The sequence below is a fragment of the Acinetobacter sp. ESBL14 genome (genome assembly GCF_036668815.1).
Taxonomy (GTDB): Bacteria; Pseudomonadota; Gammaproteobacteria; order Pseudomonadales; family Moraxellaceae; genus Acinetobacter; species Acinetobacter gyllenbergii.
On the sequence record NZ_JAZEVS010000006.1, the window covers coordinates 230687 to 286435 of the forward strand.

Sequence of the window (55749 nt, forward strand, 5' to 3'; positions counted from 1 at the left end):
CATATTGGCTATTCAGGCTTTTTTACGGTTACATTTTTGATGGGTTTGCCAATTTTAATTCTCGTGATATGGGTTGGTAAATTGTTGACAAAGCAATCATCAGAATAAGCATTTCCTAGGAGATATATATGCGCATGTTACATACGATGCTACGAGTAGGTAATTTAGAACAATCTTTGAAGTTCTACACTGAGGTACTTGGTATGAAATTGCTACGCCAACGTGATTACGAAGAAGGGCGTTTTACCTTGGCTTTCGTGGGCTACGGTGATGAAGAAAACAATACTGTGCTTGAGCTTACGCACAACTGGGACACAGCCAGCTATGATTTAGGCAATGCTTATGGTCATATCGCCATTGGTGTAGATGATGCTTATAAAGCATGTGAAGAGATTAAAGCACGAGGTGGTAAAGTTGTACGTGAAGCGGGTCCAATGAAAGGCGGTGTGACTGTGATTGCCTTTGTTGAAGATCCAGATGGTTATAAAGTTGAATTGATTCAACAGGATCAAAATGCACGTAATAATTAATCTTTGGTCTATTTAGTCCAAGATTTCTAATCTAAAGCCCTAGCTTTATTTATATAGCCCAGTATGATGAGTCGATCAAATGGTCAACAAGTCATACTGGGCTTTATAGTTCTTAGAGAATAGATAGGGATAAGTTATGTTGAAATTATTGGCATTGGACCGCTTTACACTATTATTGGTTGCAATGGTAGCGCTGGCGACTTTCTTGCCAGTCTCGGGGCAGATTGCGCATTATTTTAATATTCTCACCACCGTCGCAATCGCAATACTTTTCTTCTTACATGGGGCGAAACTGTCACGTGAGGCGGTGCTGGAAGGAATGATGCATTGGAAAATGCATGCGCTGGTGTTTGCTTTTACTTTCGCAATTTTCCCTGTCATTGGGTTACTCGCTCGACCTGTATTGGAGCCAATGCTAGGACAGCAGTTGTATTGGGGCTTCCTGTTTATGTGCTTCTTGCCATCCACAGTACAATCCTCTATTGCATTTACCTCGATGGCCAAGGGAAATGTGGCTGCTGCAGTCTGTAGTGCTTCCTTTTCTAATATTATCGGGATGTTCATTACCCCAATTTTGGTGAGTTATTTTATCTTAGGTCAAAGTCAACATGGCTTTGATCCAACCAAATCAATTATTCAAATCACTTTGTTATTGTTGGTTCCTTTTATTCTGGGTCAACTGCTTCGACCTTATGTTTTCCCGTATATGGTTAAAGTGCCAAGTATTGTGAAAGCGTTTGATCAGGGATCAATCTTAATGGTGGTCTATGGGGCATTCAGTAGTGCCGTGGTGGCGGGTTTATGGCATCAAGTCAGTGGTTTAACCTTGTTGTATTTGGTGCTTGCCTGTTCGGTGTTATTGACCATTGTGATGCTGCTTGCTTTGTATATCCCTAAATGGTTGGGCTTTAATCATGCTGACCAAGTCACGATCTTCTTCTGTAGTTCCAAGAAAACTTTGGCGAGCGGGGTGCCAATGGCACAAATCCTGTTCATTGGACAGCCATTAGGGATGATTGTGCTGCCGATTATGATTTTTCATCAAATCCAGCTGATGGTCTGTGGCATGATTGCGAACCACTGGTCAAAATCAAATCAGGAATAGTTCGCAAAATTAAATTTTTTGGCGTATAATGCTTGCCACTTGTTGGCTTTGCTCTGACCGTTAGCGTCTCGGTGGGTCAAAAGAAATGGTCTGTTATGGTGTTGATCTGCGAGTGTGAAAACACTTTGCTTTCCTCAAATTGAGAGTGATCAATTGCGATAACAGCTTAAGCCTTTCTTACTAAATAGGAGCATCGACCATGCGCGCCGATATTCACCCTAAATATGAAAACTTAGTTGCTACTTGTTCATGTGGTAACGTAATCGAAACTCGTTCTGCTCTTGGTAAAGAAACAATTTACCTTGACGTATGTTCAGCTTGCCACCCATTCTATACTGGTAAACAAAAGAATGTGGATACAGGCGGCCGTATCGACAAATTCAAACAACGTTTCTCTGGTATGTCACGTTCTATCAAACGTTAATATCAAGAAAGAAAAAAACGGGCAATATGCCCGTTTTTTTGTGCCTATAATTTTATAAATAATGTATATAGTCTGCGATGTACAAGACCTTATTGGTCTTGTACATCGGTTAGGCGATCAAGCTTTTTCTGGAAGTAGTTTCCTTGTAAGAAACGTGCTTCAACATTCCAGGCATTGGCAAACAGGTTCATATCATTGAGTTCCATCAAGAAAATTTCCACTGGCTTTTGACCAATAAAATGCAGGATTTTTTCTTGTAAGTTCGCCATGTCTTTTTCAGAGGCGAGCATTTTGGTCAATTTGCCATGTAGACTCAAATATTGAGCATCAATCTGCTTCAGCATTGAATCACTATAGAGTGAATCACCGAAACCACGAATCGAAACTTCAGCGCCATGTTGACGCAGTAAGGCAATTTGTGGCTGTGCTTGTGACAGGTTCTGTTGCAGTGCTTGTTCAGAGAATTGCAAAATCAATGGGTGTGCTTGTTTACTGCCAATAATAGTCAGTAATTTTGCGACCAATTCTGGCAATTTTTTATCATTTAATAACACGTGATGGTTTAGATTTACAATCAGTTTGGCCTTCGGATATTGGGTAATAAAGTTATGCAATTGTTTGCAGGCTTCTACCAAAATCCAGCGATCGAGTTGAACAGAAAGCTCAATATCATCTTTAAGATCAGCCAGATCACTTAAGTCTTGCCATTGATTGTTATAGATAAAGCCGCCAGAAACCTCATAAGTATGCGTATGTTGATCTTGTTTATCATAAAGCTGTTGATATTTAAGATGGATATCACCCGCATCCAGTTTCTGTTTAAGCTCTTGTAATAGGCTCAACTGGACTTTTGTTGGAATGTGTTCGGTTGTTAAACCAATATCAGTATCAATTTTCGGACTATTGAATACTGGTAAAGTCGCCGTGAATGCTTTACTTAGGACTTGCTCAAAAACAGCCTCATCTGGAATGGCTTGTGCAAGCTCGCAATAACCCAATTTAAGATGCAAAGGGAAGGTATGTTGAGCGGTTGCTAAAAGTTGTGGTTTCTGCAAGCTATTTAAACCGATCAGCAGTGAATTTAAAACATTCTTAGATTCAGCTTGAAACAATGCAACGTAGAGGGTGTTATCAACTTGATAGACAGGAACACTGACTTGTTCTTTGATGAAGTTTTGGATATTGGCAAAATACGCTTTAGTGCTACGCCAATCACTTTGAAAAACCTCATTTGGACAACTGCTCAAGCTAAACAGCACAACTGCATTAGCATTGGCTGGATGATTGGTCAGTTGTCGATTAATCTGTTGTAACGCGCTACTGATACTTGATACTTTTTCAGATGGAACGGCGGCTGTGGGCACTGTTGTCGCTTGAGATGGTGATCCGCATTCAATATTGAGCTGAATTTCTTCTTCATTGCCTGAAGGTAAAAATTCAATGTGTAGTGGATTGTTTTTTACGGTTGGGTTTTGGGTATGTAGCTCAAAACGCCCTTGCTCAAACTGACCTTGAGAAATCTTCTTAAAGCGCAGCTTAAATTGGGCTAAATCTTCTGGTTGCAATACATCGAGGATCGGTAAGCCAATCAGTTCATCTTCACTCGCAAATCCAAATAGGTTGGCATATTCCGTATTGGCACTGATGTGAATACCTTCTTGTAAAATCGCAACAGCTTTATGCGTCTCGGCGACTAAGGATTGAGCTTGCGTTTGTGCTGCTTCTAGTTCATTTAGCAAGCGGTGTTCAGCTTGAACCAGACGGCTATAAGACAATGCACGGATCATGCTGATATAGAAAGTTTCAGGTACTTTGAGATTCAAAACATCATAGATGCCTTTATGAATATAAGTCTGAAATTGATCAGCATTATAGTCATCAGGTTGTAGTAACAACACGGGTAGGCTTGGTTGTGATGAAGCTTGAATCAAGGATAAGGTTTGTTCGATTTTTAGGTCATAAGCACGACCAAAAATCACAATATCCCAGGGTAAATTCAACTGCTTTTCAAATGTTTTAAGATCATCCAATAAGGTGGCCTTGATTTGATGATCTTGTGCATTAAATATCGCGGCAATCTGATTATAACGAAGTTGGTTATCGTCGATAATTAGTAAACGGGTCTCTGTCCGTTTGAGTTTTTTAGAGAGTAAAGAATTTCTCACTTCAATGCTTCCCATAAATCTTGATCAATTGTGTCCATATTTTTTTGTGCCATATATTTTTGAAGAACAGGTAGTTCCTCATCATTTAGCAGTTCAAACTCAAATTGAACAAAACTTTGGGTAATTAATTGTGCGTTTAATAAATACACTTTGACTTCCTCTTTCCCCAATCTTAAATGAACAGCTTGGTGTTCTCTAAAAATTTGTGAACCTGGTAAAATTAAAGTTGTTTTTGTTTCATCCAGATTTTGGTTTTTTAATAAAAGTGTTGGATGATAATTGCTGATATGTCGGTCCGCCTGTATGCGAACAGCACAAGGGAAGATCTCTTGTGCCAATACTTCTAAACCGAGTTCCAGACTTTTCTCGCTCGATTGTTTGAGCCAACGAATTACGCCTCCACGCCAATGCCCATGTGATGTTTCTTTAACTAAAATGTATTCGCCTGTTCGTAGATTTTTTGGCGCTTCGCCAGACCACTTAATACGATAACCGTTGACACTGATATCCAGAATATCTGCTTGATAAACGGCTTTGCTTTCACGACTTAAACGTTGAATCGCAGACTCTTGATTGTCAGAGGCGCTTTTTTTGTCCCAAGCAGACATAAATTTCGATTCATTTTGTAGACCATAACTATGATCTAGCAATAAAGTCTCTGCGAAATTCTTGGCTTTAGATAGATAGAAGTGTGCCGTCAGTAAACCAAAGCAAATATGCAGTTGCGCTGAGTATTCATAACGCTCATGACGGCGTTCGGCGGTTGTGCCTAAGATGGTTTGCACATGAAATTTAAGCGCAGGGGTTAAATAAATTTTTTCATTTTTAGAAATATATTCCGCATTTTTGTGTAAGGTTGCCGTGACATGGTCGAGTAGGCTATGGGTACTGATAAAAATATTCGGATTAAAGCCAGAGCTTTGTTTTTTATTATAAATGGGTGGATGGTCTTTGCTGGTATCCACCACATACTTGGTTAAATCAGTTTCTTTAGCCAAGATTTGAACCATTTTGGCCCAGTCAAAACTACACTGAAATAATGCCTGTATTTCAGATTGACGAATTTGATTGGTATTAAAAATATCCATCAAAATCAATTGTGCATAGGCTTGAGTAATATTGCTGACGGAGCTTGGTTTGCCTTGGGCCTGATCCACGTTAGTATGCTGGTATTTGTGCATTACAGCAGCATCATAAAGTTGATGAGCGATTAACCACTGTCCTGCAACAGGCTCGCTATACAACATATGTTGTTGATAGAGTAATTGAGTCAGTTGCTGCAAAGATTGGAAAGTCGCAAGTGTTCTGGCCGTTTGTAGATTCTTCTTTTGATTTAGGGCGAAAATAGAAAATTTTTGTTGATCAAGTTGGTCATTGCTACGACGTACGATATTGATATAAATAGCAGCAAAGTAACAACGCAATAGCATTGCCAATTCGATGATATGCTCATTACGGTCAGAGCTGATTACACCTTGATTAAAAAAGTTTTTTTCTAGGCTACCCAAAACATTTTCAATGGTTGGATGCAGAACTTGAATTAAATCAAATCTTAAAGTTTCAGCACATTCTAATTCACTCAGCTCTAATAAAGCAGCAAACAGTGCTTTGGAGGTATCGCCCAATTGCATGATGGATAGGTTGGAAATCCATTCATTCAGGCTTTTTGAATTGGTATCGCAAAAACTCAGTTTGTCTCGTCTTAAGACCGTTGGAATTTGAAAAATATCCGAAAAAGCATTATTCATCATTGTGTTATCAATCTCAGAACGTTTGAACCCCAAAAAGCGGTGTTTTATTTTTTTCGCCCGCAATTTCCCTGACGAGTTTTGGGACGAGATATCCGGGTAAACTCGCTAATACATCACTGTATATTTGATCTATCTCTGAAGATCTTAAATCAAAATGCTGAGCACCTTTGACTTTATCCAAAACATGAAGGTAATAGGGCATTACTCGTGCGTCAAATAAACGGAGACTCAAGTCATTTAAAGTTTCTGCAGCATCATTCACACCTTTGAGTAAAACCGCCTGATTGAGCACGGTAATATGGTGAAGTGATAACTGTAATAACTTCGAGCAAGTGAAATCATCGAGTTCAGCTGCGTGGTTTGAGTGTACCACTACTACAATGCGTAGCCTACTGTTTTTTAATATAGAAATAAGCTCTTCATCAATACGATTTGGGATCACAATCGGAACCCGTGAATGAATTCTCAGTATCTTGATCTGAGGGAGAGATGCTAGACGTTCTAGCCACAAAGAAATTTTTCGATTGTTCAGCGTCAGTGGATCACCACCACTTAAAATCACTTCATTGATTTGCGGATTTTGCTCAATATATTGCTTGATATTGATCCAGTCGTCATTTTTAGGCAGATTCTCCTGATAGGGAAAATGACGACGGAAACAATAGCGACAGTGAATCGCACAGGCACCAGTTAAGGTCAGCAAAAAACGCGATTGATATTTGTGTAAAACCCCAGCCATTTGATTGGCTGCTTCTTCGCCTAGCGGGTCAGTAACAAATTCAGGATGTTGTTCCAGTTCGAGATGATGTGGTAAGACTTGCAGTAGCAGAGGGTCGAATGGATCTCCGACGGTCATTTTTCCGACGAATGCACGCGGGACGCGCAATTTAAACTGTTCAGAGGCGAGGATTGCCCCTGATAATAGTTGATCGGTAGATAACTCAAGCAGATTTAACAGCTCTAAAGGATCAGTAATTAGATCACTGAGTTGTGATTGCCAGTTTTGCTCTTGATGTAAATAGTTTATCATGCCATACGTTAAAAATAGTGTTAGTGTCACACCTGTGCGTGTAGTCTAACATTGGGGCTTGTTTAACGTTCATATATGAGTTGCGTTATTGGTTAAAATTTAATCAGGCGAGGCGTGAAACGCAGGGAATGGCTATTCCCTTGCCAAGTTTCATAACGAAGTATGAGGGAATTTTAGTCATAACCCTGCGGGACAGGGATGTTTTTTGTCGCTACTGCGTTATGTATGGTTTATTTAGAATAACTAAATTTCACCATCCATGCCTTGTATCGTCGGAAAAATCTCCTCTGTCGCAACCAGATATGAATGTTAAACAAGTCCATAAGATTTGAGTTTTAAGTTTGGAGTGCGCCTTTCATGGCCTATTATTCTACTAATGATTTTAAAGCAGGCCTTAAGGTTATGCTTGATGGCAACCCATGTTCAATCATGGAAAATGAATATGTAAAACCAGGTAAGGGTCAAGCATTTAACCGTGTGAAATTACGTAACCTTCGCTCTGGTAAAGTATTAGAAAAAACTTTCAAGTCAGGTGACTCTTTAGAAGCAGCTGATATTGTAGAAGTTGAAATGGATTACCTCTACAACGATGGCGAAATGTGGAACTTCATGGATCCTGTATCTTTCGAGCAAATCGCTGCTGATAAAACAGCAATGGGTGATGCTGCGAAATGGTTAAAAGACGATTCTAATGAAAAATGTACGATCATGTTATTCAATGGCGTACCTTTAACTGTAAGCCCACCGAACTTCGTTGTGCTCAAAATTGTTGAAACTGATCCAGGTGTTCGTGGTGATACTTCTGGCGGTGGCGGTAAGCCTGCGAAACTTGAAACAGGTGCTGTGGTACGTGTTCCATTATTCGTACAGCAAGAAGAAAGCGTTCGTGTAGACACACGTACTGGTGACTACCTAGAACGTGCATAATTGTGAATGAGTGGCAGAGCTACTCAAGACATACAATTATCGAAGGGATGATTAAACAATCATCCCTTTTTTTATGCCAAAGTATTAGATAAATAATTGAAGCTAGAAGGTAAACTTACAAAGATATTTCTTCTACAGAAAATATGGAAAGGGAAATCTAAATAACCACGCGTTATGTATTTGAGAGGTTTTTGAATGGAGACAACACAAGCAAAGTCATCACTTCCCTCAAAACTCCTATGGAGTTTGGTTGCCATCGTCGGGGCAATTTCATTTGGGATATTGGCGGTTAGCCGTGGTGAGCATGTCAATGCAGTCTGGTTGGTTCTTGCGGCGGTCTGTGTATATAGCATTGCATATCGGTTCTACAGTTTATTTATTGCAAACAAAGTTTTTGAATTAAATCCTAAACGCTTAACTCCAGCACATCGCCTTGCTGATGGTCTGGATTATGTTCCGACCAATAAATTCGTTTTATTCGGTCATCACTTTGCCGCGATTGCGGGTGCAGGGCCTTTAGTCGGTCCAATTCTCGCAGCGCAAATGGGTTACTTACCTGGAACGATTTGGCTTTTGGTTGGTGTGGTGATTGCGGGTGCGGTACAAGATTTTCTGGTTCTATTTATCTCAACGCGCCGAGATGGCCGCTCTTTGGGTGAAATGGCGAAACAGGAACTCGGTACTTTTGCGGGTGTGATTGTCATGCTGGGTACGTTGGGTGTGATGATCATTATCCTTGCGGTACTCGCATTGGTCGTCGTAAAAGCCTTGGCGCATAGCCCATGGGGTGTATTCAGTATTGCAGCCACCATTCCTATTGCATTATTCATGGGCATCTACATGCGTTATCTACGCCCAGGAAAAATTGCAGAGGTATCCATCATCGGTTTTGTACTAATGATGGCGGCGATTGTCTATGGTGGTGATGTTGCAAAAGATCCATATTGGGGGCAGTTATTTACCCTCAGTGGTACTCAATTGACATGGGCCTTAATTATTTATGGTTTTATCGCCTCTGTTTTACCGGTTTGGTTGTTATTAGCACCGCGTGACTACTTATCGACTTTCCTTAAAATTGGTGTGATTGCAGGCTTGGCGATCGGGATTATCTTTGCAATGCCTGATCTGAAAATGCCAGCAGTGACCCACTTTGTTGATGGTACTGGTCCTGTATTTGCAGGTAGTTTATTTCCTTTCTTGTTTATTACCATCGCCTGTGGTGCGATTTCAGGTTTCCATGCCTTAGTTGCATCTGGTACAACGCCTAAATTGGTCGATAACGAAGTCAATATTCGTATGATTGGTTATGGTGGTATGTTGATGGAGTCTTTTGTCGGCATCATGGCCATGATCTGTGCGACAGTACTTGATCCAGGGATTTACTTTGCGATTAATGCGCCAGCAGCAGTTTTAGGGACCTCGGTTGAGACCGCAGCGGAAGCAGTGCGTAATCTTGGTTTCGTGGTGAGTCCAGAAATGTTGACCTTATTGGCTCAGGAAGTCGGTGAGAGTTCAATCTTGTCTCGTACTGGTGGTGCGCCTACATTTGCAATTGGTATGGCACATATCATTTCAGAGATTTTCAACAACCGCTCAATGATGGCATTTTGGTATCACTTTGCGATTCTGTTTGAAGCCTTATTCATTTTGACTGCAGTCGATGCAGGAACACGTGCATGTCGTTTCATGGTGCAAGATACTGTGGGTATCGTGGTACCAGCGATTAAACAATCGAGCTCATTTTTTGGGAATTTGGTCGGAACGTTTGTCGCGGTAGCTGGTTGGGGCTTCTTTGTTTACCAAGGGGTGGTTGACCCACTTGGCGGAATTAATTCCTTGTGGCCGTTATTTGGTATTGGTAACCAAATCTTGGCATCCATGGCCTTGATCTTGGGTACAGTTATTCTATTCAAGATGAAAAAAGAGAAGTATGTTTGGGTCACGATTGTCCCGACGATTTTCTTATTCATTACCTCGATGACGGCGGGTTGGCAAAAGATTTTCCATGAAAATCCAAAAATTGGCTTCCTTGCGCAAGCGAATCGTTTCTCGGATGCAATTGCCCGTGGTGAGGTGCTTGCACCAGCCAAAACCGTTGCTGAAATGCAAACCATTGTGATGTCGAATCAGATCAATGCAGCACTGTGTGGCTTCTTTATGATCGTCGCAATTGTGATGGTGATTGCTTCGATTGGCATTATACGTAGAGCATTGGCAAGCCCAACACCAACCGTGAACGAAGCACCAGCTGTTTATTCAGAAACCCCAATGACTGCGAATAGCATCAAAGGAGAGTAAGTATGGACTTTAAAATTGCTCGACAAGGCAGTGCGGTGATTGTGAAAATTATTAAATTCACCATCATGTCGCAAAAACATTTGCTTTTATCACCGAAGAATTGGTCACGGATTGCTGTGTTATGGCAACGTTTACAGCAAAGTTTTCGTCTAATGGTTGGTGTGCCTGATTATGAAACTTATGTGCAGCATATGAAAGCGCATCATCCTGATCTAACCCCGATGGACGCCAAGACTTTTTATCGTCATTGTATCGATGCGCGTTACCCTTCAGCGGGCGGTAATATGAAAAAATGCCCTTGTTAGAAATCAATTGATTTCGTTGAAAAAAAAACAAAACAGTGTATGTTGAAACATGCACTGTTTTATTTTGGGGAGAGGATGATGTGGGGCATGCAGCAGACTTCGGTTCAGCACAAAAAACAACAAAACCAAGCATTAGAACAAGATATTCAAAGTTTTGCACAGAAGATTGAACACTTTTTAATTGAAGTGAATCAGCTGATTTTGGATAAGCCACAACAGACCAAACTGGCTTTGACCTGTCTATTGGCTGGTGGACATGTATTGTTTGAAGATCTACCTGGATTGGGGAAAACCACCTTAGCCAGTGCCTTGGCGCGTCTAGCGGGATTGCACTTTCAGCGTATTCAATTTACCAATGATATGTTGGCCAGCGACGTCATTGGGATCAATATTTTTAATCAAAAAGAACATGTATTTGAGTTTAAACAAGGCCCTGTTTTTACTCAAATCTTACTTGCTGATGAAATTAACCGCTGTAGTCCTAAAACCCAAAGTGCATTACTTGAAGCGATGGAAGAAGGGGCTGTTACCGTAGATGGCGTGCATTATGAGTTGCCGCAACCCTTTTGGGTGTTGGCCACGCAAAATCCACTGTTTCAAAGTGGAACTTATGCATTGCCAGAGTCTCAACTAGACCGCTTTTTGATGCGGTTGTCTCTGGGTTATCCATCTCGTCAAGCAGAAAAATTACTGTTACAACAAAGCTCACGCCAAGTCCTGATTCATCAATTAGATGCGGTCTTCACCCAAGCCGATATTTTACATTTACGTGAGTTGGCAAAGCAGATTTTCTTGAGCGATGTCATCCTTAATTATATTTTAGATTTGGCTGCTGAAACGCGTAAGCAAAGACATGGCTTATCTACCCGTGGCGTGTTGGCATTAAAGGCCGCAGCACAAGCCTATGCGTTGGTTGAAGGACGCAGCTTTGTTACGACTGATGATGTGCAAACCGTATTTGTCGCTGTTACGGCACATCGTCTTGGTCTAGGCGATGCGGAGGTAAAACAGATTTTGCAGTCGGTTGAAGCATTGTAAGTGAGTACAGACGTATGCAAACTGGACTCAAACAGCAACTCAGCCAATGGATTGCCAAACGATTTCAAGTGGATCAGAGCAAAACCTTGCGACAAAAAGATGTATTGGTTTTTATCTATAAACAGGGTTTTTTGTATTTAATCCTCATTTTGATTACCTTTATTGCTGGCATTAACTATGCCAATAACCTGATTTTAGGGTTCTGCTTTTTAATCAGTGCCATCCTGTGCATTAGTTTTTATCTGACCTTCAAACAATTACATGATCTGCAAATCGATCTTGTCCCTCCTGAAGTGGGGCAGGTTGATCAAGTGCTCAGTTTAAAGTTGCTCATTAAGCAATCCGTTGCTTCGGCACGCTATCTACGAATTCAATGGCAAGCTCGAGAACAATTGATTTATATCGATCAAACTCAACACAGTGTTGAATTACCTTTTATTGCAGAAAAGCGCGGACTTTATGAATTTGAGACCATTAAAATTTATTCGACTTATCCTCTTGGTTTAGTCCGTGCTTGGACTTATTTATCGCCAAGACAAAAAGTCTGGATTGCCCCCAAAGCCTATGACTGGCAGAAAGAACACAAAAACCAAGCAACTTCTGCTCAAGATAGTTTAGATGAGTTTAAAGAACTTCGAGGCTTTCAACACGGTGATTCCTATCAGAATGTCGCATGGAAACAGGTTGCACGTGGGCAGGGATTTCTGATCAAAATGTTTGAGGCACAAGCCAATCACCAGCATCTTGAAATTGACTATCAGCAGATTCCCGCACAAAGCCATGAAGATAAATTAAGTTTTATGATGGGTTTGGTCGAGCAATGCGAACAATTGGGCGATGATTATGCCTTAATTTTACCGCAGGCACGTTTGGAGCGTGGACAAGGACAATCCCAGTTGATTAAAGCAAAACTTTTATTGGCGCAGGCTTAGTCATGAGTAAGCAAATCTATTTCTGTGTTTTAGCTGTCTTGGCGCTTATGCTGGTTGGGCAAGCTGCTTTCGCACCTGCCGTTTTAACGGGCGTATGGGCAGTGGTTTGGCTGCTATTGCTTCGAAGATATCGTCAACAAAGCTGGGCGCCTTTTCCAAAATGGTTCTTGCTGATTTTTATTTTGTTGTGTTTAGGTTTGCTCTATCTTAACTATCAAACCTTATTGGGTATAGAAGCGGGTGTTGCCTTTTTAAGTACATGTTTGTTTGCCAAGTGTTTGGAAGCGAAAACCACCCGTGATGTATTAATCATCTTTAATTTTGCCTTATTCGTCAGTGCGAGTTTGTTATTACATAGCCAAGCGTTTTGGATGGCTGTGATTGTACTTACTGCATTTGTAATGTGTTTACTGGGGCTGTATCGCATACAGACAGGGTTATTTAATCAAACGAAATTATCATCCAATCAATTTAAACAAGATATTCAGCAAATTTTTAAATTTGTTGGAATAGCAGTTCCTTTCTTTCTGATCTTATTTATTTTCTTTCCGCGTTTACCACCACTATGGGCGATTCCAATTCAGAGTAATCAGGCCATTACAGGAATCAGTGATCGCATGTCACCTGGGGATATTGCACAGTTATCGCAATCTTCGGCTTTGGCGTTTCGGGTTGTGGCGAATATGTCGCAATTTCCAAGTCGATCAGAGCTGTACTGGCGAGCTTTAGTCTTGGATCAGTATGATGGGGTCACATGGACCAGTAGTTTTTTTAATCAGCAGGTTAAAAATGTGCAGTCCACATCAAGAAGTGTGCCTTATCAATATTTAGCGGCGGATGAGCATGCCAACTGGATTATGGGCTTGGAATACTCGATTCCACAGGAGCGCTATTTGCAGTTGTATCAAGACAATAGTATTCGCCCAACTCAATTGGTTAAGCGTAACGCACCCATACAAATGCTGTGGTTGGGAAGGATGTCTGGCGAAGCGGTAGTCTTGTCACCGAGCGAAGTGGCGTTAAATCTCAAATTTGACCCAGATCGAGATGTGAAAGCCCAGCAATTGGCATATGTGCTTTTTGAGCAAAGTCAAAAACAACCTGAAAAGTATTTACAATCCGTTCTTGCTTGGTATCGAAAAAATGGCTTTGTTTATACCTTGGCACCAGGAATATTGGGTGGTGATCGTATTGATCAGTTCTTGTTTGCTAGTCGCAAAGGCTTTTGTGAGCACTATGCCTCAAGCTTTGTGATGTTGATGCGTTATGCGGGTATTCCAGCACGCGTAGTGACTGGCTATCAAGGCGGTCAACTGGCACTTGATGGGAAAAGTTGGGAGGTTCGACAACTGGATGCACATGCTTGGAGTGAAGTCTATCTCAATGGGAAATGGCAAAGAATAGACCCAACTGCCATGATTGCACCGCAACGGATTGATACTGGCATGCAAGATTATTTGGTACAAGATCAGAGTATCTGGGGAGATGAGACTAAGGCTTGGCGTTTACAACAGTTTAAGTTTCTAAACAATATGCGGATTTGGAGTGATTACTTAAGCTATCAATGGCAAAGCAAAGTTGTCGGTTATGATGCAGAGAAACAGAAAAACTGGTTATCTCGCTTAGGGTTAGATTCAAGTTATGCTTATGTGATTGTTTTGATCGTGAGTATTGGCACGATCTTAGTGATTTATGTGGGGATTTATTGGTGGCGACAAAGAAGGAAGCAAGCTGATTATCAAAGAGCTGTACTTAAGTTTCAGAAGCAGCTACCTAGAAATCTGCATAAGCAACACGCAGAGACCTTTCAAGTATGGATGCAGCGTTTAGCAACTCAAGTTCAGGACAAACAGGTATTTGAACAAGCGATTGTGTTATATCAACAAATTGTTTTTTTAGAGCAGCAGGATGGTGCAAATATTGAAGAATTTAAGCGCTTGCTTAAAGACTGTGCGATCGCACTAAGACAGTCACAAAAAAACTTGTGAAGCTGATAAAAAATGAATATCATGCTTCTCATTCTAGGTGTATAGCTCAGTTGGTTAGAGCGCTACGTTGACATCGTAGAGGTCTCCAGTTCGAGTCTGGATATACCTACCAAGATATTAAAGTCATATAACTTTTTATGAAGTTACATGAACTCCAAAGCCCTGAATTATATAGATTCAGGGCTTTTTTTTAGCTTTTTATAGCGGTATATAATTTCTTATCATAATCAGCAAAGCAGTAGCTTAGACTGATGCTAGCCAATATAGTTTGTTTGGCAGTAAAAATAATTGTGAAGATTGGGCTATTGGAATTAATCAAAAGTATAGCTGATCAATAAAAAATCTACGCTAACGCAGAGGGAAATATGATTGCTTTGATCATTTTAATATTAGTTATTTCATTCGTTATTGGTATTTTAATTTTTTCCTTTCAAAGCGTTGCTTTGAAGAGAAAGTTAAAGCTTATATCTTTAACTTTTATAGGACTCACTTTATTACTGGGAAGTATTACAATTGGCTTATATATTTATTATGGAAATCAAGTGCCTGAAGGAACTGTTCCTTACACACCAGAACAACTCAAAGATTTAGCGAATACTGGATAGTCCAAACCTTGTACATAGTTCAATTGATGAGATGAAGTTGTACCCATCGAAAAAGATTATGATACATATTCAAAGCCTTATTGAACCAATCAATTTAGGTTTTTAGGTGAGGATTATGTTAGAGAGTAATGATTGATAAAAGAGATCCTAATAGCAATATGTCAATTCAATTTATTAAAAAAGATGGGTGCCATATAGATTTCACTTGTAATGAAAATGCTAAAGGTGATGGCCTATCAACTGATATAAATAAAGTATTCTATGCATATTTGAGTGAATTTTGTTTAAAAATAAAGAGCGAAATTTGGGATTACTTTGCGGTGGAATTTTGGTTTGATTCTGGAAAGTTAATATTTTTTCCAGAAAAAAAATTTGATGAGATGCCTACGGAATATGACCCATTTCCTGTTGATAGATTAGATCCTTATCTTATTGTGAGGCTTACATCTTATCTAGAAAAATATGACGCTTTTATCCAACATGATGATGAAAAATTTTCAGAAAGTGAGCTTTTGGACTGGTATTTGGAAAATTGTAGAGAAGTTTTTACGAGTGTCAGTCATGCATTGAGTGATAATACACTCTCAGATTTAATCATTAAATCTCTGAATAGACAAAAGATTGTTTTTCAATTTTATGGATCATCAAGAGAAAAGAGCTATGGCGAAAAAATTATTGCTACAGTATAGGCTTATTTTTATGAAGGTCTGCTAGATAAGGGCTATTTGAAAAATTTGGTTTATGTATGATATTTGGTAATATCGAGCTATCATTCATCAGGTGTAATCTCAATAATATGAAAAAATTCTTGCTCGTATGTATATCATTTTTTGTGATGAGTTCAACGAATGCTGAACTTAGTCTAGAATATAAAAAAGGTTTTGTTTCGCTTCAAGAAAAATTTAAGCTTGCTTTAAATGAGGAAATGAATGTTGAAGCAATGCAAAATGCAAAAGATGTACTGACTAGGCAAGACGAAGAGTTGCTCCTGCAAAAGCAATGTAATAGAAAGAAAGCAGAAGTAGATATGTATGCATATATAAAGGCTGACTTAAAAAGTACAGTAGAATTGCTGAAAGATGATGCCATCACACAAGAGTATTTGAATGAAAAATATGACGCTGCTTTTAATGCATATCAAGACTCGAAACGTAAAATAATAAATAGTAAGTTTCGTTGTGAATAAATTTTGGACTTTATCGCATTGCATCAGAGCGTGGTAGAAATCCCCTTGGCTTATTTTCTTTAGAAGCATAATTGGTTGTAGATTTATAGTTTTTATGCATTATTTAAATATATAAAAAGATGATGTTAAGCTCTGTATAATCATTTACTTGAAGTCAGTAAGATTGGATTCATGTCCAGTCAATTTAGAATAAATTTTTATAGATTAGGTCAAATAATGCCAAAGAGTTATCAGATTTTAATGGTTTTTTCAATATTGAGTATGATGACAGCATGTCAGAATATTAACCCATTACTCGACACAATTGCAGCGCCGCTGAAACAGTATTCAGAAGCGCAATTAGACCAAAAATTAATTTTAAAAACGGCTTATAAAAATGAAAAACCATCAGATCATTTTAAATTAGATAAAAGCAAGATTGATGACTATTTTGCTACATATCCTTATGTCTTGCTTGAACCAACTGTACTTGGCTTTATTCATCCGACAGTTGAGTATAAAAATACACACGGAGAGAATCGCTATTTAGTGATTATCGAAAAAGTTAAATTTCATGATGGTTATATCGCGGGTTGTCGAGCATGCTCAAGCACGGTAGATATACTGATTTATAAAAAGCAAAATAGAACTTTTGAGTTGGTAAATGCCGCATTTAACCAAGATGAAGTACCTTCAGCCGATGGACATTTGCGTAGTGATTTTATGGCTCAGTTAAAAGCAAACTTGCAACCCTTTGGACGTACAATGATGGGTAGTCATGTCCTTGCAAGTTTTACTGGAGCAGGTGGACAAGAAACATCAAACTGGTATGGTATTTTGCTACCAGATCTTGGTGATGTGCAAATATTAAATTTGGCTCACGCGGGTGGTAGTACAGCATCATACTATGCTGATGCAAATTTGGCATCAACAACGACTTCAAAATTGAAGCTTATAGTTGATCAATCAAAATATTATCCTGTTGAAATCACATATATTCAGCAGGGAAAAACCTCAAAATCCGAAAAAAGTATCTTTAAATACGTTGAGTCTCAGCATGCTTATGTAGAAACACAAATAAAAAAGTAGTTGGTAAATAGCCAAGTGGCTTGATCAATGGTTTTGAAATAAAAACTGATTGGACGTTCTCATACCTCAAGTCGATGATGTTTTATAAGCAGATCGACCCTTGACCTAACTCACTATTGGTGCTAATTTAATCAATAAGGAAGTCATATACTATTTGGGATTTAAGAGAAATCTTGCCTAAATGAATAAAGATATGACAACCTGAATACACAGCTAACAACGAACGAAACGATTCAGGTCGTTTTTAAAAATGTTCAAGGTTGTAGAAAAGCCCGTTAATCGGGCTTTTTTAATGCCGATTATTTTTGAAAAGAATTAAGCTATAGTGTGAAATAAAGATTGGGTCACAATAGGGGATAGTGATGCTGATGTTTATTATTTTAGTTATTGTGGCTGGCTTAGTTCTATTATTTTTCTTCGCTAAGAAAACAGGTGCTACGTCAGATTCTTCAGATTATAGTCATCCATATTCATCAACAACTTCAAATTGCGATTCAGTCCAGCATCATAATGATCAGCGTGGAGATGATTGTGGTTTTAATGTTGACTCGAGTTCTGATTCCAACAATTGTGATCGTAGTAATAATGATTAAAAAAGCTTGTACCTCTTGAGGGTAAGAGGTACAAGTTAAACTGAGTTTAAGGTAGGTCAAACCAGATCATTTGACTGTCTTGTAATGCAGTAATGGTTGCAGTCTCATCAAACAGTAGAGCATCACCCGCTTTAACCAAATGATCGGCAATCATCACTTCACCTGAAATCACATGCACATAGTTCACTTTTTTCTGCGCTGTAATCTCTAAATGTTGATCTTTCTCAATCACTGCAGTTTTCACTTCAGCATTTTGACGAATCGACATCGGCGCAGACTGATCACCAGCAATCAAGTGCCATTGGTTTGGATGATCTTTCGGATTAAGCTGAATTTGCTGATAAGTTGGTTCAGCATCTTGTACATTCGGTTGAATCCAAATCTGTAACAGATGCACCGCTTTATCATGCTTGTTCATTTCACTGTGGGTGACCCCAGTTCCAGCGCTCATCAACTGCCACTCACCGGCATTGATTTGGCCTTCATTACCCATACTGTCTTTATGGGAAATGGTGCCATCAAGTACACAGGTCAAGATTTCCATGTTGTCATGGGGATGAGTGCCGAAACCATTATGCGCAGCAACTGTATCGTCGTTAATCACGCGAAGTGCACTGACGCCCATGTATTTCGGGTTATACCAGCTTCCAAATGAAAAGCTATGATAGGTGTCTAACCAACCTGCTTTGACATGACCACGGTTTTCACTACGATGTAGATAAGCATTCATCTTTCATCTCCCAAATTATTGTGTTTTGCTTAATGCTTATATTATCGATTCATAATGACGATAAATAGTCTTTAATTGCGACATATTGTTCTATAAATGCGATGATTCAATAGGATCTATTTTTTTGGATAAAATAAAAAAGGCTGAATAAAAATATTCAGCCCTTTCAAATGGGTAAATTAATTTACCCATCTGTTATTTTGATTTGTTTTCCAATTGAGGAATTGCAGAGCCTTGGCCAACTGCAAGCAAACCTGTTTCGGTATAGATACCCAATTTTGCACGGGTATCGGTAATATCGAGGTTACGCATGGTTAACTGACCGATACGATCCATTGGTGTAAACATCGAATCACCTTTCTCCATCGTTAAACGCTCAGCTTCATAAGTGAGGTTAGGGGATTCAGTGTTCATGATGGTGTAGTCATTACCACGACGTAATTCTAAAGTCACAGTACCTGTAATTGCTTTAGCAACCCAACGCTGTGAAGTTTCACGAAGCATGAGCGCTTGTGAATCGAACCAACGACCTTGGTAAAGTAAACGACCTAAGCGCAAACCGTTAATGCGGTATTGTTCAATTGTATCTTCGTTATGAATACCCGTCACCAAACGCTCATAAGCGATATGTAACAAAGCCATACCCGGTGCTTCATAGATACCACGAGATTTCGCTTCGATGATACGGTTTTCAATTTGGTCAGACATCCCTAGACCATGACGACCACCGATACGGTTTGCTTCAAGAATGAATTCAACAGGATCTTCGATACGTTGGCCATTCAACGCAACTGGCATACCTTGTTCAAAAGTAATGCTCACTTCTTCTGGTTGGATTTCAACGTCATCTTTCCAGAATGCAACACCCATGATTGGGTCTACGATTTTAATGCCTGCATTGAGATATTCTAAATCTTTGGCTTCGTGTGTCGCACCCAACATATTTGAGTCAGTTGAGTAAGCCTTTTCTTTTGACATTTTATAGTCAAAACCGTTGTCGATTAAGAATTGCGACATTTCGGCACGGCCGCCTAACTCATCAATAAAGGTTTGGTCTAACCAAGGCTTATAGATTTTAAGCGCAGGATTAGTCAATAAACCGTAACGATAGAAACGTTCAATATCGTTGCCTTTATAAGTCGAGCCGTCACCCCAAATGTTGACGTCATCTTCTTTCATCGCGGTAACAAGCATGGTACCTGTTACTGCACGACCTAAAGGTGTGGTATTGAAGTAAGGTACACCACCCGTGCTGATATGGAATGCACCACATTGAATCGCGGCGATACCTTCAAGCGCAAGTTGTAAACGACAATCGATTAATCGAGCTTTGACTGCACCGTACTGTTCAGCTTTCTTTGGAATAGCATCATAGTCATCTTCATCAGGCTGACCCAGATTTGCAGTATATGCATAAGGCTCTGCGCCTTTCTGTTTCATCCATAATAAAGCTGCTGAAGTGTCTAAACCACCAGAGAAGGCAATCCCAACTTTTTTACCTACTGGTACATGCTGCAAGATCGTTGCATTATCAGTCATTGCTAGTCCTAACTATTTCGAAATAGGCACCCTAATACATCGGTGACCAAAGAGAATTTATACGTCCCGTACTATATCACTTTTCAAATCGATTTTTTTTCTGATAGGAAAGGAATTCTTTTTTTTTCATTTGAAAAATAGATTAACATCGGAAAAATATAAAGTTTCACGATAAGCATTCACAATAAGGCATTCATAGGTTGTGAACTTTAAAAAATCTCACGTGAAAAGTACATCAAGAGGTTACAAAACATCATTTATAAAAAAAGTGTCTTAGTTAAAGTGAATCATTTAAGCCAATAAATTGCTTTTCGATCGGGGTAAATACATGATCATGACGCGCAATCAGATAAAGGCCGATATCCCGATACTGTTCAGGCGTTTCGCGATAGTACTGAATGTTATATTTTTCAATCAAAGATTTGGCAATCATCGAAATCCCCATACCTAACTGGGTAAAGTGAATTAGAGCTTCATGATCGTAAATATGGGTGAGTTCACCTTTTTTAAGCTTATAGTCGGTGTAGATGCTGTCTAAGGTGGTGGCATAGCAGCATTGTTCAGAAGCCAGCAAGATATTTTGATGATTCAGACATTCTTCAAGACTGTCATGGTTGATCATGTTTTTACCAATAATCACCAGTTGATCTTCTGCCTTTTGAATATATTGTAGATTTTTATGTTTGGGATGTCCTAGGGCATAAGCGATATCCAAATTACCCGCTAAAATCTCGTCTTCAATATAACCTGTTGGGCCTGTTTTCATGGTGATGGAAAGGTCAGGGTAGGCTTCATAGAGCTGACTAAAAGAGGGGTAGAAACGCATCCCACCTAAACTGGTATTGGTGCCAAAACGTAATACGCTTTCTTGTTGATAGATTTTATTTTCAGTTTCTTCCCAAGTGAAAATCATCTTTTTATATTGCGCATATAAATTCATGCCAGATTCAGTCAGTTCGACGCCTTTAGGCTTACGAATAAACAGTTGGCGTTTATAGTGATTTTCAATCTTTTTAATTTTTGCAGTCATATTAGACTGTAAATAATTGAGCTTATTTGCCGCTGCGGTAATACTTTTTAGCTCGGCTACAGTGACAAATGATCGGATATCACTAATATCAATATTCACGGCAAGTCCTCAATATTTCAGTTTAGTGCGATAATCAAGGTTTGGCTGTAAAGCTATCACTTCATTAGGCATCAAAAAAAATGATGTATCTATTAAAACATAGCATTATTCATGATGTCATTTATTTTATACACTAAGCTTACTTTTTATCGGTTGAGTACAACACGTGAATATTCGAGTCGTCAGTGCCATTGCATTGCTATGCTTGGTGTGGGGGTCTTTATGGGGTTTGGTCAAACATAGCCTACAAGTGTTTCCACCCTTCTTATTTATTTCTACTCGATTGATTTTAGCGGCATTAACATTGATGTTGCTACAACGGATTTTAAAGAAATCCATTTTGCCTGAGCAAGCTGAGTGGAAGCCCTTAATTATTTTAAGTCTACTGATCTGTTTTGGTTTCTATGCCACGCAGACCTTTGCCATGCAATTTGTCGATTCAGGTTTATCAGCAGTATTGGTCTTTACCATGCCAATTTTTATTGGTGTCTTAGCACACTATTTTCTAAATGAGCGTTTGAATCGTCAGAAAATGATCGGGTTGGTGCTTGGTACATTCGGGCTGATCGCTATTCTGTGGCCGCAATTGCATCATGTTCATTTGAATATGTCATTGCTGGGGCAGGTGTTATTAATCGGTTCAGGCTTCTTCTGGGCACTATCTACAGTCTATATCAAAAAGAATTTTGCTGCCTATGACAAAATCAAATTGACCATTTGGCAACTATTGCTTGGTGGAAGCCTAATGTTTGTTATGGCCTTATTATTTGAACCTATCGATGCTCAGGTTTGGTTGAATCCTTTGAATGAATCTGCATTATTTTACATTGCAGTGGTAGGAACAGGTTTTGCATTTGTGCTTTGGAACTGGATTGTCAGTCAGGTCGATACCTTTGTGGCTTCGATTTCGATTATGTGTATTCCAATTCTAAGTCTGTTTTTTGGTTCTTTGATCTGGCATGAGCCGCTGGCCCTCAATATCTTGATTGGTGCTGCTTTTATCTGCATGGGCATTGTGATGAGTTCGCTTAAAATGAAGGTACAGAAAAATCGTCTGGCTTATTCGAGTCATCAACAACATTAAATTGCGCAGCATTGTTCAGCACGAGGATAAACCGAAGCATTGATCAATCAGCTTGAGTTAGTTTTTAGATTAAATAAAGGCAGTCATTATTTTGTGGCTGCTTTTTTATGTCGACGTGCTTCTGCAATCAAAAATATTTAGATTTGCAGCAGTAGAATCTTAAGTAGGTTGAAGCCAAATTGACACTTTCAACAGCTAAATTTTTAGATAGAGTCATCCCAAATCAACAAAAAAGTATTAAAGTACTATGCAACAAGTTGCAAAGCCAAAATTAGAGAAGGAATACCATGACTAGCTATGCAAATATCTTAAAGCCATTACATTTGGGTTTTACCACCATTAAAAACCGTGTGGTAATGGGTTCGATGCACTCAGGTTTAGAAGATCGTTTCTTTAACTATCCAAAACTCGCTGCTTATTTTGGCGAGCGGGCAAAGGGCGGTGTAGGCCTCATTATCACAGGTGGTATTTCTCCAAACCGTCAAGGCTGGTTGTTGCCAGCGGGCGGAACTATGAATAGTTTGGCAGATATTCCTCATCATCGTTTAGTCACCCATGCAGTACATAAGCATGGCGCGAAGATTTTGATGCAAATCCTGCATTCTGGTCGCTATGGTTATCATCCATTTTCGGTATCTTCTTCTCCGATTCAAGCACCAATTAACCCATTTAAACCACGCCAAATGTCTGATTCTCAGATATTGGCGACCATTGAAGATTATGCACGTTGTGCCAGCTTGGCGAAAAAAGCAGGCTATGATGGCGTCGAAATCATGGGTTCAGAAGGTTATTTGATTAATCAGTTCCTCAGTAGCCATGTGAATAAGCGTACTGACCGTTGGGGCGGTGATATTGAAAATCGTATGCGTTTCCCCGTAGAGATTGTCAAAGCGATTCGCGCTAAAGTCGGTGAAAAATTCATTATTGCATTCCGTTTGTCTTTGCTGGATTTGGTGCATGATGGCAATACCATGCAAGAAGTGATTGTGGTTGCCAAAGCATTAGAAAAAGCTGGAATTACACTGTTAAATACAGGGATTGGTTGGCATGAAGCACGTGTGCCTACCATTGTAACCTCTGTGCCGCGTGCCGCTTTTGTGGATTATACCGCTGCGGTAAAACAGCACGTTTCTGTTCCAGTGATTGCATCAAACCGTATTAACATGCCTGATGTCGCTGAAGAGATTATTGCTTCTGGCAAGGCTGATATGGTGCAAATGGCACGTCCATTCTTGGCTGATGCTTATTGGGTGAATAAGACCGCAACCAATCGTGTGGATGAAATTAATACCTGTATCGCGTGTAACCAAGCCTGTTTGGACCATGCATTTAAAAATGAACGTGTCAGCTGTTTAGTCAATCCACAAGCGTGTCATGAAACAGAATTGGTTTATATCAAAACCAAAAAACCAAAACGTATTGCGGTTGTCGGTGGCGGGGTGGCGGGTATGTCAGCAGCCACGGTTGCTGCTAGTCGAGGTCACGCTGTGACTTTATTTGAAGCAAATCATGATGTTGGTGGTCAGTTTAACTTGGCAAAAGTGGTGCCTGGAAAAGAAGAATTCCATGAGACCATTCGTTACTTTAAAGTACAGCTCAAACAAACAGGTGTAGATGTACGTTTAAATACACGTGTAAGTCGAGAGCAGCTAGAACGTGAAGGCTTTGACGAAGTAGTTGTGGCTACAGGTGTTGTACCACGTGCATTGAAAATTCAAGGCAGTACAGCACCTCAAGTGTTGTCCTATGCAGAAGTATTACGTGGTGCAGAAGTGGGCCATAAGGTCGCCGTGATTGGTGCAGGCGGGATTGGCTTTGACGTATCAGAGTTCTTGTTAAAACCACCACACCAACCTCAGCCGCAACCCTTAGCAGAATGGCAACGTGAGTGGGGTGTAGACCCAGATCCAAACTATATCTCTGAAGGTGGAATGCAACGTCCAGAAGTTGAAATGCCAGTACGTCAGATTTATTTATTGCAGCGCAAAACCACACCCCTTGGAATTGGTTTGGGTAAAACCTCTGGTTGGGTACATCGTGCGCAGTTGAAAAAGCATGCCGTGCGTATGCTACGTGGTGTGCAATATAAAGCGGTGACCGACGAAGGTTTGTGGGTTGAGCATAATGGTCATGATCAGTTATTGCGTGTAGATACCATTGTGGTCTGTGCGGGGCAAGAGTCGGTGAAAGATCTCATGCCTAAAGACGGTGAAAATACGTCGGCGAACTACCATATTATTGGTGGTGCAAAGCTTGCAGCTGAGCTTGATGCCAAGCGTGCGATCCGAGATGGTGCTGAATTAGCAGCAAAACTCTAAAATTGATGAAACATTATGCATTTGAATACATTGCAATTAAATTTCTCTTGTATAAAGAGGGCAAGCTTTGTATTCTTACGCACATGGAAGCGTGGCAGAGCGGTTTAATGCACCGGTCTTGAAAACCGACGAGGGTGTGAGTCCTCCGTGAGTTCGAATCTCACCGCTTCCGCCAAATATCTAAATAAGCCCTTGTTTTTACAAGGGCTTATTTTTTATCTATGCTTTTACCCCACAATCTACCCCACATAAAATGTTGGATTGGAATAGTTAAAATAAGAATAATTCAGATGGCGTTAGATAATAGGTAAATTGAGTTTAAGTTATCTATTACAGTACAACCTTATATGTAAATGTTCTGCATACCTACTTTTTGTGTCTGTTCTTATTGTTTAGAGTTGTGATGATCTTCTTTATTGGGGGCATATTGATCTGCAATTGTTTCATTTACAGATTTGCTGTTGGGATTGCCAATGGTAGTTGGTTATGAATTATTCTTTGATTTCCGTGTCGCTACTTGGGCTGTAGATTTTTTGTTCCTTTTTAGATCTAGTAATTGTTCTCTTTCGTCTTGGTTCGGTAAATGAGTACCGATGAGTGCATCTTGATTTTGCTCATTTATAGGATTCGTTTCTCTAGTGATACTTTGGCATGAATCTAAAGTAACCTGATTATCCCATTCAAATTGCATATGTTTTTGAGGGCCTTCATCTCTATCAGTTAAACTATTTTCTGGCTTTGCTTGTATATCACTCTCATTTTCTGGCGTGTTGAGGGTGGATTTCAAGAGCAAATGTTGTCGATAGGTTGTAAGTTCAGCAAGATAGTTTTTTTCACGCTCGTAAGCTAGGTCTAATTGTCTTTGCAAATTAAGATTTTGCAAAGTTAATATGTTAAAAATGTGTTTAATATCTATATCATGAACAGTATTATGTTTTTCTAATTCCTTAGAATTAAATAGTTGAAGAGCATCCTCATAATTTATTTTTCCTTTATTTAACTTTAGTTTATTCATTTTTATTTGATAGTAAATTTTTGATCTGGCTATACCAGTTTGTTTGCTAAATTGAATCACTGTTAATTCTTTCATGTCTAAAACTTGTCTATAAATTGTTGAATTAGACATAACTATATCAAAAGAAGTGCCTATTTTTTCCTAGAAAAAAGTTAAATCGATTGGGTGGTATGTAAACTGTTACTTTTAATAGGTTTATATGTGTATAATAATTTAATTTATTGTGATTAATATAGAGTATTTTGTTTTAGCTTCATAGCTATCAAGCAATGTAATACATAGGTTTTAGGTGAAAATTACTATAATGGATAAGGAATTTAGTCAGTCAATTAGCACAGATGATTTATTTAGATTGTTAATGCATAAAGTCCCAAATTTTTATATGCAGGCAGATCGTTACATCGTGGAAGAAGGTCAGGAAGAATATAAGCCTATCTGCTTGTTCAAAGAGAGTGTCAGAATACTTGGGTCCTTGGAAAAATTTGTTGTTGACTTAAAGGAAGGGACGCTTCCCTCAGTAGATGAGGAAATATTTAAAACAAGAAATTTTCGTTCTGCTAACGAGTATTTAAAATATTTTGATGATCTAAAATTTCAAGAGAGTATGTTTGATACAACGTACCTCCAGTTAAGTCGGAACTGGTTAAGGTATAACGATTTTTTAAAGAATGATTCGGAAGGAATTGAGACCTACCATAACAGCGAATTTATCAAGAATGTGCCATACATCAACGCTATTGGACAGCCAGACTATACCCGACAGTGGGATCCATGGAAGTTTTCAAGAGAAAAAGTAATTAGACTTCAACACTCATTTTTAAAAAAAGCTGATAAATACTCGGAAAACTTAGATTATGAGTTCAGTCTACGTAAGGCATACGAGAAGTTTGATGATCTGCTAAGCAAATACAATAGGTTATATACATTCACGGTTGAATTAAGATTCGTACGTCCTATAGACGCGGTAAATAGAGAGCCGCTTGGAACATTTCTAGAACAAGTTTTGATAGATAGGGAAGTAATACAGCTTTTTTTAGCACAGCAAGTCCCAGGTGTATTTCAAATTTATACCAAGCTTGGACATGATTTCCAGAATGGCTTGAAGTTGTCATGTATTTTTATCTGTAAATTTAATGTGGAAAGTTATGAAAAAACGTTGGTCACTGAATTAAATGCGCGTTTCGCTTCAGCCTTTCAGCGATATCGTATTGAAGTCATTGATGGTAATAAAGCAATTAAGAAACACGCACATGAACTGGCTATTGGGTTAATAAAGCGAAAAGATAAAGAACAGGTAAAATTATTTAAGTATTGGGTGCTCAGTTACTTCTACAAAGTAGATTCGGTAGTCAAACTTATTCATCCAAAGATCGTTTTTGAAGTAAACAATACTTTGGAACCTTTAATGCAAAGCTCTTCAGAAAATCTATCTAAAATAGGAAATGCAAAAGAAAATAGGAAAAAAGATAGTTTTGCTGAAGTATTACTGAAGTGGACTGTACCTACGAGTATTTGGAAACTGAATTACGTACCAAAACGGCTGCGTGTGAGTCAGATTTTCTATAAAGAACTATGTGCGGAATATGACTTACCACAATACGGCGAATTGCTATTCCAGATCCAAGTTCTTATAGAAATGTTGCTGAAAAAAAATGACATAGCTTTTAATACGTATCACAAAGATAGAGAGGCGATCATAAATAAAAAGGATTTGAAGGATATATCCACACAAGTCGGTCAGCAATTTCTTTTCATTATAAAATATCTATTGAACTATCCACATGCTTTCATAGAGTTGGATAATTTATTTGTGCGAATGGGGAGAGGACTCGGCCTAGCAGAGATACGAATATTTATATCCAATGTTTTGTATATATTTCATCAATCCTATGCAAGCTACCCTTTAAGAGTTAGTTCTTTAGAGCAGTTCAATCAAACTCTTTTAGCGATTAAGCAACAAACCATTTCAGATCGTGCAAGTCGTGGAATTCATAAAGATGAATATCAGGATGCTTATGATCTTTGTGCTCGAAGGCAAAATGAGGCGACCAGATATATCAGTTTCGTATTACAGCAAGATTGTTTAGCTTACCGAGTTACGATTCAGGCGCATATCTGTAGTAGTGATTTTAAACAGAAAGAGTTCTCTAAACTCTTTACAGATTTTATGCGCTCAGCAAAAAGAGCCAAGCCTTGTAGTTGGTTGCGAGGGTATATGGGGATTTGGCAGGAAGTTGTAACACTGTCAGAATTTGAAATTGATCTAATCTTATTTTTTAATGAAAAATGCCAACCTGAAAAAGAAAGGGTGGTAGAGATGCTGAATATTAAATGGCAAAAATTTTTAAGAGAAAAAGCAAAAACGATTTTAGGATGGGAAAATCAAGAAGAGAAAACTGAGCTAGCGTTTTACGGGGCCATAAGTTCAAAAAATCTGATGTGTTCGGTAGACGTGTTTAATAGAAAGCAACCTCATACACAAGGTATCTATCTTGAAACTTCGAATTTAAAGATGAAAAATTTATTCCTAGAGTTGGTGATTCCATTTTTTGCATATCGAGACTTTTTTAGGCCTGCTCTAACTCAGAAAGTCCCTAAAGTTTTTATTAAAGGTGGGATAGGAAAAGAGAAGGCTAGCTAGCAGTTAAAAATGAATTTCCGCCTTAACTATCGTAAATCTTATTGATATCAACCTTTAGGGAAGACGGGAAGGTAAAAGTTCGTAAGTTATAGCTAGCCCTTAAATTTTGTCTTCAGGTGAAGTCGGTAAATATTATAATTAGAACTAATATACTTAGTAGTTAATACATATCAGCTATGTAGTATGAGATACATCTACACTTTATTCCTTTCTCAGTAGTTCTAAGCTACTGAGAATGTCTTATCTCTATATGATAGTGTTACTCTCAATACAATTATAAATTACTGATTACACCTTAGATATGTCTTATTCATATCTAAGGAAATTCTTCATGTTGTCATTTGATCTATCGCATCAAGCAGCAGTCCTATCTGCAATTAATCACTTTATTGAGCTCAGTCTAAACTTTGATATCAGTGATCGTGAGTTTGTTACTTACCTAGGGCAATTGATTCCAGCTTTCAAAGCATTTGAACAGGACGGGGTTCAATACAGTGTCTCGATTCAAGCATTTCAGAATGTAGTTGAATTGATAGATGGTGCACGAGATGAATGTATTTTAATAGATTACTTGGATCAGCTTTCCTTAAAGCAGATTAAGGGGCTTCGTCAAACAATAATTAAGTATCGGCCCCTCCTTCTTGAAGAAATACGCCAGTTTAGAGATCAAGAGAGAGCCAATCAGGAAGCCTTTTTAAAGCAGGTAAAAACCATTATTTACGACCATTATCAGGTCTTAATTGTTCGGGTTGATTTAGGTTATTTAAAAGCTTCTATGGCGACCATTAGCGTTACGGGTTTCTATGCACATATTGAATCTCTCATCAAGTTTATCAAGGATAAAAATGGCTGCTTTAAGCATTTATTGGGATATGGGCTTGCTCTAGAGCAAGGCTTAACAAAAGGCTATCACGGACATCTTCTGCTGATCTATAACGGCTCTAGGCACGATGCCGATTGGGTGCTTGGAGATAAGGTGACTAAGAAGTGGGAAACCATTACTGAAAATGCTGGGTATGGGAGACACTCAAATACAACGGAAATTAAAGAGGGGTATCTGGCTAAAGGAATCCTAGGAGTAGGAATGATTAAGCGGGAATATCCTTTACAGGTGCAAAATGCTTTAAAGGTCACTAAATATCTTGTAGAACCTGAAAAATATGGACAAATGCTGTTGGTGAAACCAGTTAATCGTAGAAGCTTTTTTAAAGGAGTTTATAAACCCCATGGGCGTGAATATCAGACAAAGTTTGTGCCACCTTCGGTTGATCCCGTGCAAGTCATTATTGGGAGCAAGAATAAGATTGAATGGTTTAATAAGAGTTAGGTAGCACTAAAAAAATATCGACTTCTGCGTCCTATGAACTTATTTCTTTCATAGGACGTTTCAAATGACATTCCAATCACCAGATATCACCACAGCTCCTCGTCTAGAAAATGACATATATGAATTCTATCGAGAGGTACATTTCAGTAAACCTCCTGAAGGAATTAAGCATATAGAGCACTTAACTCAGATAGAAAGCAAATGGCTAAGTACATTTTTAGCTTATATCAATGACTGGAACTTCCTGCTTCAATTACGCTTAAGAAACTATGAATTTAGTTTTTGGTTAAATTGCTTTCATAAGGCTTATTTATATACATTAGTAGAAGCAAAGCTTGCAGATGTCTATTTCCAACCATCTGAATCTCATAATGGACAATGGTTAATCCAAAATATTCTGAGAATACTAAGAGAGCTCTTTGGGACTACAGGCTTCCATGAGCATCTAAACCAGCAAAATGAGCGATATGAAAAACGTATTGATTCTATTCGTGAAGCCTATTGCGCTACGAGTGAATTAAGCATTGGTGCTATAGATCTCAAGTTTTACCTAAGTTATCTAGAAGGTTCAGAACGAATTTATAGCATTGATGAGTTGGTTAAGTCCTATCATGCATTTGAGAAAAGGCTTAAACAGCAGTTTTGGTATAATAGTCAGGTTATGTTCACTTTCTATCATGTTGTTCGTAATACTAAGCTCAACCGATATGTCATCCGTTTCTATATTACGATCCATAAGACATTCTATTCTGAACACCTCAATTATGAGCTATGGATTGCTCAATTGTGGTCTGAGGAGACAAGTCGTATGGGAATACTCTTAAATAAATTCCAGCTAGAAGATAATGGAACAAGTGAGTTCATCATTAATGATGTGAGTAACGATGAGATTTTTAAATGGGTTGAGCCCAATGATCCACTAGAAAATCTTGCTCTCTTACCGACATCGGTGATAAGCACGAGTAAGCAAATGGACAAGCTATGTGTATATCCGAGTGGTTTTAAGACCTTTCATGGCAAGAAGGGGCCATCCTTCAAGTAATATTACTTTAGAGTGAATAGTTTCCCTACCCCCTAAAAATGGGAGTAGGGAAATGCATTTCGTTCAACCGCATCATTATTTTTTTATTGGGTTGCCTATGCTATGTGCAGAAAGCACGCCTTCATACCGAATAGGAATAAATTAGATGAATGCGTTAACCCCACAAACTTTTCAGATCGATCAAATCTTAAATATCAAACAATTGACTCAGATTACGGGGCTAAGTCGAGCAACGATCTACTCGATACTCGATCCAAAGTCTAAATATTATGATGAGACTTTTCCAAAACAGATTTACTTATCAACAAATCGCGTGGGCTGGATTGCTCAGGAAATTCATGAATGGATTCAATTGAAAATCAGTCAAAGAGCTGCCTGACTGAACCCAAACTAATCTTTAGAATGAAGTTGTACTTAATCTATATGCTAAGTTATTTATAGTTTGTGCTAATTTTAGATCTAGCTGGTCAACTGACTCGTCATTGAAAATAGAACCTTAGATATAAAATCCAAGGTTCTTAATACTAAAATATTAGTGGTTTACCGCAGCAAGTTGCTGAGCGTTATAGCGTGCGCCCAAGTTTGGATATCTCGCAATAATTGCGTCGATTTCTGCCAAGTCTGCTGCTGTTAAATCAATGTCTACAGCACCCGCATTTTCTACAAGTCGCTCTATTTTACGAGTACCCGGGATTGGCATAATGTCGTCACCTTGCGCCAAAATCCAGGCCAAAGCTAGTTGAGCTGCTGTCGCATTTTTGCTTTGGGCAAAGTCGCTAAATGCTTGCGCCAAGCTTTGGTTGTTTTTCCAGTTATCACCTTGATAACGTGGTAACTGACGACGGAAATCGTTTTCGTCAAGGCTGCCCACATCAAGCGTATTGGTGATTAAACCACGTGAAAGCGGTGAATACGGCACAAGGCTAATGCCTAACTCGCGGATGGTTTGTAAATGGGTTTGCTCAAACTCACGAGTGAGTAGCGAGTATTCATGCTGAACTGCTGCAATTGGGTGAATCGCATGTGCTTTACGAATGGTTTCAGCCGATGCTTCACTAAGTCCTAAATAACGAACTTTACCTTGTTTCACCAAGTCAGCCATTGCACCAATGGTGTCTTCAACCGGAATTTTTGGGTCAATGCGGTGTGCATAATACAAATCAATTACGTCTGTATTTAAGCGTTTTAAACTGTTTTCGACCGCAACTTTAATCCACTCTGGAGAACAGTCAATATAAGACTCTAAAGAGTTTTGTGGGTTGAGGTTATCTTCTTTATAACGGAAGCCAAATTTAGTCGCCAAGAATACTTTGTCACGATGTTTTTCTAAAACTTTTGAGAGTAATATTTCGTTTGCGCCGTTGCCGTACATGTCGGCGGTGTCCCAAAAGTTAATGCCAAGGTCTAAAGCCTTTTCTAGAGTGGCAATGCTTTGTGCGTCGTCCGAGGCACCATAGGCAAAGCTCATTCCCATGCAACCTAAACCAAGTGCTGATACTTTTTCGCCTGTTTGTCCTAAAGTTCTATATTTCATTTTTTACACTCTTTTTGCAAACTCATTTGAGTAGAAAAACTATAAAATGCTTTGGCTCAAACTGACGTATAACATTCAAACCAATACTTATAAAATTCAAACAATTTGTTTTTAGTCCATACAGTCTTCGCGGAACTTTTTAGGTGAAAATCCTGTATTTTTCTTGAAGAAATTGGTGAAATACGCTGAATATTCAAAGCCTAAGCTATAAGCAATTTCGGAAATATTCCAACTAGTGTGTTGTAACAGCGCTTTGGCTTCTTGAGTAATGCGCGAACTAATATGCTCAGAGGTAGTTTTACCTGTGGTTTCTTTTACAGCTCGGTTTAAATGGTTGACATGTACCGACAGGCCATAGGCATAGTCATTTGCCGTTTTGAGTTTAAGTTGAAAATGTGGTGAGTCGATGGGGAACTGACGTTCTAATAATTCAAAGAATAAATGACAAATACGAACTGCAGCATTACTATGTTTTTCAAACTGTTGGGTTGGTTGCATTTTCATGGCTTCATGCACAGTCAGGTGCAAGTAGTTTCTTAAAACCTTGTATTTGTGAATGTAATCTGAATTTATTTCAGTCATCATCTTTTTAAAAATAAATGAAATTTCTTCAACCTGCTGATCGTTTAAAAAATACAGTGGGTCACCATCGACTTTAAACAGCGGAGAATCTTTTAAAAAACTTTGTCTAGATTCTTGGTTTACAAACTCTTCGGTAAATAGACAAAACCAGCCTGCCTGTTTGGGCGAATTAATTTCCCATGCATAGGGAACCATCGGATTTGAAAACAGTAATGCAGGACGGTCTACCCGTATCCAGCGGTTGGCGTAGTGAAGTTCGCCTGTGCCTAAAACCAGTGAGATTTTATAATAATCGCGGCGACTATAAGGTGTCAGAAAGGAGCAGGCATCGCGTTGGAATACGTTAAAATGTCCAAACGAAGTCGATGGAACCGAGTAATCGCTATCTCTGGTCAAAGAAAAACGACGATAAAAATCATGTAGGGTTTCCATGTCTTTGCCTATGTGAACCATCAATTTATTTAAAGTTATAAAATTCAAACTTTATTTACTTTAGCTTTTATCTATATCTTATTCAATTGGCTGACCAAAGCAATTATAGAAGTGCACGATAAATTAGGAAGGCACTAAGCAGATAAAGTATAAGTGAAAGTAATATTTCTATAGAGCTATGCCACTATAAAAAAATAATCTTTATAAATGAATATCCAATCCCACATTGACACACTAAGTCACAGCGCTCATCCTTTGCTTGCTGGCCTATATTGATGCATGAGTGCGAGGCAGATATTCAGCTCAACCACAGACACCGCTTACACATTACTCTGCTCAATCACTGAATTTGTAGACTATGAACATTAAATAGTGTTTTAGAGGGTTTAAGTTTATGAAATACCTAGAAATAATTGTTTTTGTAGTTTTTTGCTCATTGATTTGAAGCTTGAGCAATGCCAAGAATATATCATCACAGTAAAATTCTATAGATAAAAAAGTCAAGGTAGAATTTCTAATCTAAAGTGAATTTTTTATAGCATCAATAACTTCTATAGTTGTTAAAATCTCATGCGAATAAGTGGGAGCGTTGATTTCTATGGCGGAATGCATAGCTTCAATTGATCGGGCTGCTGTAGCATCTTTAACATAGGTAACATGATAACCAAGTTCCATTCCCACTCTTGCAGTTGCTTCTAAACATGTATTGGCAAGTAAACCTATACATATAATTTTTTCTATACCATGCCTTCTTAACAATTGATCGAGATCTGTATTTGGAAACCCACTTGAAGCCCAGTGTTCTGTACATACTACATCATTGGGTTGAACTTTAAAATCATCATGAAACTCCCCACCCCAAGCACCTTTGGCAAAAATTTGATTTTTTGCAGCTTGACTTTGATAGGGAGTTACAAACTTCCAATCTTTATAGCTATTGGGTTCCATTCGATGATGTGGCACGTGGAAAATAGTTATTCCAGCTCCTCTTGCTGTATTTACTAGACTTCTTAAGTTATCAAGAAGATTAACTTGTTCTGCTATTTCTTTGACCCATGGCCATAGTTTTCCTTTCTCACTCAAGAAATCATTATAAAAATCAATACAAAGTAAAGCTGTACTTTCGCGATTATATAAAACGGACATTACCGACCTCCATAAAAAGCTTTGATGTTCTTTAAAAAATAGATTATTGTTGTAATCTATTTTATCTGATTTGATTTGTCCAGTGTAATCAGAAGTTCATTGTCAAAAGGGTATGAGTATGGGAAAAACTAGCGTAATTTATCTAGATGATCTACAGGTCGGTACGGAGTTCTTTAGTAGGGAATATGCACTTTCAGAACAACAAATAATCAATTTTGCAAAGGAATTTGATCCTCAAATTTTTCATCTTGATGGAGAGGCTGCGAAAGGTACTTTATTTAAAGGAATAGCCGCCAGTGGATGGCATACAGCTGCCATTACTATGAAATTGTTGGTGGATAGTTTGCCGATCGGTAGTGGAATTATTGGGGCTGGGGGAGAAATTAAATGGCCTAATGCAACGAGGCCAAATGATATCTTAAAAGTTGTGAGTAAGGTTCTACAAATCACCCCATCACGTTCAAAACCAGATAGAGGCATTGTATCTGTGGAGTGTAAGACCTTAAATCAGCATGATATTATTTGCCAGCATCTTATAACTCAATTAGTCGTAATGCGTAGGTAAATGAAAGTATGGGTAGAGTTTCGAAAGTTCAGGCCACTCAGAATCGCAGTTTAATTCTTCGAACCGCATGTCGAATGTTCCGAAAATATGGAGTAGAGACAGTTTCAATAGCAGATATTATGAAAGCGATGGGGTTGACCGTAGGAGGTTTCTATAAGCATTTTGAATCAAAAGATGCATTAATAAATGAAGCCTTTAGATTAACTTTTGAACAATCTTCCAAGAAATGGGATCAGTTATCACAATTAGATGACCCAACATATACAGATGGTTTAATGAATCTTGTTGAGCATTACCTAACAGATCGGCCCCCTGAACAAAATTGCCCAATATTGAGCTTTTCGTCGCAAGTAAGTAATACTCCAGATGATTCTCTGATTAAGCAAACTTATTCTCATGGGGTGGATGAATTATTTGAGCAATTCAAACTACTTGCTGAAAAAGAAATTAGTACAAATGATATTCCTAGGCAGAATAAAGAAAGTGAGACTAATCTTCTTTTTGCAGCAATGGTTGGTATAGGAATGCTTAAACGTGCAGTAGGTGAAACTCAATTGGTAGATGAAATGAAATCATCATTACTCAATAAAATTAAGAAATTGTGATTTAGGAAATTTATTCAAGAGAAAAGCCGTATAAATCCTTAATTTAATTTAATATTTAAGTTTGGTTTTATTTGCTATTACATGGGTTTATTGGACTTCTTGACTAGTAATTCTTACAAATCAGATTTTTTATTTTACTGAAACCTATCAGCTTAGAAATAAAATAGAGGTTCAACATGAGTGTCAATTTAAAACTTGCATCATCATTTAAGTTAAATAGTACTTTGACAATTAAAAATAGAATAGTTAAATCTGCATTGAGTGAGGCTTTGGCCGATTTAGATGGTACGCCTAGTCATGATCTAATTAATTTGTATAGAACATGGTCTCGCTCTGGGGCAGGCGTGTTAGTTACAGGAAATGTGGTAATTGACTCAAAAGCAATTGGCGAGCCTGGTAATGTTGTAATTGAAGATGAAAGAAATTTTGATTTAATTGCAGAATGGGCAGATACGGCTAAATCTGGAGGAAGCGAAATATGGATGCAAATAAATCATCCTGGTAAGCAAGCGATTAGAGGATTAAATAAAGAAACAGTTGCTCCTTCTGCAATTCCATTTAGCCCCAAAATGGCAGCTATTTTTGCTACTCCTCGTGAATTGACTCATATTGAAATTGAGGAATTAATTCAACGTTATGCAACTACTGCAGAAATTGCAAAAAAGGCGGGTTTTACTGGCGTTCAATTGCATGGTGCTCATGGATATTTAATAAGCCAGTTTCTTTCTCCACTTCATAATCGACGTACAGATCAATGGGGGGGCACAGCGGAGAAGCGACGTAGATTTGTTTTGGAAGTGTATAACGAAGTAAGGACAAGGGTTGGTGATGAGTTTCCTATCAGTATTAAATTAAACTCAGCAGACTTTCAAAGAGGTGGTTTTAGCGAAGAAGAATCACTAGCAACAATTCAAGCTTTAGATGACATGGGCATAAATCTCATAGAGATTTCTGGTGGTAGCTTTGAAAAACCAGTTTCACAATTAGGAATAACTAAACAATCTACTATAGCGCGGGAAGCATATTTTTTGGAGTTTGCAAAAAAAGTACGGGAAATCAGTAAAGTACCGCTTATGGTTACAGGTGGTTTTAGAAGTATCGAGGGAATGGAAAATGCTTTACTAAATGATGAACTTGATTTTATAGGCTTAGGCCGCATTTTTGCGATTGAACCTTCAGCACCACAGCGTTTATTAAAAGGGCTTGAAACTTATAATGAAGTGAAACCATTAACAACGGGTTTTAGATTTCTCGATAGCTTTGGTTCGCTAGAACTCACTTGGTATACCCGACAATTGCATAGGATAGCAAGGGGGGAATCACCAATACCGAATGAGAATGGGTTGAAGTCTTTTATTTTGGACTTTAAAGATAAGGGGCTTAGTGTGTACAAAAAACGTCGTTTGCGTGCTTTATAATAAAAGTTAAGAAGAGAGCCCTCTTTAGGGCTCTCTTCCAAGTTTTTGAAATTTCTTAGTAAAGGTAAGTGCTTAAGAAGCTTTCCAGTATTTCTTAATAAAAATATTGTATTAAACTATTCTCAATAAAATTTACAAGTCTCTTTTGTCTACTAACAGTGTCGGTCAGAATTACTGAAGAAGTTCACGAATAGATTCAATTAGAAGTGGTTCAAAGAGCGGTTGTTTAAAAATAGTTCAGCATGTTGGAACGTAACCAAAATGCTTTAGCTGCTTTTTCCATAGGTTGAGCGAGTACTAAGTTTTGGTTGATGGCGCACTTTTCTAATAAACTGCTAGCTTTTGTTCGTTTGTTAGAGGAATAGAGATTGTTTCCCAACCATCATTAGAAATCGCTTGTGGCCATATCCAAGGTACTTCAAATCTCCCCAAAAAAAATAGTTTTCATATAATTTGATGAACGATTTTTTTCATTTCTTGAGGCAACTTTTTTTGTGATAACCAATGATATATAAAAGTTCTATTTTGGAATGTAATATTTTTGTGTGCTATATTTTATTGATTTAATTAATGAAAAATGCATAAATTAAAAATTTTACAATATAAAAAATTGACTATGAACAGGCGTAGATAATAATCTCTATAGTTAGAAGGATTTAAAAGGATTGAGCCATGCAAATATTTAGGGTAAGAGTCAAGGAACAAGATGGGGATGTGTTTTTCACCAATGCGTATATCTTGAAAAGCAAAATAAAAGAGATGGCTGGTTGTTTTCAAGTAGCGGATAACGTCGAGTGTATTATTGTGGATGATGAAAGAATTATGTCATGTGGGAAAAATTTATTTCGTAGCTTACTAACAGGGAAAATATATTTTTTATATTCATAAAGAATTGAATGATTTAAAAAATCTATAGTGGTGTAAGAATGCCTTAAGTTAGGTTTTTATTAAAAAATGTTCAAGCACATCAAAGATTTTTTGATGTTGACATTGCGCAACATTGAAGCGCATGTATTGTTTTGCGTATGTAGATTGGCTAAAGACATTTCCTGGCGCGAGTATTATATTATGTTTAAATGCTGCTTGAGATAGTTGTGTTGTATCGATGTGATGAGGCAGTTTACACCAAAGAAAAATTCCAGCCTTAGGAATTACCCAAGGCTTGATATCGAGTTCTAACAATTTACCCATCACATTTATTCGACTTTGGGTTAATTTACTATGAATATAGTCTAAATGTTTTCGATATTGACTGTGGCTTAAAGCATGATAAATCAGTGTACTATTTAAATAATTGGTACTTAAGTTAGTTGCAATTCTTAATTTAATACAATGTTCAATAAGTTCTGGTTTTGCTGCGATATATCCACAACGTAAGGAGCCAGAAAGAGATTTAGAAAAGCTTCCAATTTGAACAACATGTTTAAAAGCAGATAAAGCTGCATATCGAGGGGCAGGAGCTAATTCAAAGTCAGCAAAAATATCATCTTCGATAATGAGCATATTTGCCTGTTCAACGAATTTAAGAATTTGATGCGCAGTTGAAACTGATAGTGATGCACCTGTTGGATTATGTATTCCAGAATTGGTAATGTAGAGTTTAGGATTTAAAGAAAGTGTATTACGAAATGCTTCGACATCGGGTCCATCTTTTGTAAAAGGAATGGCAATAATTTTAGTTTGGCTCAAGTTCAATAAGGCATGGAAATTAAAATAACACGGATCATCAATCAATACGACATCGCCAGGTTTAAGGTATAGACGGCAAATAATATCAATTGCTTGGGTCCCACAATCAGTTAGCATAATTTGTTCTGGATGAATATAGCTCCCCTGAATCTGCAATCGCCTGCAAATTAGTTCTCTCAGAGGTTGATGGCCCAAAGGACTGCTATAACTGAGTAATTCTTTTGCATCCAAACTAGATACTTTTCGAATTGCTTTCCGAATAATTTCTTCAGGTAACCATTCATTCGGTAACCAACCACAGCCAGGTTTTAATGTATCAGCATTTGCTTCAAAAGATTGCCTAGAAATCCATAATGGATCGACTTCTCTATCGTAGTTCTGAATGGATTCGATAATTGGAAAATGAGTAGTCAACCCTTTCACAAAATAGCCAGCCCCAGGTCTAGATTCAATAATATCTTCACTTATAAGCCGATCATATGCTTCTACAACTGTGGATACAGAGACACCCATTTCATTTGAAACTTTTCTAAGAGACGGTAGTTTTGATCCAGATAATAGACTCTTATCATCAATTCGGCTTTTGATTAAGTTTATAACGCTAAGAATTTTAGTCTTACTTTTGATATTTTCCATAACAGTTTGTATTTAACAACCATAACAGTTTGATGAAGAATTGTTCTACTGTTTCTAGTATAGCGATAAGAAAAAATTAAAAATAGCTTATTGATGAATGATTATTTAACTAATCTCTTTAAAAAAGCTTATTACTTAACGTATTTCTGCAGTAGGTATTGTTATAAATTTTTAAAGAATATTTAAAATTTGATCAAGTAAATAACCTTTAGTTAATTAATGTCATTTTTGAGGAAATCATAATGGATTTCAATGCATTAGGGTCGTTTATTCTATATTGTCTAGTGACGTCCATAACACCAGGGCCAAATAATATTATGCTAGCATCTTCTGGAGTTACATTCGGTTTTAAAAAAACAGTCCCTCACTTGCTTGGTGTTACAGCGGGATTTTGTTTAATGATTGTTTTGCTAGGTCTGGGCATAGCACAGACACTAGCTAACTCTCCAATAATATTTGAGAGTCTAAAAGTAATCAGTATTTTATATTTGAGCTATTTATCTTATAAGATTTACTGCTATAAACCAACATCAACATCTTCGGAACTTGCTTCTAAGCCAATCAATTTTATAGAAGCAGCTTTATTTCAATGGATTAATCCCAAAGCTTGGATTATGGCACTTGGCGCAATTGCTACTTACACCCAAGCGAATAGTTCCGTTATTTTTATCTTATTTATCAGCTTTATCTATGCACTAGTCAATTTTCCATGTGTAGGCATTTGGGCTTATGCTGGAGATAGGCTCAGAAATTATTTTAATAATTGGGAGAAAGTTCAAAAGTTTAATACTTGTATGTGTGTTCTTTTGCTTACCTCAATTGTGCTCCCTTCTTTGCAATCAATCCAATTTTTTATAGCAATATTAAGGAGTGAATTTATGAACTAATGTAATCCCTATTCTCAGTAATCTTTGAGACTTTATGAACTGTGCTTGACCTCGAATAAATTAAGTACATATTTCAATGCAAAGAAAAAATAAATCTAAGGAATAGATTAATGAAAATCAGATTTATACATATTACTATCATTGGATTAATGATGAACGTCACACAAACATATGCAATGCCTGACTTCTTTAAGTCGAAAGATAGTAGTTTTAAACGTTTCTCACTTTCAGCAGGTTGGCTTTATGCAGAACCACAGGGTAATAGAAATTCTTTTAATAACTCAACAGCAATAAAAGAAGGTACTGTTTCTGCTGTAGGAGATGTACAGATACAATCTGTAATTGATGCTGTTGACACATCAACAATAGAAGGTCAAAAAGTTAAAGACAATTTAATTAGACTACGCGATGAAGCAGGTTTAACAGAATTACCAAGCATTCTAAGTGGTGATGCAAGATTATTTCAACTTAGCAATTGGACCAGTGCTAACTCAGGATTGAAACCAGATACTGTTAATACCCTGGGTATTATGTTTAATTATCATATTAATGATAATGTTTCTTTAGAGCTAAAAGCAGGTATCCCACCAAAGGTTGATATCCAAGGTTTTGGTCAAATCAATGCACCTTTAAATGGCTCAGCTGTTTTACCAGCGGGCGTAGACGAAATTATTGGAAGCCCAACGATTCCTTTAAGTAAACAAATACCTATTACTGATTTAAACCAAGGAGGGAAAGCCGCTGAAGCGCGCGCTTGGCTTCCAGCTGTTGAAGTACATTATCAATTTGGCAAAAGTGGAGTTAATAAATTCCGTCCATATATTGGTGCTGGCATTATGTATGCTTATTTTAATAACCTGAAAATGAATGGAGGGATCGAACAAGATTTAATTCGTGCAGGGCACATGGTGCAAAATATTAGGAATGGTCAGGCTGCTGCAGCTTTGGAAGGAAAAACCTCTACTGCAAAACCGTTTGTTAAATTAGAAACTACAGATGCCATTGCACCAATAGCAACGATTGGCTTTACATATGATTTTACACCAAACTGGTTTACTGTAGCATCTATTTCTTATGCAAAATTGAATAATAAAGCAAAAGTCTATGTTAATGATTCGAATACTGGTGATAACTTAATTTATTCAAGTGCTAAAATTGATATTGATCCAATTATTAGTTATGCCGGGATAGGTTATCGTTTTTAAAATAAAAGGCTGATTGTTTTTTATCTGATAATCAGCTTTTTAAATCAATAGGCGGAGATTTTAAAATTGGTGGCTAGAACAGAAAAACATAAACAGATTGTGGATACTGGTTATAGACTATTCTATCGGTATGGTTTTAATTCTATTGGCGTAGACCGAATTATTTCAGAAGCAGCTGTTGCAAAAAATACATTTTACTCAACAGTTAAAAGTAAGAATAATCTTATAGCTGAATGTTTGGAAATTGAGATTTATAAAATATTTGAGAATTTAGAATCCATTATTGAGGTGAATGAACATGACTGTAAGTACTCTAAAGTAGATTTAATTCTAAAATATTTCTTTTCATTAGCTTGTCAAAAAAATTTTAATGGCTTACTTGTTGATAAAATAGCAGTTGAGCTGGTTCGTGAAAAATCTAATTTTTTTTGTTATTTAGAGGAGTTTAATAAAAAGTTAATTGAATATCTTGATCAAAGTTTTTTGAATGCAGAATATACACTAAGAAAAGAACTTGTGGTAGTATATTTTCTTATAATAAAAGGACTTATTAGTCCAAGTGGTAATATGTTTTTGGAATTGGTTGATTGAAACTTAAATCTTAGAAATAATTCATGATTAGGTATCGCTGGTAATGTTTTATATTAAAATTAATTTATTGTTTTGATAATTTTGAGTAATGATTTTTAGTGGAAAATATGGAGCGCTAGTATTGGCTCTATATCTGAATACGCTATAAGTAACCTCATAGAAAGTTTCATATATATTTCAAAATACTTGTATAAACTTTTTGTTTTGGGATAGCTTCTTTATAGTTGACACATCCCAGTATAAAAACTTCAGACTTTAATCCAATCTATAAAGAACTTAAGTATTCAGGCAAAAAGTTTTAGGCCGCTGTATTGCTGAAAAATGGCTTTCGGGTCTTGTGAGTTATATCAATGAGAGACTGGTGCAATTGAGATATGTGTCAACTCAAGTCATCGTACCCGAACAGGATCTTGCAACAGGACATTTACGTTTAACTTTAATCCCGGCCATATATTGGCAAACGCAATGATTCGTCTTTAGGGACGTATCCCGAAGTCACATTAGAAGAGGCACGAAATATTCGTGATGAATATGAGAAATTGATCAAACAGGACATTGATCCAGCAACAGTACGTTTATAGACTAAAAATCAAAAATTGAAAGAAGCTGAACATACTTTTCGTGCTGTTAGTGCAGAAAGGCTTAAAAAACGGGAATTAGAAGGCAAGCTTGATGGAGAGACTATTCGTCGTTAAAAGCACGATACTTATCCTTATATTAGTGATATGAGCTTTCCTCAATTGAATGTCGATGTATTAGAGGCAAAAGTATTTCAACGTATTATTGATCGTGAAGTGTAACCAATAAAACATACTATGTGATTTCGGAATAATTCACTTACAAACCGAGAAGCCCATCGCTCAGTTAAATAAGCTAGACCAAAATCACCGCTTGTTATGACTAAACTGTTTAACGCATTTTCATCCTTTATATCTGGCAATCGGCCATGTAAATAAACTATCCCGTCCCATTTGCTTTTTTTAGGAATTGGAAGAGTAGGTGCAGCAAAATACTTACATTTTTGTTTAAGGCTTCGGGCAGCATATTTCAAATAACCTATCAAAGTTAGTTGTAACTAATCTTAATGACCCATCACTACATTGAGCTAATTGAAATAGAGCTTTATGAATATCTAGAGCCCCAAGGAGCTTTAATTTTGGTTTTAATGACTTTACAAGCGCCTTTCTAATAGCAATTCTTTGGCCGACGATGCGGTGTTCTAATAAATCAAGCATACTGTCATATTGCATTTTCTGATAAGCAATATTTTCATTTTCGCTATGGGTATCACCTAGATTCTTATAAATCTTATCCACTAGACATTTTGAATGTTGGAAGTCCTGCTGGAATAGAAATACCTGCACCACAAAAAAAATTACACGGCCTTCTTTATGTGCTTGCAAAAGCTCATCAGGAACATTTGGTCCATTATTTATAAATTGCACTAAGTAAATCTCTATTAGTTGGTAAACCTCCCTAATTATATTATCTAATTAGATTTTTTCTTTAAAGCTTATAATTTGTAGGATGTTATTAATGTGCTTAAGTAAACTTCGAGCTAAAGAACAAGGTAATCAAAAAAAGTACTTTTTATGTAATTCCAAAGGATTGATAAAATTTACTTTATTGCTGATCAACATTAAGCTACGCTAGTCATGAATTACATATGAAAAATACTATAATTTTAAAGGTATTCATTTATTCAAAATGGCAAATATAATCTACTACATCATTGGTTTTAATATTAAACTGACTATTTGCTGGAATCTGAAAGGAATCGCCTGATGCGTAAATTTGAATTTCAGGAGCATCATCAATTTGAACCGAACATTCTCCAGAAATGATTTCAATACATTCAGCCAAATGAGTCTTAAATGTTAGAGGTTCTTCTGATGGGAGAATTACACCCAAAGTCTTTTTAGTACCATCTTTTAAAACAAGAATGTGGCTGATGGATGTGCCATTAAAATGAACATTGGCTTTCTTTTTAATTGAAACAAGATCGAATTGCTCAGCCACAGTAGCGTTCCTAGTTTTTATAGTAGATTAGGATGAATATTAATGATTCACAGTAGCTAGTTTCAATATTTTTAATATGCAGAAAAACTAAGTACTTGTAGTACTGAATAAAATATATTTTTAAGTGTGTTGAATAACCTACCTATTTCAAAATGTATTAATATCCTGCAATATCATCTATATCGCTAATTATCTATTGTTTGCGGGCCTATTTTTGGAAATTAACGAAAGTTCAGGATGTTATAATTCAGCTAAGAAAAAAAGGAATTTTTAACTTTCATTTACATTGTTGTTAGGCGCTTCAGCTTCGTTGGTTTGGTGCATTCTTTCGTTCAACTATTAGTATTTATAACTTTTTCGATTTAGAAAATAGTAGAATGATGAGCATGCATTTGATAGCAGTCATTGAGCAGCTATTATCATCAAATTCAATGTTATGAAAATTTAAATACAGTGAGTCACTTCCCATTGCTTAATTCACGATTAGAAGTTCAAAAACCTAGTTTGGTTGTGTAAAGCTCGTAATTTCTAAACTATATCCTTGATATTTATTATTAATTTTAATTTTATTTTTTGTTCTCAATTTTAGAAGTAAAAATTGAATTTAATCATGAAGTAAAATTAATTAATTTAAATTTTTGTAGGCTATTACTCTTTTTTTATTGAACCCAATATAACAACAAGCTTGGTAAAGTTTCTATAGCCTATTTGGATATCTAATCTTTTTTTTTGATTGGATAATCAGATTTTTGTGAAAGTTTTATTTGAATAAAGTATTGATTATTAATTATATTTTTAAAAATTCAAAGTTGAGCTGGATTGCATTTTTTGGTATTGTGTATGTGTAAAAAAAGCACAAAATAGGAAAAATAAATGAATTTAAGTCTTAGAGTGATTTGCATCGCTGGGCTAGTAACTGCTTCAGCAGTTTATGCTTCTACTACTTTATCCCCAAATCAGAATACGAATAGTGGCAATATACCAACTGGTTATGCTGATCTAAAATTTGTTTTAGCAAATGGCAATTGGGTAAAAAATATTTATTTGCCAAATAATGCGAATAACTTAGACAAGGTAACCATTCAATCAACTGCGGGCTATAAAAGCTATTTAGATACTTCAAACACAAACTTACCTATTGAAGTGCAGGAAATACAAAGTGGAGACACTTTTCAATTTGTCTACAATTCCTCATCGAAGAAATGGATTGCTCAACTTGCTACTGTAAGCCCAAGTAATAATTCGCAAATTGAACAAATCGTCTTGAGTAATGTTAAATTACAGCAGGTTTCACTTGCCGATGGAAAGTGGGCAAAAACAATTGTTTTGCCAACGAATGTGATGGACGGTGCATTAGTTCAAATCGTTTCGACGGCGGCTTATGCTTCTGAAATTTCGAAAGATAACTTACTTTTTGCGAGTAGTTATAATCTAAATAATGGCAGTGAATACTGGCTCAAATATAATGCTGCTTTACAGAAATGGGTTCCTGAGTTTATTAAACCTTTGAAAATGAACGTTAAGGATATTGGAACAAGTTTAAATACTGTAACTACGCCAGTTACTGAAGTTAATTTTGCAGATGCAAATTGGGTTTCAAATTTCTCTCTGCCAGTTACAGCAAATGATCGAGATCGTATCATCATTAAATCAACAGCAACTTGGGCAGCAAAAATTAATAATACGAATACCAATAGTAGTGCTACATTAAGTCTTAAAACAGGTGACCAATATGAGTTTATGTTTGTAACAGATAAAGCTCATTGGGTTTTGATGTCTGCTCCAACAAAAACAATTAGTTCAACTAGTGCTATAGCGTCAACTTTACCAAATATGACTCAGCCGACGCTCAAAGTGAATATTTCTGATGCTAATTGGAAACAAAGCATCAATTTACCGACAACTGCACAGGTTGGCGATAAGGTCATTTTGTCATCCACAGCTGGCACAGATAGTTTTATTACAGCTGCCAATGGCTTATCTACAACTATTAAAACGGGTGAAAATCGTCGATTTATTTTCACCGCTCAAGGTTGGGTAACTGATAGCTATACCATCGATATGTTGCTAGTCAATAGTCCAGAAGTTTCTACGATTTTGGGTGAAAGTGCATCAAAACTTCGTATGATTGAAGGATTGAATTTAACCAATTTAACTGCTGAAAACTCTTCAGCTAAATTTTATTTAAGACAAACAGGGTATTTGACTTATAAAATTCCTGCTTCAACTTTACTTGATGCAATTAATGTTGGACGTTCAGATACAACTGTTCAAGCAGAGCGTAAGCGTGTATTAGCTGATGGGGTGTATTACCAAGGAAATGAGCCTGGTGCTGGAGGTTGTGGTTGGGCTTGGATCAATGCGAGTTCATATAACATGATCGGTGCTAATGATATTGCTGGCTGTTCAGTTGCGGCAATGCGTCACGAAGTCGGTCATAACTTAGGTTTGTATCATGGTGACTCAACCAATATCGGTTCAGGTTTTTCTCATCCATTGGGGAGCACTGCTTTGGGTGGGAATAACTTAAACTTTTATTCGAGCCCATATCTTTATAACCCTAAATATGGTGTACGTTTAGGCGAAGAAGGCAAGAAAGATGCTGTCAGTGTCATTAATGCTAACGTTATCCGAATCTCACAATACAATTAAGTTATTTTCAAACGTATGAAGCACTATAAAATTTTAACTTTACTTGCAGTCACGTTTATCGTGACTGTGGGTTTATTTGTTTTTTTTAAGCCTGATCAAGTTGCGGCATCTACACAGAATGGCTCAACTCAAGAATCGAATCGTTTTAATTCTTCTGATCAATCCACATCTAATTTTCCGCGCGGCAATTTGAATATTTCAAAACAGGAGTTAGAAAGTGCAAAGAAAGAAACGGTCTTGTTTCATGAAATTCAAGACAACGATTTGAAAAATAGTGAAGCCTTACGGCTCTCCAAGAGCAATAAAGGAATGGCTATTAACTATAATCAAAATATTATTGAAACCAAAAATATAGGTGATCTTGTTAAATTCCAAATGCTTGAGTATGGACTCAATCGTAGTGGGAAAATTGTTGAAGTTGAAAAAGTAGATGAGGATATTTTACGTTGGCGTGGCGAGTTTGAACAAGGTACACCAGAACGAAACTATTTTACGATTACTCAAAGTCAAAAAGATCAATATACGATTATTCAAATTTATAGTGATAAAGGAAACTATACGGCTGAGATAAAGAATGGACAAGGTATTGTACAAGTGATGGATCAAGGCGTGGAAGATAAAGAACTGTATGCACATGATGATTAAAACATTGAGGTATTTGATATATCCTTCACTTCTATCCTAACCAAAAAACTATTTATAAGAGTCTCCTAAATTGCTAACAAATACCAAGTATCGCCTTGGTGTTTGTTCTAATTTTACACTTATTTTATTCTTCTAAAATTTTGAAAGATCTGACTTTAGCAATTTTATATTTTAAGTAACAAGATAGGTCTAATATAAGATGAATTGAGTTTGTATTTTATTCAATTAAATTTTAAAGATTGACACCCTCTATATCGCTGATTATCCTTTCTTTGCTAGCCTACATCGCTAGTCGGTTTTGACAGACCGTTTTCATACAGCACATCAGATTTACTCCTTCTGAGGGGGAAGTCTGTGTGAAACCCACTCGTCCCCCTCACGTTGCGGTAGGGCGGGAAGGGGACACCCTTGGGTGTGCTGGGTCTGTATGTCCAGTCTGTCAACCCCTTTTCGTTCTGCCACCCTAATCAATTGACAGTGATTTGGTAGAACTTCTATTACATACAGGAGTCCGCCATGCGTACTATTTTTAATTTCTTTTCTTTATCTTCTCACTATTTGTCTTTGCACTATCGAAAGACATAGCTTGCGCTGATTTCACTGAAATCTTTATGACGATCACTATTTATTATGAACTTGGGATGAACCCAGGCTAAGTCACATCTGGGCTTTATAAAAACAACTTCATTGATTTCATTCTGATCTTAATTAAAGCAATTTCACTTACACATTACTTCAGTGAAGCCAGATCCAGATAAGGACTGGCACGCATATGTATTGATGAGAGGAAGAGATGGGATTAACACGATTATTTTCATTATTTGGCTGTGCCTTAATCACAGCCTGTAGCAGTTCATTTGAATCCGAGTTTAAAGAGGGTTGCCGTAATTTTGGCGGCAATAGCAGTTTCTGTTCCTGTAGTTATAACAATGTGGAAAAGCACTACGGCGAAGATCGGCTGAAACAAATTAAAGAGCCTTGGCAATTTCCTGAAGATTGGGCAGATCAAGTACAGCGTGCAGGTGTTGCCTGCATGGCTGAATTGAAATAGGGGCTAATTATGAAGAATGTTCTCATCAGTTACTTGCTGATCATGTTGGGATACTGGATCAAATTGATCTGGAGTTTTCCCGCAGGTTACTCCAAAGCCTATCTGCTAGGCCGAGCCTTTGTCTGGCCATTTACCTTTTTAGAATGGCTGCTCTCATAGCTGAATCAAGCCAACCATCTCAAGCAAGAATAGAAAAACTAATAGGTAAAAATGATGAAGAAATTAATTTGTACCGCAATATTCACCCTCGGTTTGAGTTGTAGCTCATGGAGCTATGCCACGCCTTCTTATGGTCTACGCTCAGCAGAAACCATGGCTCATTTGGTCAATGTACAAAAAGGCAGTGGTTACTCAACTATTTGTACCTACCGTTCAGCAACCAATCATTATGGTGTACATGAAATCCAAGCATCCATGATGAATGGTTGTCCACAAAACTTGGGCTATACCGCAACTTGGGAAGGCGGTGGGATTTTAAGAGTATTTGGCACAAGTAATAGTTTATCTGTTCGACGAGCTGGCTACCGTGCACCTACCAAAACATCACAACCTGCACCAGCCGTAGTCAGTAAATACAAACGTTTATGCGATAACCCAAACGTCTCAGAAAGCTTTAACCAAAAGACAGGTGAAACCACCAACTGTAAAACAGGTGAGGTGACCATCGATCCTCAAATTAAGGCGCTTAAAGAACAGGGGCTGTGGCCGCACTAAAGGAAGAACAGATTATGCAGAAACTTAAAACATCCCATGTTGTTATGCTGATGACTTTGCTTGTGGTGATCGCACTGGCTACCTTCTTATTTAACCAGCAACAACAACGTAAAGCCGATATTGAACTGGCACAACTTGCACTGGAGCAAAGTAAAGTGCAACACCAGACAGCGGATCATGCCAAGGCAGCATCTGAATCGATGGAATCGAAGCTCTCTGGTATTGAAGGGCTAACTAAAGATCCTGAGACACAAACAGCACATCTTGAAGTCAGTGCCGATGATGTTGCAGGGGCACTTGCCGCAGTAGATAGCGCCAAAGCCAGCCAAAAAGCAGCAGCTGAACGTTTAAGTTATGACGTTGATGCTGAATACCATGACGGGAAAACCCTAAGCACAAAACTTTCCCGTTACGGTTTAAAGCCGATCCAGTCTGCACCAGCCGATTTACGAACCACTGTTGCTGATATTGATCTCATGCTGGCTTCCCATCTGATGGATGCATGGGGACGTTCTGCGCCAGATCAGGTTGCCAAACGATTAGAAGGGTGGAGTGAACAGGGCAACACCATCACTTATCGTACTGTATGGGATTCTGATCGTTCTCAGTGTACTTGGTATGTGGTGCAGTGGAACAAAAGCACAGATGCAGTCATTAACGAAGGCTACAAGCCTTGTTTTGGTCGCTAAACCTAGCAAAAAACAAACTCATTCAATACAACGTGACTTTCATTAATAAATACGAGATAACCTTATGAAACTGATTCAACTCTTCAGCTGCGGTCTTTTAACATTGGCAGTGAGTTCAGTGGCCTTTGCCAAGACTGAACAAATTACTTTAAAAGCCAACGTCCATTACGGCGAAGAAGCAGTGGTTTTCCCTACTACCAAAGGTGAGGTGATCCTGAATAGTTTTGCATTACCGATTCAGGTTGCCAAACAACTCAAGCCTTATAAGAAAGGGCAATGTCTGGAAATTCAGTCCAAGTATGGTTTCTTTAAAGATACGGGCGATGGTGCCCATATCCAGAGTATCCGTCCATGTAAGAAAACAACGCCAGCTACCTCAACAAAAGCAAATCGTTAATCACTAACAACTCAAATGCATAAACCTTAAAAAACCACGAGCCCATGCTCGTGGTTTTTTTATGCCTGTTCAACTTCTCAATACTAAACTCAGGAGCACAACATGCAGCAATGTCCCTATTGTCATTCATCGCATGTGCAATTACTCAGGCAAAGCCAAAACAAGCAAGCCAGAAGCAAGATTTCATTTTCCTCCTGTTCACCAATGTCACTAGCCACCGTGGGGATGCAAATCTCAAAACGACTTGGGATCAATCCCATCATTGGTGGCTTCATTGGATTAGCAGCAGGTGGAATGTTTCTACTCTATATCCAGCAAGAAGACAGCCTCATTACTTTGCATTACCAATGTGAACAATGCTTAAGCCACTTTGAAATTCAACAACCTGAATAAATTTAATCTACTTAAAAGGACAAGATCATGGCCCATCAACTTGAACAAATGGCGTATACCGGACAAACCCCTTGGCACGGCTTAGGAAACCAACTGAGTCAAAACCAACCCATCGAAGTCTGGGCACAACAGGCAGGCATGGATTGGCGAATTGAATCTTCAGATGTCAGTTACATGGCACAAAATGAACGAGGACAACGTATAATCATGCCGTTTGAAGAGCAGCGCGTTTTATACCGTTCAGATACCCATGCACCTTTATCTGTGGTGAGCCAGCGCTTTCAAGAAGTCCAGCCGATGGAAATCCTACATTTCTACAAAGATTTGACTGAACAATCGGGCTTTGAGCTGGAAACCGCAGGCGTACTCAAAGGTGGCAAGAAATTCTGGGCATTGGCTAAAACAGGACAGACCTCAGCCTTAAAAGGCAAGGATGTCAGTAATGGCTACATTTTATTGGCAACTGCCTGCGATGGAACATTGGCAACCACCGCACAGTTCACCAGCATTCGAGTGGTGTGCAATAACACCTTAGCTATTGCTTTACGTGGTCAGCAAGGGAGTGCAGGCATAGTCAAAGTCCCTCACAGCACTCGATTCGATGCTGAGAAAGTCAAACAGCAACTTGGTATCTCAGTTCGTGCGTGGGATGAACACATGTATGAAATGAAGCAACTCAGTCAGCGTAAGGTGACTCAACAAGAAGCAGCGGCCTACTTTGATGCAGTATTTAACAATACCAATCTCAGTATGGCAGCACAGGATGAAAGTATTATTCAGTTCTACCGAAATGCAGCGATGCCCAAGCAAACTCAATCATCCAGATCAGACAATAAAACTGAACCGAATGGACGAGCTATGTCGAAAGTGATGACCATGTTTAACGGACATGGACGAGGAGCAGAACTGAGTTCAGCCAAAGATACGGCTTATGGTTTGCTTTGCTCAATTACCGAGTTCTGTGATCATGAACGCCGAGCAATGAGTACGGATCACCGACTCGATTCAGCTTGGTTTGGGGCAGGTGCAGCGATTAAACAACGAGGTCTTGAACAAGCTTTAAGGATGGTGGTTTAAACAGACCTATTATTTCTTCAGCTTTATTTAAGCTCTCTATTTTAATTTAACTTTTAGGTAAAACATCAAGCAGCAAAACCCTTTTCGCCACGTCACCCCCGACGTGGCTTTTTTTATGCCCAAAACTCAGCTTTTACGATTTTACCTATACAGGAATATTTATTATGAATAGCCATACTCATATCCAAAACACTTTAAATCATCCACCTTTACAACCTTATCCCATCAAGATTGAAACTGAACATAAGGTTGAGGTGGGCACACGAACCAAGAAAACGCCAAAGAAAACCAGTCAACTACCTTCAGCAAAACGTCTTGCCAATACCAAAAAACTGAATTACCAACAATGGCTGGAGGTCAGAAAACAGGGCATTGGCAGCAGCGATGCTGCAACAGCTTGTGGACTCAACCCGTATATGTCGATGCTAGAGCTGTGGATGATTAAGACGGGGCGGATGCAGCAAAACATTGAAGACGAAAGTGCAGGCTATGCACCTTTATATTGGGGCAAACAGCTTGAACCTCTGGTGGCGCAATACTACAGCATGCATACCAATCACAAAGTGCGTCGCGTCAATGCCGTGCTACAGCATCCTGACGAAGACAAACATTTTATGTTGGCTAACTTGGACTATGCCGTGGTGGGTCATGAAGAAGTCCAGATATTGGAGTGTAAAACCGCAGGCGAGTATGGTGCCAAGTTGTGGCGAGATGGTGTACCGTTATACGTGCTCTGTCAGGTACAGCATCAATTGGCAGTGACAGGCAAAAGGGCAGCGCATATTTGTGTCTTAATTTGTGGACATGAAACCCGAATTTTTAAAGTGACTCGTTCAGAATCAGTGATTCAGCACATCATCAATGCAGAGCGTCACTTCTGGGAATGTGTGGAAAAGGATACACCGCCTGATGCAGATGCCAGTGAATCGGCAGCAAAAGCCCTACAACTGCTCTATCCCGAACATGTGCCACTCAGTACTACAGACTTCACTGAAGATGAGCAAGCCAATCAACAGTTTGAACAACTGATTCAAGCTCGAAGCCAAATTGACAAACATCAGGAGCAGTTTGATCTGCTGAAACATCAACTTCAAGCCAAGATGCAAGAGGCTGAACGTGCCACCTTTAAAGGAGGCTCCATCACATGGAAAAAGTCGAAGGATTCAATCAGCTTGGATAGCAAGGCTTTACTCAAACAACATCCTGAATATTTGAATCAATTTCCACAAGGTAAAACAGGTTCACGACGTTTTAACATCTATAGCAATGATGATTGAAACAGATTTAGCCTAAGCAAAACAACCAATATCCCATACCTGAGCGTATGGGATTTTTTTTATGTCTAATTTATTTTACTCAAAAGAGGAAATCAATATGATCAAAGGTTTAGCGATTACACCACCAATACTTGGACGTATCAGTATCGGTAAAATGGTAGAAAAGAATGGCAAACGTGTCCCTGAAAAGGATGACCAGTTCACCATTACCAGTCAAATCCAAGGAAAAGAAGGATGGGTCAAGCATCCACTAGATGAACAACTTCGTGCCAAAGCACCCAATCAAAAACTCCGTTCAATCCCAGTTCGTATGATCTTCAATGATCCTGAACTCAATCTACGAGCTGAATATAGCTTATTTGATCGTCAGACTGGACGTCCCGTGTGCGTGGGTAATGGTGAAACCTGTCAACGGTTGACCAATCAGGGGGTTGAGCAGCATCCCTGTCCGTCACCTGATCTCTGTTCATTGGCTCAAGGAGGCCTCTGTAAACCCTATGGCAGACTCTATGTGAATCTCGATGAATCGGATGAGTTTGGTACATTCATTTTTAGAACCACAGGTTTTAACAGTATCCGAACTTTGGCAGCACGACTTCGTTATTATCATGCAGCATCAGGTGATTTACTTTCATGTTTGCCATTGCAATTGACGTTAAGAGGCAAGAGCACAACGCAGAGTTACCGTACGCCAATTTACTACGTGGATTTAACTTTACGTGAAGGCACAAACCTGAAAGAGGCGATTAGTTCAGCCAAGCAGATGGATGAGCAAAGCAAGGCAGCAGGGTTTCATCAGGAGGCTTTAGATCATGTGGCACGGCAGGGCTATGGGAATGCTAGCTTTGAGGTGGGAGTTGAGGAGGGGCTGGATATTGTTGAAGAGTATTATACGGATGGTGCGAATCAAGAGCAGAATCAACAGACTCATAACTTAAATCATATTCAGGATATCCAGAAAGGGTTAAAGCAGAGTGTGAGGTCTGTAAATTAAGAACTGACGTTCTATATTCGGTTGAGAGAATAAAATTTAGAATTGATAGCGAAGTTTACAGCACTAGACAGAACTGTATTTTTTGTGATTGAATATTTATTTTGGTTTGAAGTGTGTGATAAAAAGCACGCTTAACGATACATTTCTCCAATGGAATATTAATGTCGTAATCCCATGTCCTTCCCCAAGGGTTTGGGATTTTTTTTAATTTAAGTAATTAACTTTTATCTACTTTTATATTTACTGGGTATTTGCATGAAAAGAATTTTATTTGTGGGACTATGTGTTTTAGGAATACAAGGATGCACGACTCCGTATCAAAAAATGGGAGCGTCAGGGGGAGTCGAAAGTACGATTATTGATGATAATGTCTTTCAAGTGAAAGCATCTGTCAATGGTTATACTCAGAAGTCGGTAGCAACACAGTATGCAATTAGAAAGGCTGCTGAAGTATCACAATCATTAGGATGTAATTATTATTCAGCAATTAATAATACTAGCCAGAGTTATGATCAAAACACATCAAAAACGAATTCAGGCCTTATGACGGAAAATGGTGGTGTTTACTATACTACAAGTGCTGGAACACGCTATCGAATAGTAAAACCTTCAAGTCGAAATACTTATGTTTGTTTTAATGAGAAGCCAGATACAGTGTTACCCGGATTGGTTTTTAATATTAAATATGTTCTAAGTTCAGAACTACCTAGCGGTAGTGGGAAGTTTAGAGTACCGAATAGTTGGCGTTAATATTTTTATATTTAAATTAAGTAAACTCTTGTAGATAAAAATCCTACAGCCCCTTGTTTTAATATACTAAAAAAAGGGGCTGGCTTTTCTACAATTAACCGTTAATAAGTGCGTCTAATCGCCCTATCCATAAGCTTTGTTCTCTGTCACTAGAAACAGCAAATCTTATTTCAGGTATTTGGGGATCGGCAGTACGTACAGTAATATATCTAGCAACGGTTAATGATTTAGAGCCAGCATAAGCACCTTCACTATTTCTATATTGGGTTTCATGGACATCTGAACCTGAATACCACTGTCTGACATCATCAAAACTACAAATATATACAATTGGTTTTGGGTCTAAGGTAAAAATAAGTTTTCTATTTTTTTGATCGACCAATAATCCAGTTGTGGAGAAATCAATGTTAAAGCCATGCTTTTTAATTTCAGTTTCTTTTTGTTGATGTAGCTTTTTTATATCTAACATCAGCATGGTTCTAAAGAGAAGGTATACGGAATAAGGAACTGTACACAAGGCACTTACCCCCAAAAAGGCAAGAAAAAACGTACCAAAAAATCCTCCTCCATCTCGAGTAAAAGTTACAATTAATGCAATTACTAAGATGACAAGAAAGAATTTTTTCCAATGAGAGCCTTGTGACTTAAATTTACCTATATTCTGGAGTTCTTTAATTTCTACGGTCATGTTTGTCTTCATTCTAAGATAAAAAGTTTGGAATCAGTTAGAAAGCTAAAGAATCTAACCACTATAATTAACTTAATTTTTGTGAGATTATTATTTAAAACTGGAAATAAAAAATCAACTAAAATTATAAATTATTAAAATATGAATTTAGTTAAATGAAATAGGTGTATAACTTATTCAAGTAGTTGTTAGACAGAAATATAAGGTTGAATAGTACTAAAGGTTTTGGTGAAATTAAAAATATAGGTCTTTTCGATTAATCAATTGTAATGCCATCCGTTCTGCAAAACTTCTTTCAATTCCATCCGCTACGAAGAACACATGTTCGTATATTATTTTTTTT

General features: G+C 37.8%; 55 protein-coding genes, 2 tRNA genes and 1 pseudogene (1 of these 58 running past the window's edge). 43 read left to right on the forward strand and 15 right to left on the reverse strand.

Translation table 11 applies throughout. From position 1 onward, the window contains the following. The 4 genes from V6E90_RS17840 to rpmE all read left to right on the forward strand — a co-directional run. Positions 1 to 108: the 3' end of an AmpG family muropeptide MFS transporter gene (locus V6E90_RS17840; protein WP_065342951.1), read on the forward strand. 2046 nt of this gene lie to the left of the window's left edge; the window shows 108 of its 2154 coding nt (coding positions 2047-2154); its start codon lies off the left edge, out of view; it ends in the stop codon at positions 106 to 108. Positions 109 to 128: 20 nt separating this feature from the next. Then, positions 129 to 530 (forward strand): lactoylglutathione lyase, encoded by a 402-nt coding sequence (gene gloA / locus V6E90_RS17845; protein ID WP_004808260.1) that lies wholly within the window; start codon positions 129 to 131, stop codon positions 528 to 530. A gap of 136 nt (positions 531 to 666) precedes the next feature. Beyond that, complete coding sequence (locus tag V6E90_RS17850) at positions 667 to 1635, forward strand: bile acid:sodium symporter family protein (RefSeq protein WP_016660555.1); 969 nt, start codon at positions 667 to 669, stop codon at positions 1633 to 1635. Between the two features lie 199 nt (positions 1636 to 1834). Beyond that, the gene (gene rpmE, locus V6E90_RS17855; protein WP_005271825.1) at positions 1835 to 2059 is read left to right on the forward strand and encodes a 50S ribosomal protein L31; all 225 of its coding nucleotides are present in this window, start codon (positions 1835 to 1837) and stop codon (positions 2057 to 2059) included. Between the two features lie 89 nt (positions 2060 to 2148). Here rpmE and V6E90_RS17860 read toward each other — a convergent pair whose 3' ends face one another. Genes V6E90_RS17860 through epmB form a run of 3 tightly spaced genes read right to left on the reverse strand, consistent with a single transcriptional unit; the run spans position 2149 to position 7005 of the window. Continuing rightward, entirely contained in the window at positions 2149 to 4239 is a 2091-nt protein-coding gene (locus V6E90_RS17860) for an EAL domain-containing protein (RefSeq protein WP_332606072.1), read from the reverse strand. Beyond that, the gene (locus V6E90_RS17865) at positions 4221 to 5975 is read right to left on the reverse strand and encodes a hypothetical protein (protein ID WP_016543144.1); all 1755 of its coding nucleotides are present in this window, start codon (positions 5973 to 5975) and stop codon (positions 4221 to 4223) included. Before V6E90_RS17865 ends, V6E90_RS17860 begins: the two co-directional genes overlap by 19 nt. A gap of 13 nt (positions 5976 to 5988) precedes the next feature. After that, positions 5989 to 7005, reverse strand: a complete 1017-nt coding sequence (epmB, locus tag V6E90_RS17870) for an EF-P beta-lysylation protein EpmB (RefSeq protein ID WP_023270105.1) — start codon at positions 7003 to 7005, stop codon at positions 5989 to 5991. A gap of 357 nt (positions 7006 to 7362) precedes the next feature. Here epmB and efp point away from each other — a divergent pair, with 357 nt between their 5' ends. The 12 genes from efp to V6E90_RS17930 all read left to right on the forward strand — a co-directional run bounded on the left by efp (position 7363) and on the right by V6E90_RS17930 (position 17945). After that, a complete protein-coding gene (gene efp, locus V6E90_RS17875) occupies positions 7363 to 7932 on the forward strand; it encodes an elongation factor P (RefSeq protein WP_004652839.1) in 570 nt (189 codons plus the stop codon). Positions 7933 to 8127: 195 nt separating this feature from the next. Next, positions 8128 to 10230: a carbon starvation CstA family protein gene (locus V6E90_RS17880; protein WP_016543146.1), complete on the forward strand. Its 2103-nt coding sequence runs from the start codon at positions 8128 to 8130 to the stop codon at positions 10228 to 10230. 2 nt (positions 10231 to 10232) lie between these two features. Further along, the gene (locus V6E90_RS17885; protein ID WP_004770453.1) at positions 10233 to 10535 is read left to right on the forward strand and encodes a YbdD/YjiX family protein; all 303 of its coding nucleotides are present in this window, start codon (positions 10233 to 10235) and stop codon (positions 10533 to 10535) included. 78 nt (positions 10536 to 10613) lie between these two features. After that, entirely contained in the window at positions 10614 to 11573 is a 960-nt protein-coding gene (locus tag V6E90_RS17890; protein ID WP_016660556.1) for an AAA family ATPase, read from the forward strand. Between the two features lie 14 nt (positions 11574 to 11587). Beyond that, complete coding sequence (locus tag V6E90_RS17895; RefSeq protein WP_332606073.1) at positions 11588 to 12505, forward strand: DUF58 domain-containing protein; 918 nt, start codon at positions 11588 to 11590, stop codon at positions 12503 to 12505. 2 nt (positions 12506 to 12507) lie between these two features. Then, entirely contained in the window at positions 12508 to 14493 is a 1986-nt protein-coding gene (locus V6E90_RS17900; protein ID WP_332606074.1) for a transglutaminase family protein, read from the forward strand. Positions 14494 to 14528: 35 nt separating this feature from the next. Then, positions 14529 to 14605 (forward strand) — tRNA-Val (locus V6E90_RS17905). A 253-nt stretch (positions 14606 to 14858) separates the two neighbouring features. Beyond that, on the forward strand, positions 14859 to 15098 hold the full coding sequence (locus tag V6E90_RS17910) for a hypothetical protein (RefSeq protein WP_332606075.1): 240 nt from the start codon (positions 14859 to 14861) through the stop codon (positions 15096 to 15098). Positions 15099 to 15226: 128 nt separating this feature from the next. Then, positions 15227 to 15787, forward strand: a complete 561-nt coding sequence (locus V6E90_RS17915) for a hypothetical protein (protein WP_332606076.1) — start codon at positions 15227 to 15229, stop codon at positions 15785 to 15787. Between the two features lie 146 nt (positions 15788 to 15933). Further along, positions 15934 to 16284, forward strand: coding sequence for a hypothetical protein (locus V6E90_RS17920; protein ID WP_016541985.1), 351 nt, complete (start codon positions 15934 to 15936; stop codon positions 16282 to 16284). A gap of 171 nt (positions 16285 to 16455) precedes the next feature. Next, the gene (locus V6E90_RS17925; protein WP_332606077.1) at positions 16456 to 17352 is read left to right on the forward strand and encodes a hypothetical protein; all 897 of its coding nucleotides are present in this window, start codon (positions 16456 to 16458) and stop codon (positions 17350 to 17352) included. 362 nt (positions 17353 to 17714) lie between these two features. Continuing rightward, a complete protein-coding gene (locus V6E90_RS17930; protein ID WP_332606078.1) occupies positions 17715 to 17945 on the forward strand; it encodes a hypothetical protein in 231 nt (76 codons plus the stop codon). A gap of 46 nt (positions 17946 to 17991) precedes the next feature. On the opposite strand, the gene V6E90_RS17935 is transcribed toward V6E90_RS17930, so the two are convergent. From V6E90_RS17935 to V6E90_RS17945, 3 genes are all read right to left on the reverse strand, one after another. Continuing rightward, the gene (locus tag V6E90_RS17935) at positions 17992 to 18675 is read right to left on the reverse strand and encodes a pirin family protein (RefSeq protein WP_065342943.1); all 684 of its coding nucleotides are present in this window, start codon (positions 18673 to 18675) and stop codon (positions 17992 to 17994) included. 195 nt (positions 18676 to 18870) lie between these two features. Then, positions 18871 to 20214: an argininosuccinate synthase gene (argG, locus tag V6E90_RS17940; protein WP_004652848.1), complete on the reverse strand. Its 1344-nt coding sequence runs from the start codon at positions 20212 to 20214 to the stop codon at positions 18871 to 18873. A 277-nt stretch (positions 20215 to 20491) separates the two neighbouring features. After that, positions 20492 to 21343 carry a LysR family transcriptional regulator gene (locus tag V6E90_RS17945; protein WP_332606079.1) on the reverse strand — a complete coding sequence of 284 codons (852 nt, stop codon included), beginning with the start codon at positions 21341 to 21343 and terminating at the stop codon, positions 20492 to 20494. Positions 21344 to 21509: 166 nt separating this feature from the next. On the opposite strand from V6E90_RS17945, the gene V6E90_RS17950 reads away from it, so the two are divergent. The 3 genes from V6E90_RS17950 (at position 21510) to V6E90_RS17960 (ending at position 24920) form a co-directional block, all read left to right on the forward strand. Next, positions 21510 to 22427 (forward strand): DMT family transporter, encoded by a 918-nt coding sequence (locus V6E90_RS17950; RefSeq protein WP_332606080.1) that lies wholly within the window; start codon positions 21510 to 21512, stop codon positions 22425 to 22427. Between the two features lie 287 nt (positions 22428 to 22714). Next, on the forward strand, positions 22715 to 24745 hold the full coding sequence (locus V6E90_RS17955) for an NADPH-dependent 2,4-dienoyl-CoA reductase (RefSeq protein WP_262757072.1): 2031 nt from the start codon (positions 22715 to 22717) through the stop codon (positions 24743 to 24745). 85 nt (positions 24746 to 24830) lie between these two features. Then, positions 24831 to 24920, forward strand: a tRNA-Ser gene (locus V6E90_RS17960). 309 nt (positions 24921 to 25229) lie between these two features. Here V6E90_RS17960 and V6E90_RS17965 read toward each other — a convergent pair. Next, a complete protein-coding gene (locus V6E90_RS17965; RefSeq protein WP_332606081.1) occupies positions 25230 to 25871 on the reverse strand; it encodes a hypothetical protein in 642 nt (213 codons plus the stop codon). A gap of 193 nt (positions 25872 to 26064) precedes the next feature. Between V6E90_RS17965 and V6E90_RS17970 the strand changes: the two genes are divergently transcribed. From V6E90_RS17970 to V6E90_RS17985, 4 genes are all read left to right on the forward strand, one after another. After that, positions 26065 to 28401 (forward strand): hypothetical protein, encoded by a 2337-nt coding sequence (locus tag V6E90_RS17970; RefSeq protein ID WP_332606082.1) that lies wholly within the window; start codon positions 26065 to 26067, stop codon positions 28399 to 28401. A 331-nt stretch (positions 28402 to 28732) separates the two neighbouring features. Beyond that, the gene (locus V6E90_RS17975; protein WP_332606083.1) at positions 28733 to 29728 is read left to right on the forward strand and encodes a hypothetical protein; all 996 of its coding nucleotides are present in this window, start codon (positions 28733 to 28735) and stop codon (positions 29726 to 29728) included. Positions 29729 to 29792: 64 nt separating this feature from the next. Next, positions 29793 to 30770, forward strand: coding sequence for a hypothetical protein (locus tag V6E90_RS17980; protein WP_332606084.1), 978 nt, complete (start codon positions 29793 to 29795; stop codon positions 30768 to 30770). Between the two features lie 145 nt (positions 30771 to 30915). Further along, positions 30916 to 31149, forward strand: a complete 234-nt coding sequence (locus V6E90_RS17985; RefSeq protein ID WP_332606085.1) for a helix-turn-helix transcriptional regulator — start codon at positions 30916 to 30918, stop codon at positions 31147 to 31149. Between the two features lie 153 nt (positions 31150 to 31302). On the opposite strand, the gene V6E90_RS17990 is transcribed toward V6E90_RS17985, so the two are convergent. The 3 genes from V6E90_RS17990 to V6E90_RS18000 form a co-directional block, all read right to left on the reverse strand. After that, entirely contained in the window at positions 31303 to 32304 is a 1002-nt protein-coding gene (locus V6E90_RS17990; RefSeq protein WP_332606086.1) for an aldo/keto reductase, read from the reverse strand. A gap of 111 nt (positions 32305 to 32415) precedes the next feature. Beyond that, positions 32416 to 33318 (reverse strand): helix-turn-helix domain-containing protein, encoded by a 903-nt coding sequence (locus tag V6E90_RS17995; RefSeq protein WP_332606087.1) that lies wholly within the window; start codon positions 33316 to 33318, stop codon positions 32416 to 32418. A gap of 519 nt (positions 33319 to 33837) precedes the next feature. Next, the gene (locus tag V6E90_RS18000; RefSeq protein ID WP_332606088.1) at positions 33838 to 34464 is read right to left on the reverse strand and encodes an isochorismatase family cysteine hydrolase; all 627 of its coding nucleotides are present in this window, start codon (positions 34462 to 34464) and stop codon (positions 33838 to 33840) included. A 118-nt stretch (positions 34465 to 34582) separates the two neighbouring features. On the opposite strand from V6E90_RS18000, the gene V6E90_RS18005 reads away from it, so the two are divergent. The 3 genes from V6E90_RS18005 to V6E90_RS18015 all read left to right on the forward strand — a co-directional run bounded on the left by V6E90_RS18005 (position 34583) and on the right by V6E90_RS18015 (position 37052). After that, positions 34583 to 35029 carry a MaoC family dehydratase gene (locus V6E90_RS18005; protein ID WP_332606089.1) on the forward strand — a complete coding sequence of 149 codons (447 nt, stop codon included), beginning with the start codon at positions 34583 to 34585 and terminating at the stop codon, positions 35027 to 35029. 8 nt (positions 35030 to 35037) lie between these two features. Continuing rightward, complete coding sequence (locus V6E90_RS18010; RefSeq protein ID WP_332606090.1) at positions 35038 to 35634, forward strand: TetR/AcrR family transcriptional regulator; 597 nt, start codon at positions 35038 to 35040, stop codon at positions 35632 to 35634. A 176-nt stretch (positions 35635 to 35810) separates the two neighbouring features. After that, the gene (locus tag V6E90_RS18015) at positions 35811 to 37052 is read left to right on the forward strand and encodes an NADH:flavin oxidoreductase/NADH oxidase family protein (protein ID WP_332606091.1); all 1242 of its coding nucleotides are present in this window, start codon (positions 35811 to 35813) and stop codon (positions 37050 to 37052) included. Between the two features lie 936 nt (positions 37053 to 37988). Here V6E90_RS18015 and V6E90_RS18020 read toward each other — a convergent pair. Further along, entirely contained in the window at positions 37989 to 39377 is a 1389-nt protein-coding gene (locus V6E90_RS18020; RefSeq protein ID WP_262444683.1) for an aminotransferase-like domain-containing protein, read from the reverse strand. Between the two features lie 242 nt (positions 39378 to 39619). Between V6E90_RS18020 and V6E90_RS18025 the strand changes: the two genes are divergently transcribed. The 5 genes and pseudogenes from V6E90_RS18025 to V6E90_RS18045 form a co-directional block, all read left to right on the forward strand. After that, a complete protein-coding gene (locus V6E90_RS18025; RefSeq protein ID WP_262444682.1) occupies positions 39620 to 40264 on the forward strand; it encodes a LysE family translocator in 645 nt (214 codons plus the stop codon). 110 nt (positions 40265 to 40374) lie between these two features. Beyond that, positions 40375 to 41469 carry an OmpW/AlkL family protein gene (locus V6E90_RS18030; RefSeq protein WP_442881267.1) on the forward strand — a complete coding sequence of 365 codons (1095 nt, stop codon included), beginning with the start codon at positions 40375 to 40377 and terminating at the stop codon, positions 41467 to 41469. Positions 41470 to 41538: 69 nt separating this feature from the next. Further along, a complete protein-coding gene (locus tag V6E90_RS18035; RefSeq protein ID WP_332606092.1) occupies positions 41539 to 42060 on the forward strand; it encodes a TetR/AcrR family transcriptional regulator in 522 nt (173 codons plus the stop codon). A 337-nt stretch (positions 42061 to 42397) separates the two neighbouring features. Beyond that, positions 42398 to 42529, forward strand: a complete 132-nt coding sequence (locus V6E90_RS18040; RefSeq protein WP_332606093.1) for a POTRA domain-containing protein — start codon at positions 42398 to 42400, stop codon at positions 42527 to 42529. Continuing rightward, a pseudogene (locus V6E90_RS18045) lies at positions 42501 to 42851 on the forward strand (integrase arm-type DNA-binding domain-containing protein); the annotation flags it as partial. The gene V6E90_RS18040 and the pseudogene V6E90_RS18045, both read left to right, overlap by 29 nt. Here the strand turns inward: V6E90_RS18045 and V6E90_RS21905 are convergent. The 3 genes from V6E90_RS21905 to V6E90_RS18055 form a co-directional block, all read right to left on the reverse strand. After that, positions 42833 to 43123, reverse strand: a complete 291-nt coding sequence (locus V6E90_RS21905; protein ID WP_442881268.1) for an SIR2 family protein — start codon at positions 43121 to 43123, stop codon at positions 42833 to 42835. The pseudogene V6E90_RS18045 and the gene V6E90_RS21905 sit on opposite strands and share 19 nt — an antisense overlap. Further along, positions 43086 to 43505: a hypothetical protein gene (locus V6E90_RS18050; RefSeq protein ID WP_332606094.1), complete on the reverse strand. Its 420-nt coding sequence runs from the start codon at positions 43503 to 43505 to the stop codon at positions 43086 to 43088. Before V6E90_RS18050 ends, V6E90_RS21905 begins: the two co-directional genes overlap by 38 nt. Before the next feature lie 253 nt (positions 43506 to 43758). Continuing rightward, on the reverse strand, positions 43759 to 44079 hold the full coding sequence (locus tag V6E90_RS18055; RefSeq protein ID WP_332606095.1) for a pyrimidine/purine nucleoside phosphorylase: 321 nt from the start codon (positions 44077 to 44079) through the stop codon (positions 43759 to 43761). A gap of 873 nt (positions 44080 to 44952) precedes the next feature. Between V6E90_RS18055 and cpaA the strand changes: the two genes are divergently transcribed. The 12 genes from cpaA to V6E90_RS18115 all read left to right on the forward strand — a co-directional run bounded on the left by cpaA (position 44953) and on the right by V6E90_RS18115 (position 54718). After that, positions 44953 to 46731 (forward strand): metalloendopeptidase CpaA, encoded by a 1779-nt coding sequence (gene cpaA, locus V6E90_RS18060; protein WP_332606096.1) that lies wholly within the window; start codon positions 44953 to 44955, stop codon positions 46729 to 46731. 15 nt (positions 46732 to 46746) lie between these two features. Beyond that, the gene (cpaB, locus tag V6E90_RS18065; RefSeq protein ID WP_332606097.1) at positions 46747 to 47376 is read left to right on the forward strand and encodes a metalloprotease secretion chaperone CpaB; all 630 of its coding nucleotides are present in this window, start codon (positions 46747 to 46749) and stop codon (positions 47374 to 47376) included. Between the two features lie 793 nt (positions 47377 to 48169). Further along, positions 48170 to 48427 (forward strand): hypothetical protein, encoded by a 258-nt coding sequence (locus V6E90_RS18070; protein ID WP_332606098.1) that lies wholly within the window; start codon positions 48170 to 48172, stop codon positions 48425 to 48427. Positions 48428 to 48436: 9 nt separating this feature from the next. Next, on the forward strand, positions 48437 to 48586 hold the full coding sequence (locus V6E90_RS18075) for a hypothetical protein (protein WP_332606099.1): 150 nt from the start codon (positions 48437 to 48439) through the stop codon (positions 48584 to 48586). Positions 48587 to 48637: 51 nt separating this feature from the next. Further along, the gene (locus V6E90_RS18080) at positions 48638 to 49141 is read left to right on the forward strand and encodes a hypothetical protein (RefSeq protein WP_332606100.1); all 504 of its coding nucleotides are present in this window, start codon (positions 48638 to 48640) and stop codon (positions 49139 to 49141) included. A 14-nt stretch (positions 49142 to 49155) separates the two neighbouring features. Further along, positions 49156 to 49830, forward strand: a complete 675-nt coding sequence (locus tag V6E90_RS18085) for a hypothetical protein (RefSeq protein ID WP_332606101.1) — start codon at positions 49156 to 49158, stop codon at positions 49828 to 49830. Between the two features lie 64 nt (positions 49831 to 49894). After that, positions 49895 to 50227 carry a hypothetical protein gene (locus tag V6E90_RS18090; protein WP_332606102.1) on the forward strand — a complete coding sequence of 111 codons (333 nt, stop codon included), beginning with the start codon at positions 49895 to 49897 and terminating at the stop codon, positions 50225 to 50227. A gap of 102 nt (positions 50228 to 50329) precedes the next feature. Then, entirely contained in the window at positions 50330 to 50620 is a 291-nt protein-coding gene (locus V6E90_RS18095) for a hypothetical protein (RefSeq protein WP_332606103.1), read from the forward strand. A gap of 27 nt (positions 50621 to 50647) precedes the next feature. After that, complete coding sequence (locus V6E90_RS18100) at positions 50648 to 51697, forward strand: DUF932 domain-containing protein (RefSeq protein WP_332606104.1); 1050 nt, start codon at positions 50648 to 50650, stop codon at positions 51695 to 51697. A 164-nt stretch (positions 51698 to 51861) separates the two neighbouring features. After that, the gene (locus V6E90_RS18105) at positions 51862 to 52974 is read left to right on the forward strand and encodes a YqaJ viral recombinase family nuclease (RefSeq protein ID WP_332606105.1); all 1113 of its coding nucleotides are present in this window, start codon (positions 51862 to 51864) and stop codon (positions 52972 to 52974) included. A gap of 97 nt (positions 52975 to 53071) precedes the next feature. After that, entirely contained in the window at positions 53072 to 53968 is an 897-nt protein-coding gene (locus tag V6E90_RS18110; RefSeq protein ID WP_332606116.1) for a recombination directionality factor, read from the forward strand. A 255-nt stretch (positions 53969 to 54223) separates the two neighbouring features. After that, the gene (locus V6E90_RS18115; RefSeq protein ID WP_332606106.1) at positions 54224 to 54718 is read left to right on the forward strand and encodes a CC0125/CC1285 family lipoprotein; all 495 of its coding nucleotides are present in this window, start codon (positions 54224 to 54226) and stop codon (positions 54716 to 54718) included. A 94-nt stretch (positions 54719 to 54812) separates the two neighbouring features. On the opposite strand, the gene V6E90_RS18120 is transcribed toward V6E90_RS18115, so the two are convergent. Next, positions 54813 to 55406 (reverse strand): hypothetical protein, encoded by a 594-nt coding sequence (locus V6E90_RS18120; protein WP_332606107.1) that lies wholly within the window; start codon positions 55404 to 55406, stop codon positions 54813 to 54815. Positions 55407 to 55749 lie beyond the last annotated feature (343 nt).

Coding starts and splice junctions, on each gene's coding strand:
- gloA (WP_004808260.1), top strand. CDS start 129: ATGCGCATGTTACATACGATGCTACGAGTAGGTAATTTAGAACAATCT.
- V6E90_RS17850 (WP_016660555.1), top strand. CDS start 667: ATGTTGAAATTATTGGCATTGGACCGCTTTACACTATTATTGGTTGCA.
- rpmE (WP_005271825.1), top strand. CDS start 1,835: ATGCGCGCCGATATTCACCCTAAATATGAAAACTTAGTTGCTACTTGT.
- V6E90_RS17860 (WP_332606072.1), bottom strand. CDS start 4,239: ATGGGAAGCATTGAAGTGAGAAATTCTTTACTCTCTAAAAAACTCAAA.
- V6E90_RS17865 (WP_016543144.1), bottom strand. CDS start 5,975: ATGATGAATAATGCTTTTTCGGATATTTTTCAAATTCCAACGGTCTTA.
- epmB (WP_023270105.1), bottom strand. CDS start 7,005: ATGATAAACTATTTACATCAAGAGCAAAACTGGCAATCACAACTCAGT.
- efp (WP_004652839.1), top strand. CDS start 7,363: ATGGCCTATTATTCTACTAATGATTTTAAAGCAGGCCTTAAGGTTATG.
- V6E90_RS17880 (WP_016543146.1), top strand. CDS start 8,128: ATGGAGACAACACAAGCAAAGTCATCACTTCCCTCAAAACTCCTATGG.
- V6E90_RS17885 (WP_004770453.1), top strand. CDS start 10,233: ATGGACTTTAAAATTGCTCGACAAGGCAGTGCGGTGATTGTGAAAATT.
- V6E90_RS17890 (WP_016660556.1), top strand. CDS start 10,614: ATGTGGGGCATGCAGCAGACTTCGGTTCAGCACAAAAAACAACAAAAC.
- V6E90_RS17895 (WP_332606073.1), top strand. CDS start 11,588: ATGCAAACTGGACTCAAACAGCAACTCAGCCAATGGATTGCCAAACGA.
- V6E90_RS17900 (WP_332606074.1), top strand. CDS start 12,508: ATGAGTAAGCAAATCTATTTCTGTGTTTTAGCTGTCTTGGCGCTTATG.
- V6E90_RS17910 (WP_332606075.1), top strand. CDS start 14,859: ATGATTGCTTTGATCATTTTAATATTAGTTATTTCATTCGTTATTGGT.
- V6E90_RS17915 (WP_332606076.1), top strand. CDS start 15,227: ATGATTGATAAAAGAGATCCTAATAGCAATATGTCAATTCAATTTATT.
- V6E90_RS17920 (WP_016541985.1), top strand. CDS start 15,934: ATGAGTTCAACGAATGCTGAACTTAGTCTAGAATATAAAAAAGGTTTT.
- V6E90_RS17925 (WP_332606077.1), top strand. CDS start 16,456: ATGTCCAGTCAATTTAGAATAAATTTTTATAGATTAGGTCAAATAATG.
- V6E90_RS17930 (WP_332606078.1), top strand. CDS start 17,715: ATGCTGATGTTTATTATTTTAGTTATTGTGGCTGGCTTAGTTCTATTA.
- V6E90_RS17935 (WP_065342943.1), bottom strand. CDS start 18,675: ATGAATGCTTATCTACATCGTAGTGAAAACCGTGGTCATGTCAAAGCA.
- argG (WP_004652848.1), bottom strand. CDS start 20,214: ATGACTGATAATGCAACGATCTTGCAGCATGTACCAGTAGGTAAAAAA.
- V6E90_RS17955 (WP_262757072.1), top strand. CDS start 22,715: ATGACTAGCTATGCAAATATCTTAAAGCCATTACATTTGGGTTTTACC.
- V6E90_RS17965 (WP_332606081.1), bottom strand. CDS start 25,871: ATGTCTAATTCAACAATTTATAGACAAGTTTTAGACATGAAAGAATTA.
- V6E90_RS17970 (WP_332606082.1), top strand. CDS start 26,065: ATGGATAAGGAATTTAGTCAGTCAATTAGCACAGATGATTTATTTAGA.
- V6E90_RS17975 (WP_332606083.1), top strand. CDS start 28,733: ATGTTGTCATTTGATCTATCGCATCAAGCAGCAGTCCTATCTGCAATT.
- V6E90_RS17980 (WP_332606084.1), top strand. CDS start 29,793: ATGACATTCCAATCACCAGATATCACCACAGCTCCTCGTCTAGAAAAT.
- V6E90_RS17985 (WP_332606085.1), top strand. CDS start 30,916: ATGAATGCGTTAACCCCACAAACTTTTCAGATCGATCAAATCTTAAAT.
- V6E90_RS17990 (WP_332606086.1), bottom strand. CDS start 32,304: ATGAAATATAGAACTTTAGGACAAACAGGCGAAAAAGTATCAGCACTT.
- V6E90_RS17995 (WP_332606087.1), bottom strand. CDS start 33,318: ATGGAAACCCTACATGATTTTTATCGTCGTTTTTCTTTGACCAGAGAT.
- V6E90_RS18000 (WP_332606088.1), bottom strand. CDS start 34,464: ATGTCCGTTTTATATAATCGCGAAAGTACAGCTTTACTTTGTATTGAT.
- V6E90_RS18005 (WP_332606089.1), top strand. CDS start 34,583: ATGGGAAAAACTAGCGTAATTTATCTAGATGATCTACAGGTCGGTACG.
- V6E90_RS18010 (WP_332606090.1), top strand. CDS start 35,038: ATGGGTAGAGTTTCGAAAGTTCAGGCCACTCAGAATCGCAGTTTAATT.
- V6E90_RS18015 (WP_332606091.1), top strand. CDS start 35,811: ATGAGTGTCAATTTAAAACTTGCATCATCATTTAAGTTAAATAGTACT.
- V6E90_RS18020 (WP_262444683.1), bottom strand. CDS start 39,377: ATGGAAAATATCAAAAGTAAGACTAAAATTCTTAGCGTTATAAACTTA.
- V6E90_RS18025 (WP_262444682.1), top strand. CDS start 39,620: ATGGATTTCAATGCATTAGGGTCGTTTATTCTATATTGTCTAGTGACG.
- V6E90_RS18030 (WP_442881267.1), top strand. CDS start 40,375: ATGAAAATCAGATTTATACATATTACTATCATTGGATTAATGATGAAC.
- cpaA (WP_332606096.1), top strand. CDS start 44,953: ATGAATTTAAGTCTTAGAGTGATTTGCATCGCTGGGCTAGTAACTGCT.
- cpaB (WP_332606097.1), top strand. CDS start 46,747: ATGAAGCACTATAAAATTTTAACTTTACTTGCAGTCACGTTTATCGTG.
- V6E90_RS18070 (WP_332606098.1), top strand. CDS start 48,170: ATGGGATTAACACGATTATTTTCATTATTTGGCTGTGCCTTAATCACA.
- V6E90_RS18075 (WP_332606099.1), top strand. CDS start 48,437: ATGAAGAATGTTCTCATCAGTTACTTGCTGATCATGTTGGGATACTGG.
- V6E90_RS18080 (WP_332606100.1), top strand. CDS start 48,638: ATGATGAAGAAATTAATTTGTACCGCAATATTCACCCTCGGTTTGAGT.
- V6E90_RS18085 (WP_332606101.1), top strand. CDS start 49,156: ATGCAGAAACTTAAAACATCCCATGTTGTTATGCTGATGACTTTGCTT.
- V6E90_RS18090 (WP_332606102.1), top strand. CDS start 49,895: ATGAAACTGATTCAACTCTTCAGCTGCGGTCTTTTAACATTGGCAGTG.
- V6E90_RS18095 (WP_332606103.1), top strand. CDS start 50,330: ATGCAGCAATGTCCCTATTGTCATTCATCGCATGTGCAATTACTCAGG.
- V6E90_RS18100 (WP_332606104.1), top strand. CDS start 50,648: ATGGCCCATCAACTTGAACAAATGGCGTATACCGGACAAACCCCTTGG.
- V6E90_RS18105 (WP_332606105.1), top strand. CDS start 51,862: ATGAATAGCCATACTCATATCCAAAACACTTTAAATCATCCACCTTTA.
- V6E90_RS18110 (WP_332606116.1), top strand. CDS start 53,072: ATGATCAAAGGTTTAGCGATTACACCACCAATACTTGGACGTATCAGT.
- V6E90_RS18115 (WP_332606106.1), top strand. CDS start 54,224: ATGAAAAGAATTTTATTTGTGGGACTATGTGTTTTAGGAATACAAGGA.
- V6E90_RS18120 (WP_332606107.1), bottom strand. CDS start 55,406: ATGACCGTAGAAATTAAAGAACTCCAGAATATAGGTAAATTTAAGTCA.